Annotated in this window: 56 protein-coding genes and 3 tRNA genes (1 of these 59 running past the window's edge); 21 read left to right on the top strand and 38 right to left on the bottom strand. The window is 37.5% G+C overall.

Going from position 1 to position 57,671, the window contains the following annotated elements; translation table 11 throughout:
* From dnaE to ACWICE_RS16185, 3 genes are all read right to left on the bottom strand, one after another.
* Nucleotides 1-4,207, bottom strand: partial view of a DNA polymerase III subunit alpha gene (dnaE, locus tag ACWICE_RS16195; protein ID WP_454298786.1) — the 5' portion only. 215 nt of this gene lie to the left of the window's left edge; 4,207 of the gene's 4,422 nt are visible here — the first part of the coding sequence; it begins with the start codon at nucleotides 4,205-4,207; its stop codon lies off the left edge, out of view.
* A 267-nt stretch (nucleotides 4,208-4,474) separates the two neighbouring features.
* Complete coding sequence (locus ACWICE_RS16190) at nucleotides 4,475-4,993, bottom strand: OmpA family protein (protein WP_185214370.1); 519 nt, start codon at nucleotides 4,991-4,993, stop codon at nucleotides 4,475-4,477.
* Nucleotides 4,994-5,047: 54 nt separating this feature from the next.
* A complete protein-coding gene (locus ACWICE_RS16185) occupies nucleotides 5,048-7,237 on the bottom strand; it encodes a glucoamylase family protein (RefSeq protein ID WP_313259099.1) in 2,190 nt (729 codons plus the stop codon).
* 170 nt (nucleotides 7,238-7,407) lie between these two features.
* Between ACWICE_RS16185 and ACWICE_RS16180 the strand changes: the two genes are divergently transcribed.
* The 4 genes from ACWICE_RS16180 to ACWICE_RS16165 all read left to right on the top strand — a co-directional run bounded on the left by ACWICE_RS16180 (nucleotide 7,408) and on the right by ACWICE_RS16165 (nucleotide 11,151).
* A tRNA-Gly gene (locus ACWICE_RS16180) sits at nucleotides 7,408-7,480 on the top strand.
* Nucleotides 7,481-7,485: 5 nt separating this feature from the next.
* Nucleotides 7,486-7,570 (top strand) — tRNA-Leu (locus ACWICE_RS16175).
* 1,777 nt (nucleotides 7,571-9,347) lie between these two features.
* Nucleotides 9,348-9,494, top strand: a complete 147-nt coding sequence (locus tag ACWICE_RS16170; protein WP_185216216.1) for a hypothetical protein — start codon at nucleotides 9,348-9,350, stop codon at nucleotides 9,492-9,494.
* A 34-nt stretch (nucleotides 9,495-9,528) separates the two neighbouring features.
* Nucleotides 9,529-11,151, top strand: a complete 1,623-nt coding sequence (locus tag ACWICE_RS16165) for a hypothetical protein (RefSeq protein WP_454298785.1) — start codon at nucleotides 9,529-9,531, stop codon at nucleotides 11,149-11,151.
* An 84-nt stretch (nucleotides 11,152-11,235) separates the two neighbouring features.
* Here the strand turns inward: ACWICE_RS16165 and ACWICE_RS16160 are convergent, their stop codons facing one another.
* A complete protein-coding gene (locus tag ACWICE_RS16160) occupies nucleotides 11,236-12,069 on the bottom strand; it encodes a glycoside hydrolase family 16 protein (RefSeq protein ID WP_454291545.1) in 834 nt (277 codons plus the stop codon).
* 6 nt (nucleotides 12,070-12,075) lie between these two features.
* Nucleotides 12,076-12,789, bottom strand: a complete 714-nt coding sequence (locus tag ACWICE_RS16155) for an SOS response-associated peptidase (protein ID WP_454298784.1) — start codon at nucleotides 12,787-12,789, stop codon at nucleotides 12,076-12,078.
* A gap of 361 nt (nucleotides 12,790-13,150) precedes the next feature.
* Between ACWICE_RS16155 and ACWICE_RS16150 the strand changes: the two genes are divergently transcribed.
* The 3 genes from ACWICE_RS16150 (at nucleotide 13,151) to ACWICE_RS16140 (ending at nucleotide 14,856) form a co-directional block, all read left to right on the top strand.
* Nucleotides 13,151-13,681 (top strand): O-acetyl-ADP-ribose deacetylase, encoded by a 531-nt coding sequence (locus ACWICE_RS16150; RefSeq protein WP_313257910.1) that lies wholly within the window; start codon nucleotides 13,151-13,153, stop codon nucleotides 13,679-13,681.
* Between the two features lie 73 nt (nucleotides 13,682-13,754).
* Nucleotides 13,755-14,270: a GNAT family N-acetyltransferase gene (locus ACWICE_RS16145; RefSeq protein WP_313257913.1), complete on the top strand. Its 516-nt coding sequence runs from the start codon at nucleotides 13,755-13,757 to the stop codon at nucleotides 14,268-14,270.
* 211 nt (nucleotides 14,271-14,481) lie between these two features.
* Complete coding sequence (locus ACWICE_RS16140) at nucleotides 14,482-14,856, top strand: hypothetical protein (RefSeq protein WP_454298783.1); 375 nt, start codon at nucleotides 14,482-14,484, stop codon at nucleotides 14,854-14,856.
* 330 nt (nucleotides 14,857-15,186) lie between these two features.
* Here ACWICE_RS16140 and ACWICE_RS16135 read toward each other — a convergent pair whose 3' ends face one another.
* The 4 genes from ACWICE_RS16135 to ACWICE_RS16120 all read right to left on the bottom strand — a co-directional run bounded on the left by ACWICE_RS16135 (nucleotide 15,187) and on the right by ACWICE_RS16120 (nucleotide 17,957).
* Nucleotides 15,187-15,579, bottom strand: a complete 393-nt coding sequence (locus ACWICE_RS16135) for a barstar family protein (RefSeq protein WP_454298782.1) — start codon at nucleotides 15,577-15,579, stop codon at nucleotides 15,187-15,189.
* 59 nt (nucleotides 15,580-15,638) lie between these two features.
* Nucleotides 15,639-15,974 (bottom strand): hypothetical protein, encoded by a 336-nt coding sequence (locus ACWICE_RS16130; protein WP_254527030.1) that lies wholly within the window; start codon nucleotides 15,972-15,974, stop codon nucleotides 15,639-15,641.
* Nucleotides 15,975-16,127: 153 nt separating this feature from the next.
* Complete coding sequence (locus tag ACWICE_RS16125; protein ID WP_313257921.1) at nucleotides 16,128-17,741, bottom strand: hypothetical protein; 1,614 nt, start codon at nucleotides 17,739-17,741, stop codon at nucleotides 16,128-16,130.
* Nucleotides 17,742-17,795: 54 nt separating this feature from the next.
* Complete coding sequence (locus ACWICE_RS16120; protein WP_185212114.1) at nucleotides 17,796-17,957, bottom strand: hypothetical protein; 162 nt, start codon at nucleotides 17,955-17,957, stop codon at nucleotides 17,796-17,798.
* A 575-nt stretch (nucleotides 17,958-18,532) separates the two neighbouring features.
* Here ACWICE_RS16120 and ACWICE_RS16115 point away from each other — a divergent pair.
* The gene (locus ACWICE_RS16115; RefSeq protein WP_454298781.1) at nucleotides 18,533-19,360 is read left to right on the top strand and encodes a glutaminyl-peptide cyclotransferase; all 828 of its coding nucleotides are present in this window, start codon (nucleotides 18,533-18,535) and stop codon (nucleotides 19,358-19,360) included.
* Here ACWICE_RS16115 and ACWICE_RS16110 read toward each other — a convergent pair.
* From ACWICE_RS16110 to ACWICE_RS16085, 6 genes are all read right to left on the bottom strand, one after another.
* Nucleotides 19,357-19,743, bottom strand: coding sequence for a VOC family protein (locus tag ACWICE_RS16110; protein WP_313257926.1), 387 nt, complete (start codon nucleotides 19,741-19,743; stop codon nucleotides 19,357-19,359). The genes ACWICE_RS16115 and ACWICE_RS16110 overlap by 4 nt on opposite strands.
* A 38-nt stretch (nucleotides 19,744-19,781) precedes the next feature.
* The gene (locus ACWICE_RS16105) at nucleotides 19,782-20,501 is read right to left on the bottom strand and encodes a DUF2071 domain-containing protein (RefSeq protein ID WP_454298780.1); all 720 of its coding nucleotides are present in this window, start codon (nucleotides 20,499-20,501) and stop codon (nucleotides 19,782-19,784) included.
* 56 nt (nucleotides 20,502-20,557) lie between these two features.
* Nucleotides 20,558-21,280 (bottom strand): sugar-binding protein, encoded by a 723-nt coding sequence (locus ACWICE_RS16100; protein ID WP_454298779.1) that lies wholly within the window; start codon nucleotides 21,278-21,280, stop codon nucleotides 20,558-20,560.
* Entirely contained in the window at nucleotides 21,280-21,525 is a 246-nt protein-coding gene (locus ACWICE_RS16095; RefSeq protein ID WP_185212063.1) for a hypothetical protein, read from the bottom strand. The genes ACWICE_RS16100 and ACWICE_RS16095 overlap by 1 nt, the downstream gene beginning before the upstream one ends.
* A 427-nt stretch (nucleotides 21,526-21,952) precedes the next feature.
* Nucleotides 21,953-24,838 (bottom strand): hypothetical protein, encoded by a 2,886-nt coding sequence (locus tag ACWICE_RS16090; protein WP_454298778.1) that lies wholly within the window; start codon nucleotides 24,836-24,838, stop codon nucleotides 21,953-21,955.
* A 703-nt stretch (nucleotides 24,839-25,541) separates the two neighbouring features.
* A tRNA-Ser gene (locus tag ACWICE_RS16085) sits at nucleotides 25,542-25,632 on the bottom strand.
* Nucleotides 25,633-25,738: 106 nt separating this feature from the next.
* Here ACWICE_RS16085 and ACWICE_RS16080 point away from each other — a divergent pair.
* From ACWICE_RS16080 to coaA, 4 genes are all read left to right on the top strand, one after another.
* Nucleotides 25,739-26,803: a patatin-like phospholipase family protein gene (locus ACWICE_RS16080; protein WP_454298777.1), complete on the top strand. Its 1,065-nt coding sequence runs from the start codon at nucleotides 25,739-25,741 to the stop codon at nucleotides 26,801-26,803.
* 135 nt (nucleotides 26,804-26,938) lie between these two features.
* The gene (locus tag ACWICE_RS16075; RefSeq protein ID WP_185212060.1) at nucleotides 26,939-27,331 is read left to right on the top strand and encodes a methylglyoxal synthase; all 393 of its coding nucleotides are present in this window, start codon (nucleotides 26,939-26,941) and stop codon (nucleotides 27,329-27,331) included.
* Entirely contained in the window at nucleotides 27,321-27,749 is a 429-nt protein-coding gene (locus tag ACWICE_RS16070) for an OsmC family protein (RefSeq protein WP_185212059.1), read from the top strand. Before ACWICE_RS16075 ends, ACWICE_RS16070 begins: the two co-directional genes overlap by 11 nt.
* Nucleotides 27,750-27,782: 33 nt before the next feature.
* Nucleotides 27,783-28,727, top strand: coding sequence for a type I pantothenate kinase (coaA, locus tag ACWICE_RS16065; RefSeq protein WP_185212058.1), 945 nt, complete (start codon nucleotides 27,783-27,785; stop codon nucleotides 28,725-28,727).
* Here coaA and ACWICE_RS16060 read toward each other — a convergent pair.
* Nucleotides 28,714-29,595 (bottom strand): mechanosensitive ion channel family protein, encoded by an 882-nt coding sequence (locus tag ACWICE_RS16060; RefSeq protein WP_454298776.1) that lies wholly within the window; start codon nucleotides 29,593-29,595, stop codon nucleotides 28,714-28,716. The genes coaA and ACWICE_RS16060 overlap by 14 nt on opposite strands.
* Before the next feature lie 190 nt (nucleotides 29,596-29,785).
* Here ACWICE_RS16060 and ACWICE_RS16055 point away from each other — a divergent pair, with 190 nt between their 5' ends.
* The gene (locus ACWICE_RS16055; RefSeq protein ID WP_185212056.1) at nucleotides 29,786-30,739 is read left to right on the top strand and encodes an acetyl-CoA carboxylase carboxyltransferase subunit alpha; all 954 of its coding nucleotides are present in this window, start codon (nucleotides 29,786-29,788) and stop codon (nucleotides 30,737-30,739) included.
* 29 nt (nucleotides 30,740-30,768) lie between these two features.
* Here the strand turns inward: ACWICE_RS16055 and ACWICE_RS16050 are convergent, their stop codons facing one another.
* The 8 genes from ACWICE_RS16050 to ACWICE_RS16015 form a co-directional block, all read right to left on the bottom strand.
* A complete protein-coding gene (locus ACWICE_RS16050) occupies nucleotides 30,769-32,115 on the bottom strand; it encodes a PDZ domain-containing protein (RefSeq protein ID WP_313257938.1) in 1,347 nt (448 codons plus the stop codon).
* Between the two features lie 200 nt (nucleotides 32,116-32,315).
* Nucleotides 32,316-33,167 carry a sugar phosphate isomerase/epimerase family protein gene (locus ACWICE_RS16045; protein ID WP_185212054.1) on the bottom strand — a complete coding sequence of 284 codons (852 nt, stop codon included), beginning with the start codon at nucleotides 33,165-33,167 and terminating at the stop codon, nucleotides 32,316-32,318.
* 141 nt (nucleotides 33,168-33,308) lie between these two features.
* Nucleotides 33,309-35,522, bottom strand: a complete 2,214-nt coding sequence (locus tag ACWICE_RS16040) for an NADP-dependent isocitrate dehydrogenase (RefSeq protein ID WP_454298775.1) — start codon at nucleotides 35,520-35,522, stop codon at nucleotides 33,309-33,311.
* Between the two features lie 187 nt (nucleotides 35,523-35,709).
* Nucleotides 35,710-36,366 carry a hypothetical protein gene (locus ACWICE_RS16035; RefSeq protein ID WP_454298774.1) on the bottom strand — a complete coding sequence of 219 codons (657 nt, stop codon included), beginning with the start codon at nucleotides 36,364-36,366 and terminating at the stop codon, nucleotides 35,710-35,712.
* A 26-nt stretch (nucleotides 36,367-36,392) separates the two neighbouring features.
* On the bottom strand, nucleotides 36,393-36,674 hold the full coding sequence (locus ACWICE_RS16030) for a GNAT family N-acetyltransferase (RefSeq protein WP_185212051.1): 282 nt from the start codon (nucleotides 36,672-36,674) through the stop codon (nucleotides 36,393-36,395).
* A gap of 7 nt (nucleotides 36,675-36,681) precedes the next feature.
* Nucleotides 36,682-37,173 (bottom strand): nuclear transport factor 2 family protein, encoded by a 492-nt coding sequence (locus ACWICE_RS16025; protein WP_454298773.1) that lies wholly within the window; start codon nucleotides 37,171-37,173, stop codon nucleotides 36,682-36,684.
* Nucleotides 37,174-37,292: 119 nt separating this feature from the next.
* Nucleotides 37,293-38,273, bottom strand: a complete 981-nt coding sequence (locus ACWICE_RS16020; protein ID WP_313257946.1) for a cation diffusion facilitator family transporter — start codon at nucleotides 38,271-38,273, stop codon at nucleotides 37,293-37,295.
* Between the two features lie 48 nt (nucleotides 38,274-38,321).
* Entirely contained in the window at nucleotides 38,322-39,308 is a 987-nt protein-coding gene (locus ACWICE_RS16015; RefSeq protein ID WP_313257949.1) for a bile acid:sodium symporter family protein, read from the bottom strand.
* A gap of 146 nt (nucleotides 39,309-39,454) precedes the next feature.
* Between ACWICE_RS16015 and ACWICE_RS16010 the strand changes: the two genes are divergently transcribed.
* The 4 genes from ACWICE_RS16010 (at nucleotide 39,455) to rplI (ending at nucleotide 42,320) form a co-directional block, all read left to right on the top strand.
* The gene (locus ACWICE_RS16010; RefSeq protein ID WP_237219459.1) at nucleotides 39,455-40,660 is read left to right on the top strand and encodes a pyridoxal phosphate-dependent aminotransferase; all 1,206 of its coding nucleotides are present in this window, start codon (nucleotides 39,455-39,457) and stop codon (nucleotides 40,658-40,660) included.
* Between the two features lie 571 nt (nucleotides 40,661-41,231).
* Nucleotides 41,232-41,600: a 30S ribosomal protein S6 gene (gene rpsF / locus ACWICE_RS16005; protein ID WP_185212047.1), complete on the top strand. Its 369-nt coding sequence runs from the start codon at nucleotides 41,232-41,234 to the stop codon at nucleotides 41,598-41,600.
* Nucleotides 41,600-41,863, top strand: coding sequence for a 30S ribosomal protein S18 (gene rpsR, locus ACWICE_RS16000; protein ID WP_093096199.1), 264 nt, complete (start codon nucleotides 41,600-41,602; stop codon nucleotides 41,861-41,863). Before rpsF ends, rpsR begins: the two co-directional genes overlap by 1 nt.
* A gap of 13 nt (nucleotides 41,864-41,876) precedes the next feature.
* Nucleotides 41,877-42,320, top strand: coding sequence for a 50S ribosomal protein L9 (rplI, locus tag ACWICE_RS15995; protein ID WP_185212046.1), 444 nt, complete (start codon nucleotides 41,877-41,879; stop codon nucleotides 42,318-42,320).
* Between the two features lie 527 nt (nucleotides 42,321-42,847).
* Here the strand turns inward: rplI and ACWICE_RS15990 are convergent.
* The 7 genes from ACWICE_RS15990 to ACWICE_RS15960 form a co-directional block, all read right to left on the bottom strand.
* Nucleotides 42,848-43,042: a hypothetical protein gene (locus tag ACWICE_RS15990; RefSeq protein WP_237219458.1), complete on the bottom strand. Its 195-nt coding sequence runs from the start codon at nucleotides 43,040-43,042 to the stop codon at nucleotides 42,848-42,850.
* A 141-nt stretch (nucleotides 43,043-43,183) separates the two neighbouring features.
* A complete protein-coding gene (locus ACWICE_RS15985) occupies nucleotides 43,184-44,503 on the bottom strand; it encodes a hypothetical protein (protein WP_454298772.1) in 1,320 nt (439 codons plus the stop codon).
* 3 nt (nucleotides 44,504-44,506) lie between these two features.
* Nucleotides 44,507-46,537, bottom strand: coding sequence for a hypothetical protein (locus ACWICE_RS15980; protein ID WP_454298771.1), 2,031 nt, complete (start codon nucleotides 46,535-46,537; stop codon nucleotides 44,507-44,509).
* Between the two features lie 25 nt (nucleotides 46,538-46,562).
* Entirely contained in the window at nucleotides 46,563-47,237 is a 675-nt protein-coding gene (locus ACWICE_RS15975) for a hypothetical protein (RefSeq protein ID WP_313257956.1), read from the bottom strand.
* Nucleotides 47,238-47,560: 323 nt separating this feature from the next.
* Nucleotides 47,561-47,929: an aspartate 1-decarboxylase gene (gene panD, locus ACWICE_RS15970; protein WP_093096189.1), complete on the bottom strand. Its 369-nt coding sequence runs from the start codon at nucleotides 47,927-47,929 to the stop codon at nucleotides 47,561-47,563.
* Nucleotides 47,930-47,945: 16 nt separating this feature from the next.
* Nucleotides 47,946-48,992, bottom strand: a complete 1,047-nt coding sequence (locus ACWICE_RS15965) for a DUF6695 family protein (RefSeq protein WP_454298770.1) — start codon at nucleotides 48,990-48,992, stop codon at nucleotides 47,946-47,948.
* Nucleotides 48,979-49,965: a PLP-dependent cysteine synthase family protein gene (locus ACWICE_RS15960; RefSeq protein WP_454298769.1), complete on the bottom strand. Its 987-nt coding sequence runs from the start codon at nucleotides 49,963-49,965 to the stop codon at nucleotides 48,979-48,981. The genes ACWICE_RS15965 and ACWICE_RS15960 overlap by 14 nt, the downstream gene beginning before the upstream one ends.
* A 311-nt stretch (nucleotides 49,966-50,276) precedes the next feature.
* Here ACWICE_RS15960 and ACWICE_RS15955 point away from each other — a divergent pair, with 311 nt between their 5' ends.
* Entirely contained in the window at nucleotides 50,277-50,576 is a 300-nt protein-coding gene (locus ACWICE_RS15955) for an LPXTG cell wall anchor domain-containing protein (RefSeq protein ID WP_185212040.1), read from the top strand.
* Nucleotides 50,577-50,592: 16 nt separating this feature from the next.
* Here the strand turns inward: ACWICE_RS15955 and ACWICE_RS15950 are convergent, their stop codons facing one another.
* The 3 genes from ACWICE_RS15950 to ACWICE_RS15940 all read right to left on the bottom strand — a co-directional run bounded on the left by ACWICE_RS15950 (nucleotide 50,593) and on the right by ACWICE_RS15940 (nucleotide 52,374).
* Complete coding sequence (locus tag ACWICE_RS15950) at nucleotides 50,593-50,781, bottom strand: Arc family DNA binding domain-containing protein (RefSeq protein WP_185212039.1); 189 nt, start codon at nucleotides 50,779-50,781, stop codon at nucleotides 50,593-50,595.
* Nucleotides 50,782-50,819: 38 nt separating this feature from the next.
* Nucleotides 50,820-51,689 (bottom strand): SPFH domain-containing protein, encoded by an 870-nt coding sequence (locus ACWICE_RS15945; protein ID WP_185216138.1) that lies wholly within the window; start codon nucleotides 51,687-51,689, stop codon nucleotides 50,820-50,822.
* Nucleotides 51,690-51,867: 178 nt separating this feature from the next.
* A complete protein-coding gene (locus ACWICE_RS15940) occupies nucleotides 51,868-52,374 on the bottom strand; it encodes a hypothetical protein (RefSeq protein WP_454298768.1) in 507 nt (168 codons plus the stop codon).
* A gap of 268 nt (nucleotides 52,375-52,642) precedes the next feature.
* On the opposite strand from ACWICE_RS15940, the gene ACWICE_RS15935 reads away from it, so the two are divergent.
* Nucleotides 52,643-53,779, top strand: coding sequence for a hypothetical protein (locus ACWICE_RS15935; protein ID WP_454298767.1), 1,137 nt, complete (start codon nucleotides 52,643-52,645; stop codon nucleotides 53,777-53,779).
* 42 nt (nucleotides 53,780-53,821) lie between these two features.
* On the opposite strand, the gene ACWICE_RS15930 is transcribed toward ACWICE_RS15935, so the two are convergent.
* The 4 genes from ACWICE_RS15930 to ACWICE_RS15915 form a co-directional block, all read right to left on the bottom strand.
* Complete coding sequence (locus ACWICE_RS15930) at nucleotides 53,822-54,397, bottom strand: cytochrome b/b6 domain-containing protein (protein ID WP_454298766.1); 576 nt, start codon at nucleotides 54,395-54,397, stop codon at nucleotides 53,822-53,824.
* 15 nt (nucleotides 54,398-54,412) lie between these two features.
* Nucleotides 54,413-54,865 (bottom strand): hypothetical protein, encoded by a 453-nt coding sequence (locus ACWICE_RS15925; RefSeq protein ID WP_454298765.1) that lies wholly within the window; start codon nucleotides 54,863-54,865, stop codon nucleotides 54,413-54,415.
* Nucleotides 54,866-54,872: 7 nt separating this feature from the next.
* Nucleotides 54,873-55,469: a TetR/AcrR family transcriptional regulator gene (locus ACWICE_RS15920; protein ID WP_454298764.1), complete on the bottom strand. Its 597-nt coding sequence runs from the start codon at nucleotides 55,467-55,469 to the stop codon at nucleotides 54,873-54,875.
* A 149-nt stretch (nucleotides 55,470-55,618) separates the two neighbouring features.
* Entirely contained in the window at nucleotides 55,619-56,626 is a 1,008-nt protein-coding gene (locus ACWICE_RS15915) for an AraC family transcriptional regulator ligand-binding domain-containing protein (RefSeq protein ID WP_454298763.1), read from the bottom strand.
* Between the two features lie 127 nt (nucleotides 56,627-56,753).
* On the opposite strand from ACWICE_RS15915, the gene ACWICE_RS15910 reads away from it, so the two are divergent.
* The gene (locus ACWICE_RS15910; protein WP_454298762.1) at nucleotides 56,754-57,122 is read left to right on the top strand and encodes a hypothetical protein; all 369 of its coding nucleotides are present in this window, start codon (nucleotides 56,754-56,756) and stop codon (nucleotides 57,120-57,122) included.
* Nucleotides 57,123-57,124: 2 nt separating this feature from the next.
* A complete protein-coding gene (locus ACWICE_RS15905; RefSeq protein ID WP_454298761.1) occupies nucleotides 57,125-57,520 on the top strand; it encodes a nuclear transport factor 2 family protein in 396 nt (131 codons plus the stop codon).
* Nucleotides 57,521-57,671: the final 151 nt, after the last annotated feature.

The following is a 57,671-nucleotide window of genomic DNA, read 5'->3' as shown; positions in this document are numbered from 1 at the left end:
TATGCAATGGAAACTGAATAGTAAAGCTTTTTGCCATCTTTTCGCGTAAATCAGATAGCAATTGGATGCCTTTCAGCTCAAATCCCCAGTTACCAACTTGTTTGAAACGCTCTTGCACCAATCCCCTGATCTGGACAAAATAGCCTTCCTGCAGATAACCTTTAAATTTCACATAATCTTCACCAAAAACCATGATCTCATAGGAGTCTGAATAATCTTCAATAATAAATGAACCAAAAGGTTTGCCCGATTTGGCAACCCTATGGTTTGCCAAGGCCACAATCCCTCCTAAAACAACCTCCTTGTTCTTGATCCGGTTAAATTCAAGTAATAGCTCCTGCTCTACTTCCGCAGCTTTCACCTTATTGATCATCTGTAGGTCTGTCACATTATTTGGACAGAAATGGCGCATTTCGAATTTATAGTTATCCAAAGGGTGACTGGTCAGATAAATTCCGATCACATCTTTTTCATATTTCAACTTCTCGATCAATCCCCATGCTGGACATGGATTCAAGGTCGGTTCAGGCAATTCAACAGCTCCACCCGCTCCAAATAAACTTACCTGCGCGGAGTTCTCATTCTCTTTAAATTTATGAGCAAATTTAATGGCCTTCTCAATCCCCGAACTACTATCGGTGTCCGAGAAAAAGTATTGTGCACGGTGGGTATCCGAAAAGGAATCAAATCCTCCAGCATAAGCCAGACTTTCGAATGCTTTCTTATTGATCATCCGAAGATCAACTCGCTTAGCTAAATCAAATATTGACTTGTACGGACCATCAGTTCTACTATTTACAATCGTTTCTACGGCTCCTGCTCCTACACCTTTCACTGCTCCAATACCAAAACGGATAGCCCCTTCATCATTTACCGTAAATTTATAATGCGACTCATTAACATCTGGACCTAAGACAGTTAAACCCATTCTCCTACACTCTTCCATAAAGAACGTTACTTGTTTGATATCGTTCATGTTATTGGAAAGTACAGCAGCCATATATTCCGCTGGATAATGTGCTTTTAGGTACGCAGTCTGATAGGCGACCCAGGCATAACAGGTGGAGTGGGATTTATTGAAGGCATAGGATGCAAATGCTTCCCAGTCAGTCCAGATCTTTTCCAAAACCTTTGCACTATGTCCATTCGCTTCTGCTTGGGCAACAAATTTAGGCTTCATCTTATCCAAGACCGCTTTTTGTTTCTTACCCATCGCCTTACGGAGAACGTCGGCATCACCTTTTGAGAATCCCGCAAGCTTTTGGGACAGAAGCATTACCTGCTCCTGGTAAACCGTAATACCGTAGGTTTCACTCAGGTATTCCTCACAGGCATCCAAGTCATAGGTGATAGGTTCAATTCCATGCTTACGTTTTACGAAACTAGGAATATATTCCATCGGACCTGGACGATATAATGCATTCATGGCAATTAAATCCGCAAAGACTGTCGGTTTTAATTCCTTCATATATTTCTGCATCCCCGGAGACTCGTATTGGAAGATACCAATGGTCTCACCCCTCTGGAACAGTTCGTAGGTCTTTACATCATCAATAGGGAAATTATCGGGATCCAAATCGATGTCATGGCTCAATTTAACGTTGATTACAGTATCCTTGATTAAGGTTAACGTTTTTAAGCCTAGAAAGTCCATCTTCAAAAGACCCGCACTTTCAACGACCGAGTTGTCGAATTGGGTGACATATAGATCTGAATCCTTCGCTAAAGATACTGGAACGAAATTCGTAATATCATCCGGTGTGATGATTACCCCACAGGCATGTATACCCGTATTACGCATCGATCCTTCCAAGACCCTGGCTTGTTTGATGGTCTCCGCTTCAATACCGGCACCATCAGCCAAAGACTTCAGTTTATTGACGGCTTCCAACTCTTCACTACGCAAAACTTCCTTCAGCACTTTGTCCTCCAGATTGAAGATCTTACTTAGTTTCAAGTTGGGAATCAATTTTGCAATTTCATTGGCATCAGAAAGTGGAAGATCCAAAACCCTGGCAGTATCCTTGATAGAAGATTTCGCTGCCATAGTTCCATAAGTAATGATCTGCGCTACTTGTGATGCTCCATATTTGTCGATTACATATTGCATTACCCGACCACGCCCCTCATCATCGAAGTCGATATCAATATCGGGCATGGAAACACGGTCAGGATTCAAGAAACGCTCAAATAGCAAATCATATAAGATGGGGTCTATATTGGTAATCCCCAAACAATAGGCAACGGCAGAACCTGCTGCTGAACCACGACCCGGACCTACTGATACTCCCATTTCACGGGCGGCAGCAATAAAGTCCTGTACGATCAAGAAATAACCAGGATACCCTGTTTTCTCAATCGTAGCCAATTCAAAATCCAATCGCTCCCGAATGGAATCGGTAATCTCAGGATATCGTTTCTCCGCACCGATATAGGTCAGGTGCCTTAAGAAGGCATTCTCACCACGCTTTCCACCATCAACCAAATCCTCTTCCGATTGGAACTGTTCAGGGATTTCAAATTTTGGAAGTAAGACATCCCTGTTCAAGGAATAAATCTCAATCTTATCCAAAACCTCCTGTATATTGATGATGGCATGTGGTGTATCTTTAAAAACCTGCTTCATTTCATCAGCAGATTTGAAATAGTATTCTTGGTTTGGTAAACCAAATCGGAATCCGCGACCTCTCCCTTTCGGTGTAGAGAGCTTTTCACCATCCTTAACACATAATAGAATATCGTGCGCGTGCGCATCAGCTTTATTGACGTAATATGTATTGTTGGTCCCGATTACCTTCACCTGATGTTTTTCTGCCAGTTGGACCAAGGTATCATTTACCCTGTTTTCGTCCTCCTGACCATGTCGCATCAATTCAATATAGAAATCCTCGCCAAACTGTTCCTTCCACCAGATCAGCGCTTCTTCTGCTTGGGCTTCACCTATATTTAAAACCTTGCTAGGGACCTCACCATTTAGGTTACCTGAAAGAACGATCAAATCTTCTTTATAGCGTTCGACAGTTTCCTTATCGATCCTCGGCACATAATAAAATCCTTCAGTATAAGCTACTGAAGCCATTTTTGCCATGTTGTGATATCCATTTTTGTTCTTGGCCAGAAAGACAATTTGATAACCATTGTCTTTTCTGCTTTTGTCTTTACGGTTCTCACATACAAAGAATTCACAACCCACAATGGGTTTGATGATCCGACCATCATAGGTCTCGCCATTTTCTTCAGCTTCCTTAATTTTTGCTTCTACATCCTTATTGTGACCTAAGGTCTTGCTAACAAAGTGAAAGGCTCCCATCATATTACCATGGTCCGTCATGGCAACTGCCGACATTTTATGCTTGGCTGCTGCTTGGATCAGGCTATCAATGGAAATTGTGGACTGTAAAACTGAAAATTGGGTATGATTATGTAAGTGGGCAAACTCAGCTGCTTCAAATTTAGCTAGAGTTTCAGGATCAATGACAACCTTTTTAACCCCCATGCTTTCCTCTTGACGGATTGCATCAGAGGCCGCCTTCAGGTTTACATGCTTCAGTCCTACGGATTCAACAACGGAAGGATTCTCTTTTCTAAATTCTACAAAATAGCCGGTATCAACCTGTAAATCACTTGGCGTAAATACATCTTTTCTGATCAGCTCAAAAAAGCATCGCGTAGTTGCTTCCACGTCGGCTGTAGCATTGTGCGCCTCAGCAAATGGAACCCCAAACAGATAACTGTGTAATTCTGTTAGGTTAGGCAACTTATATCGGCCACCACGACCACCGGGCAGTTTCAATAGCTCTGCCGTGACTTCCGTACAGGTATCAAGGATGGGCATGGAAGCCATTGGACTATCCACCTGATAACGGTAGAATTCACAGCCCATAATATTGATATCAAAACCAATATTCTGACCTACCACAAATTTCGCCTTTGCTAATGCTTCATTGAATTTAACTAAAACATCAGTCAGGGGTATACCCTCAGATTCTGCCAATTCAGTAGAAATACCATGGATTTTTTCAGAATCATAGGGAATGTTGAAACCATCCGGCTTGATCAAATAATCCTGATGCTCAACCAGCCTTCCCATTTCATCGTGCAATTGCCAAGCAATCTGAATACACCTCGGCCAGTTATCTGTATCCGTAATTGGTGCATCCCAACGCTTTGGCAAACCCGTAGTCTCCGTATCAAAAATTATATACATCTTTCTCTTCTCCCTAAAACTTTGAACTAACAAAAATACTTAATATTATCCTAATAAACTCCCAAATTCTAGGAACTAAAATCTCCAATTCTTTAAGTAAATCTAAACTAGGATTTTAAAGGCAAAGCTCTGTTTTTAAAAAGTCATTTTGCAATTTTAGCTTTCCATATCGATCAATTAATAAATTAGCAACCTATCAAATTCCAGCAAACAAAAAACGCAGCCCATTTACTGCGGACTGCGTTTTTATATATTTTTAGAGGTTCTTTATTTCAAGATCACAACTTCTACTCTTCTGTTCTTTTGTCTTCCTTCTGGAGTTTTGTTGTCAGCAATTGGTTTGGTCTGGCCTAAACCTTTTGTTGAAATTCGAGCGTCAGATATCCCCGCATCTACCAAAAACTTCTCCACAGAAGCTGCACGCTTGTCTGACAGCCAAACATTGTACTCCGGAGTACCTGTAGCATCAGTATGTCCATCAACTCTGATCTTGGAACTGGCGTTGGAAGTCTTCAATACCTTCACCAATTTGCTCAATTCAGTTTTTGCTCCATCTGTTAAATATGAAGAATTCGTCGGGAACAATAAATCGGATGATATGGAAACTAAAATACCTTCATTTGTCTGCTTCGCGTCCTCAAATTCTCTCTTCACATTTTTCAATCCATCATTGGTTCCATCTTGACTGACTACAGCCCCTGGGTTCACAACCAATGCTTGTTGTTTACAAGAAAATAAAGTAAGACCCGCTAAAAAAATTAAAGTTAAATAGTTGATTCGCTTCATGAGTTTTTATAAAGTTATTATTCTGTAAATATAGTGATATTACTATTAAAAATGTCACTTCTTGAAGATTCTTTGTTCCGCAGATCTGATTTCTGGAATTGCCTGATATAAGTTCCAGATCAGCCCTGTTCTGGCGTTCTCCAACAGGATGGCAAGGTTGGATTGGTTGTTGGCAATATACTCATCAGAAACATCATCTGTCCGCAAATCCATCCATGCTCTAAAACCATATTCGGTAAAGAGGTATTCTCCAAATTGATTGTACATGGCATACATGGAACGCTTAGAGCGGCTCTCATCCAAAAACATGGACGAAATCGCTATGGCCGGATTGATCCGGAAAGTACCAATACTATCTCTATATTGATAGAATCCCCAAATATCAGAATTTGAAGTACCTACGCCAATCTCATTATCCCTGCGTTTTGCCACTTGTGTATATTTTTGGAGAACTGATTTCAGGTCATACTCTCCTACCTTACTTAGATTCGGGTTGATCGTATTAAAAGGCCTGTACATATCCAATAGACTCGTGGTATAGTTTCCGAATGGAAGTTTGATACCGTACATCAGGGTATCATGCGCTGAAGCCACTTTAAATATGGAATCCTGCCCAGGAACGGAAATCAATACCTTTTCAGCATCCATCATCAGGTTAACGGAATCCCCTAAATTGGATTCATGATCGGTGCCCATCCGTCGGATCGAATTTCTTCCCCTTGGCTTTTCAAATCTATATTTTAAAGCGTTGGCAAAGGCCTCAGGTGGCAAGCTTGATTTTGTGGAAGCAATGGCTAACATGTAGGCATTTAGGCCTCCATTGATACCAACCAAGGGATCAAAGGTAAAATACTCATCTACCATATCGATTGCTGATCTTAACACCAATGGATCAGAAGGCAAGGTCACTCCTCTCCAATCCAATCTTTCCCACAACTGGGTAATATCCGCGCGTAACTTATTTTCATCTGCTGCATCGGTAGTCAGGTACTGACGGATGACCAATAAGGCTTCCATCAATGAGCTCGTGGCTTGCACGTCATAACGTGGAATATCGTCTAGATATAAAGGCAGTCCTTTTCTACCATCAAAATAAGCAGGAAAGAAGCCCTTATTGTTTTGGGCCTTGCCCAAAAACCCTACAATCCGTTTAACCCGATTTAGGAACAATGCTTTGCTTACAAATCCTTTCTCTACACCCACCAACATGCTCAGCATGGCACCTCCGGTTTCACGAACAGAAACCACTGCCTTATCTTTCATGCGATAAGGCATGTACATTCCTGAATTGATATCGTAATTCTCAACGAAATAATTTACGTTGGCAAGTTGGATCAGATCCAATAACTGATCTTCATTAAGTTGTTTGGGTTCAACTTCTAGCACTTCTGAAAATGGAGATTCACGGTAGTTGTAGTCCACCCAGGCAATCTTATAATAATATTTCTTATCTAAAACAGGCACATAGTCCAAGCTCCTCAGCATATAGGTTGGTCGGATGGCCACTGCTTTAAATTCTTTATTGTCCAAGGAGCGATAGATCTTAACATAGCGGATACTAGGTGTCAGGGGAACCTGCCACTGTAGGTCCACATGCTTCCCATAAGCAGTAGCTTTGGATAATACCGCATTGGATGTCAAGGGAGCCTCTGAATATTTTGTAGGAAGGAATTCTATCTGATCCAGAAATAATTGATTGGTAACCTCACTGGAGTGATGTTGCCTAAGTATAATCCCAGAGATATTATGATCAATATTCAAGCCTGCAAATTCCTTCAATGGAATCTTCACGCTCATCCAACTGCTATGGTTATAATCTTCGATATAATCTCCCAATGGGATAGAAACTGATTGATTCATCCCTTGTTGGATAGAAATTGAAGGTAAGTTTTCAGCTTTTGTACCAGCAGAACCTACAAAGATCTTTAGGCTCAGGATATCATCGAAGGACACCCGATAGTGAAATTTCTGCCTACTATACTTGATCAGCACATCCCAATCTCCCATTTCGGAGGAAATGTATTTTAGGGAAAGCGCATTCCCAGGAGTAAAAAATAAGCTGTCCGAAACCAAAAGGTTTTTTTGGACATTCTCCACCCAACTATCGCCCGAATAATTAACGATACTGCGGGCATAAGTTCCTTTCACCAAACTATTATCAAATACCACCTCAGGATAGGATTCAGCTTTACTGTTCAAGCCCAGAAAGCATAAAAAGAGTATAGTAAAGAGTCGAAGTTGCATAAACAAGAATTAATCTACGAAAATAGATAAAAATCGCGCCAAAAGCTATTATTATGCCCTTTTTCTGGCTTCGTGATAAAATTATTACGCACATTACAAGCACATTGCATTTTTTATCAGGATATTATTTTTCAACTTTGTTAAATCTCTCTATATTTGCAGCACGTCAAGCGAAAGTAGCTCAGTTGGTAGAGCACAACCTTGCCAAGGTTGGGGTCGCGAGTTCGAATCTCGTCTTTCGCTCAGTTGCCTAGGTGGTGGAACTGGTAGACACGCAGGACTTAAAATCCTGTTCCCGTTAAGGGAGTGCGGGTTCGATTCCCGCCCTAGGTACAGAAAAAAGCCGCTTAAAGCGGCTTTTTTAGTATGTAAGTATTTAGTAGTTAGTATTTAGACCTATAGTTTCCTAAAAAGAGAAACCCCCAGAGGGGTGAGATATTTTTATATTTGAGGAAACTTCAAATTCTGAATGATATTTAAGAATCTGTTAGGTTCCACTCTCCACATCCCTGTCATCGTCAATCTTCGATTGACGAACTATACGCCAATATAAACTATCTAAGATTGGCACATTGAACGTCAATTCAAATTGGATAATAGTTTAAGTTTGCATTGTTCCGAGATACTTCGGATGAACCTCAGTATGACTAAAAAAAATAGATTCTTCGCCTTATCCTGAATCCCTCTTTAGCGCATTTTATTCTGAACGATATGTGAAGAATCTGTACGGTTCCACTATACCCCTCCCTGTCATCGTCAATCTTCGATTGACGAACTGTACGCCAATACAAACTATCTAAGATTGACACATTGAACGTCAATCCAAATTGGATAATAGTTTAAGTTTGCATTGTTCCGAGATACTTCGGATGAACCTCAGTATGACTAAAAAAAATAAATTCTTCGCCTTATCCTGAATCCCTCTTTAGCGCATTTTTATTCTGAACGATATGTGAAGAATCTGTACAGTTCCACTATAACCATCCCTGTCATCGTCAATCTTTGATTGACGAACTGTACGCCAATATAAAATTTCATGATTTTAAAATAGTTTATTGTATAGTTCCGAGATCCTTAATGCGTCAGGACGAGAGCGTGCTGGATAACCGAAGGTTAAAAAACCGTACACCAATACAATCTTATTCCTCGGTGTCACCCTGAGGGTCACCCCGAAGGGTCTCGGAACATTACATTCTTCAATTAAAATAGTTTCCTAATCTTACGATTTTGGAATGACTCACTCTTCCTAAAAGAAATCAAAAAATAGATTCTTCGCCTTGCTCTGAATCCCTCTTTAGCGCATTTTTATTCTGAACGATCAGTGAAGAATCTGTACGGTTCCACTATACCCATCCCTGTCATCGTCAATCTTCGATTGACGAACTGTACGCCAATACAAAATTTCATGATTTTAAAAAAGTTTATTGTATTGTACCGAGATCCTTCCTGTGTCAGGACGGCAGCGTGGCGTTAAACAATATATGTTTAGGTTTGTATTGTTCTGAGATTTTCGAAGATTTTTAGAATACGAAAAAAGTCTTCACAATATTTTACCTAAATTCGAAAAGGAACAATTGCAGGTTCTCCTCCCTTCCCTAAAATTTTCAACTAAGAAAATTCTTCTATTTCTAAAAATCTCGATAGACCTTTTGACCTTATTCGAGACACATTCCGAAAATTCGCAATACAACCAAACCATTTCTCGAATATGGCTCGAATGAATCCCGAACAAGACAAGGAAATAAAGTCCAATTCCAGCCATCCATTTCTTCCTAAAAACTGATGGCCCTCTCCTATTTTCCTACGCAATCTCAAGTCTAACCTTATCCATTTCAGTCAATTATTTACAATTATTTAAAAGGTCATTTTCACACTTTAGAGGCCATTACCACATATCAATAGCAAACTGTAGTGATGAAACGACAATTTAAAATTAACTGCTATTACGCATATCTTCTGCAGTAGAGAAAATGAATTTCCTACTTATTTTTACAATGTTTTCAAAGTGAAGACATTAGAATATACCGAAAATCACTAACTATTAACGCGTAATTCTAAAATTTTATAAAGTATCACTAACTAGGTGCAAAGCATTATGGATAAAACTTACATGAGTCCAAAAATCGAGGTCCTCGATATCCATCTTGAAGAAGGTATAGCTTCAGGATCAGCATTTGTCCGCCCTCATAACACTGATAATGAGCTGATGGACCAATGGTACCAAGACGATCAGGAAACAAAAAATATCGATTGGTAATACAAACACACAAAGAATAATAAAAACCTACAAAATGGAATTTACACTACTGAACAAGATGGCTAGATTAAAAAGTATGTTCTTTATAGCGATTCTGCTACTTAGCTTTCAATCTTGTAAAAAATCAGGCTCTGATCCAGTTTCTGGAGAACTGACGACCGTAAAAGTAAAATTATCGGTTGGCTCACCTGAAGAAGAAAGAATAGCATACGGAAGCAATAAATCAACTAAGAGAGCGCCAGAATCCAATGTACAATTATCGAACGTACAGATCAGCGATAATATGAACATGGAAGTGATGGTAATCCGCGATGTTGAACCTTCTACGATTAGAAGGACTTCTTCTGCAGACAATGCAGCCAAAGCAGCAACACAAACCGTGAACTCAACTTTGACTCCTGGCGTGAAATACCGCATTATGGTTTATAATAATGCAGGTGCCCATCAAGGGAATTTCGACTATATCTATGGTAGCGAACCTACAACTGGTGGCATTCAATTAAATGCTGGTGAAACCTACACTTTTGTAGTTTATTCAGTGAATAGCTCGACAGATTTACCAAATGTGAGCAACCAAGGAAGCTTAAGTACAGCTAGTCTGAATAATATCTCCAGTGATCTTATGTTCTTTAAAAAGTCAGTGAAATTGACTCACGGAGATAATAACCTGAACGCCGTATTGGTACATCAATTTAGCCAGATTACGACGACCATTGAAATGGACGATAGTATGACTGGATCTATTGAAGCAATTTCAAATGCCCGTTTCTCTCCAACAAAAGCTAGTGGTTCATTGAAATTCAGTGATGAAAGTCTAAGTTTCCCTAATCAAAATGGGCAAACTAATGTGACATTTCCAACTATTACATCTGGTATGAGAAGCATCAGTAGTAATCCAACATTTTTGATCAGCAAGAGTGTTACGGATGCCATCTTTACTTTTGGATCAATCACTTTAGATGCGGAGACCCAAACTGGAATTCAAGTTAAGGATGTTAAGATTACTCCGGGACATAAATACAATTTAGTATTACGATTCAGAGCATGTACCCAAAACGTGACCTCAGATGCCATGAACTGGAGATACAAGGAAGAAACTTGGAGAGAAGGAAATTGGTTTACAGGCTATACAACTTATATTGGCATCATAAAAGACGGCAAAAAAATTAAAAACAATGAGATAATAACAAATGATTTTAGTGCACCACGAGCTGATTATGGTTTCCAATTTGATATTACCGAATTAGACAATGCATTGAATATGCGCGTAAATGGTAAATATATTTTTGGAAACAGTTACGCAGACCAGATCCAATTCCAGACTAACAATAACTTAGGTACTGTACGTAATATTGAATTTGAAGACGGCACAGAATACGCTAAAAATGGTATTGATGAGGCTTACAACCTAAAAGGTACTTTGGCAAAACCATTGATCCGTATCATGATCAGTCGTACTGGAGAAGTGACCATGTTAGGAAGCAAAACCAACGAAGGACCATTGATTCCATTGCGCTTGAAAGGTGGCAAGCAATTCAATAATGTTACCTGGAGTTCTACAGGTTCAAATACCGTAGTAGTAAGCCAGAAAGTGGACGGTAGGACGATTGTTGTTGGTAGAGGTTATGGAAGAAAAAGAACCGACTGTCCTAAATAGCATAAGCCCCATTTAATAACAAGGATATAATTTTTAAGATAACGGCCAAATGTAATATTTGGCCGTTTTTATTTTGCCAAGATTTTATTGATACACACGCACCCAATCTATTTCCATGGCTACAGGTAATTGTGATTGATCCACCTTACCTACCCAATTTCCACCTAATTGTTGATCGATCAAGATAAAAAAAGGTTGATCATATGGCCATTGTGTAGGGTCAACCCCTTCTACTCTTGGATAGGTAAAAGTATCCTTTCCATTCAATTGAAAAACAATTCTGTCAGGGTACCATGAGATTCCAAAGACATTGAATTCATCAGGTTCTATGGCCGTTGTGCCAGAATGTGGCGGATTGTCTTGATGACCAAGATTTAGGGTATAATGGGAATGGGTTGTCTGATAGATTATTTTATCAAAGTTAAGGTGTTCCATGATATCGATCTCTCCATTCATGGGGTATTTGCCGTATTTATCCAATTCAGCTAACATCCACATGGCCGGCCATGCACCCTGTGCACTTCCCAATTTAGCCCGAATCTCAATCCGGCCATATTGAAAGGCAAATTTGTTCTTGCTCCAGATCCCTCCTGTGATAAAGGGCCTAGGGTCTGAGGATAGGTCTGGATTATTGATACCTAGTAAAAACAAACTCCCATTTTCCATTCGGAAAACGGCATCTGAAGTACTCATATGTCTGTTCCAATCAGATTCTCCTTTGGGTATCCGGGACCATTTTGTTGAATCTATCCCTGTCCCGTTAAAATTATCCTCCCAGATCAATTTCCACTTTCTATCTGCCCTATTTTCTTTTTGGATATGGATATATGGTTTGTCCGCCATCTTTTGCGTGACTGAACAGGACCCCAATAAAGTAATGAAAGTGAGTCCAAGGAGATATAGGTTTTTAGTTTTCATAGCAGATTAAAATAGAGAAGTTTGTCCAGACCAAAGTTTTTGGATATCGGGACGATTGGTATTTCCGCTGCGATCAGCTGTAACCCGATGCACTTGGTGGGCATTTAATTCCTTTGGGTATGGAATCATCAATTGTTTGATTTCCTCTTTTCCTTCTGCAAATAACCAAGCATCTCTTGACTCCTCGGGAATTACCAATGGCATCCTTTTCTTTTCATTATGGACCTCCTCAAGCAGTTCATTTGCAGCTGTTGTGATCACGGAAAAAGTAGGATAAGTTTCACCAGTTTCCTGATCCGTGAAATTGGAATATACAATCCCCAAACTGATGATTTCATGCTTAGGAGCATAAATGAAGTAATTCTCAGTATCTTTTTTTCCGGCGACCTTATGGGGTTCATAAAACCCGGTTACATACAATAATCCTCGATTATTGTGGATGTAGTTTTTATAGCTAGCTTTTTCGAAAATACTTTCAGCTTCGGCATTGAGGGTGTTTGCATATTTACCGGCATCTGTTTCCGTCTTCACCCAGCTGGGAATCAGCTTCCACCTCGCCTCGATCACAGCATCCGAATCTTGGTTTAATGTCACTGGAAGATAGGGCCTAGTGAATCCTGAAATATGGAATATTTCATTTTCATTCGGATAGTATACCTTCTTTTTGGGAAGTTTATTTTTTAATTCTGATTTACTTGGAGAACCAACATGATAACACATAACTGTAAGGTAGATTTCATTTGAAAATAATAATTATTATACAATAAAACGCATATTTTAATTGCAGGAACACAAATGGAGATAAATCAACATTTATTATTTCCAATAAACAATTATACCCCAATAGCTTGGGGTATAATCTTATGCAAATTGACAATAAATTGTAAACTAATTTCTGAAAAGAGTCAATCTGCAATTTTATGGTTGTATTGCGATGTGCGTTATAACAGTTTTAATGTTCTAGATAATTTTCAAACAATTTAAATGTAAATTGGTTTTTGAACATTTGATTTTTTATAAATAATAAAAATATTAAACTTTTTTCACCGGAATTGATTCATTCATAAAGGTATCTGAAAATATGGGGGATAAAATAAAACTGGAATTGGGTGATATTACCAAATGTCATGTGGATGCTATTGTAAATGCAGCAAATACTTCATTATTGGGCGGAGGAGGTGTTGATGGTGCAATCCATCGGGCTGCTGGACCTTCACTATTAGAAGAATGCCAACAGATCCGCAACCGGCAAGGAGGTTGCAAAACAGGCCAGGCTGTCATAACCCATGCAGGTAATCTTCCCTGTAAATTTGTAATTCATGCCGTTGGTCCGGTTTGGAAGGATGGGAACCATAATGAAGATGAGCTTTTATATAATGCCTACTTCAATAGTTTAGTTTTGGCTAGTAAAAATAATGTAAGCAAAATTGCATTCCCTAATATCAGTACCGGAATTTATGGTTTTCCAAAAGAAAGGGCTGCAAAAATTGCGATTCAGGCGGTAAAAAATTATTTAACTGAAAATGAATCAATTGGAGAAGTAATTTTTGTCTGTTTTGATGAGGAAAACCTTAAGATTTACCAGAAATCGTTGGATATAACTATAATATAAACGTCATAACTTGGATTTCAACCATCCAAATTGCATATAATTCGATACATTTAGGCTCCCAGGACTTAATATTATGATTGAAATCAAAGTAGCATCTATTGATGACTTGCTCATTATTCAAAAAATTGGTCGAGAAACATTCCTTGAAACCTTTGAATCCAGAAATTCCGAATCGGATATGTCTGCATATATTAATGATCGTTTTTCCGAAATCCAGGTTCAGCATGAATTGAAAAACCTGGAGTCTATATTTTATATAGCTTGGGACCAGGAAGACCCTATCGGCTATCTGAAATTAAATATTGGTCAGGCCCAGACCGAGTATAAGCTGGAAGACCATATCGAAATAGAACGAATTTATGTCTATGCAAGCCATCATGGCAAACAAGTTGGTCAGCTTTTATTTTTTAAGGCCCTTGAAACCGCAAAAAGTTTAAGGGTACCGACGATTTGGTTGGGAGTCTGGGAAGAAAATGCCCGTGCCATCAGTTTCTATAAGAAAAATGGATTTGAAGAATTTGACAAACATATTTTCAGGTTAGGTAGTGATGAACAGACGGATATTTTAATGCGAAGGGAAGTTGGGTAATACCCTAAGGGGGTGAAATACTTTTCTTTACCCTTTTGTGTCACCCTGAAGGCTCCGCCGAAGGGTCTCGGAACTATTCAATCTTCTTGTGAAATAATTTTCAATAATGATTTCCAAAGCTTGAAAATAAAATAATTCTCTTCTTTACTTTTGAAGCGCAAATTAACCAAACTGACGAAGGACCTCAGGGATACCAATCCTATTGTTACTTTTGAAGCGCAAATTAACCAAACCGACGAAGGAACTCAGGGATACCAATCCTATTGTTACTTTTGAAGAGCAAATTAACCAAACCGACGAAGGAACTCAGGGATACCAATTCTCTTCGTTACTTTTGAAGCCCAAAAGTAACCAAACCGACGAAGGAGCTCACGGATACCAAAAACAACTCGAATCCGTAAAGGCTTCGGCTCATTTAAGATGGCTTTTCGCACAATCCAACACACATGAAAAGAATGCCTTGATGTCGGGAATATCTTCCTTCAAAATTCTCCTTTTAGATGGAGAATTTTTTGAAAGCATTCCAAGGCCAATCCCATCGCGCAGGGCAACGGCATTCTTTCCATTTTTCCGCCATTGGAAATGAGCCGGGAGCTAAAGGACTTCCTTTGGAAGGATGATGTTTGTTTTGAGTAACCCCTAGCGGGGGTGGAATCTTTGTAGAACCTGGATATTACGAATGGCGAACCCACAGCGTGGGTGGAATATTTTTCTATACCCGTTCTGTGTCACCCTGAGGGCACCCCGAAGGGTCTCGGAACTATCCATACTACATTTGAAATGGTTTCCTCATCTTACGATAGCGGAATGACAAACACTTCAAAAAAAAATCAAAAAATAGATTCTTCGCTTCACTCTGAATCTCTCCTTAGCGCATTTTGATTCTGAACGATTAGAAACTTTTGGACGTTGCGCCTTATTTTTTGATCAGTTCGATATTGGAATGTTCAGCGATAATTTCTTGGAGGATTTCGAAATAGGTCTGCCCCTTCCCTTCCCTTAATGCATCCAATCGATTTTGGATAACGGAAGAATCGAAATCATCGGGATGCTCTAACTTTTCCTGATAATAACTAATGGTGAATTCAGTTCCTAAAGCTTCTCGATTGGCTTCAAAGTTTTCCCAGATCAATGTTATTTCTTCCTTTTCACGGATAGCTCCAAAACCACCGTACAATAGGTCATCGAATGCATCCAAACTTTCCGCTAATTGCCAGCTTTCATTTTGCATAAACTTACGGTTTATTTCTTCGTAAAAACTGGATTTATCGTGGATTTGGCTACCGTCAATTATGATTTCTTTTTTCATGCGTACACAAAAATAGAAATTTTAAGGAATCTGGCTAAATAGGAAGTAACAGTAAAAAGCTATTCCGTGTAATCCTTAGTACAGCTGTTATAAACCATAGTTTTATTGGCAACTTCATTAAAGTTTTCAAAATCTACCTTTTCTAGGTCACAAGTATAGCCATATTCTGGAGAAGCAGTAAGGCAAGAAATACACACGACATCTACATAATATACCGTTTTGCCTTTATAGATTCCTTTATAGAGATTGGTTTCATACGCACCTTTCTCGGTACATCGTATTTCTTTCTTGAAATGGCTTCTTAATTTTTTGGAGCAAGGTGAAGCATCTTGACCTTCTTTTTCACAAGCCGTAAACAGTACTATGGCTAGAGCTAAAAACATAATTCTTTTCATAATTGACAATGGTTTAATATTAATAGAAATGCTGTGTATTAACTAAACGATTAAATTTATCAAGATGCTACAAAGTTGAATACATAAAAAAAGCCTGATTTCTCAGGCTTTTTCCTACAAATTATGTTTATAAAAAAATTAATCTTTTACTTTTTATTTACAAGCAATTTTAGCTTGACCGTAACCTCTACCTACAACAAAAGTTGTATTGGATACTTTTTGAGTAACCTTTACGCTATTCGTTCCAGAAGTTTTCCAAGGCACGTTGTTGAATTTCAAAGAACCTTTTAAAACCATTTGAACTAATGGTCCATTGTTTGTTTTGCTACCTAACATGGTCACTTCACCTGTTTTACTGATAATGATTCTAATCATTGGAGTAGCATCAGTTCCTCTAAGGTTCCAAATATCCGGAATGCCACCTTTACCATGTTCCGTTCCATCAGCAAATTGAATGTTACGAGTAATGATTCCTTCACCATTTGCTGTGTTATCGTAAGTTTGGAATTGAATCTGGCCTTCTTTAGGATCAGTTAAGATCTGAACTCCATTAACTTCCATATTTACGGCATTGTCCAATTGGAAGATGTCAAATGTAAAGCCGTAATTTGAAGCAGGAGCAGAGAATTCTCTCGTCAATAATTCTCCATTTTTCCAAACTTTACCTGAATTTGGATCATAACAACCCTTACGGTCACCAGTTTCAGGAAATTTCCAGTTTAAAGCATCATTCGCCAATTTCACTTCCTGGGTACAGGTTCTGAAGTTCAGATTCAGGTTATACTTACATCCAGGATTTACCTTAATATTAGCGATCGAAAAGTTTGTCTTGGTTTCATCATCAATTTTAATAATGCCAAAATTCAATGTTTTGTTGGTAGATGCAGGGTTGATAATCAAAGTAGGAAAACTAGTAACGTCCCTTAATCCGGTTCCCAAAACAGGGAAATTGATTGCTGCAAATGTGTTTTGGTCATTTTTGTAAGCGATTGTTTCGCCATTGAAATTAAAGGTAGCACTAGCATCCACTTTTCCGATGGTTGTGTTGGTCAAGGTCTTGATAGAGCCTGTCATTTTTGAATCCATCGTTAATCGGGTGGTAATCATGCTGAATCTATGTTTTAGGATTACCCCTAATTTATTGTCACCATAGGTCAGTTGTTTATCTTTAACAATAAAGACCATTAAATCTTTAGATACATCAACCAATTTTGCATTTGCAAATGTATTAACACCATTGGTGTAGATTAATGTAGGTAAAGGATCATTAGCGCTGTTGATGGAATAAGCTACAAAAGTATATTTTTTACCAGCATCTAAGCTCATCGCACCTGCAGAAGCTTCACTACCATAGGTATAATCCTTCGCTTGATTAAAAGTTCCATCTGCATTGAAGGCTACCAATCTATACTTGGTACCTTTGGTCAATGGAGTAGTTTTCGTTACTGCTGCTGCCATATTAGCATCAGAACCACGGTAAGTAGTTTGGTTACTCACTGTTCTATTTGATCTATCATTGTCTTGGGACATTTTCACGTCCACTACAAAATCATCATAAACCAATGAGGTATCTTTTACGAGCCCAGATGCAACAGAGCCTTTTGTGCTGCTTTTCTTATCGAAGTCAATATTGTCCTCTTCAAAAGAAATCCCATCAATCTGAACATTAAGTTTTGCTTCTCCATTGCCCCCAACTGGATCATCAGACCTCTTACAAGATCCAAAACTAAGCATGAGGACTGCCAAGAATCCAATACTAAATTTCATACTGATTTTATTTTTGATATTATTCATGTTCTATTTCTTAATCAATTTTTATTATTACCAATCGATATTTCTATTATCATCATCCTCTTCAGTCCATTGGTCTTGGACCACATTGTTACCATTTTGAGGATATACTTTTGCAGACCCCAATGCGATGTCCACTTCCATCTGTACTTTAACTAAATGAACATGGGGAGTTTTGTAGTGCTTTTTCATTTCTTTAACCTCCATTACGGTCTAGACTCAAAACCAAAAAGAAAAAATAATTTTTCCTATCAGTTAAGATTTAGCCGCAATTTTGTATGCCTTTTTATTAATTTTTTAATAGTTGTGTGCCATAAAATTATGGTCTACAAAAATAAACAGGATTTCGATTACCTGAAATCAATAGTATCTATTTAGTGCTGTTAATTATTTTTTGTAGCCCATGGCCTACACGAAATTAGCGTGTAAAAAAAGTAGCTAATATGATTTAGTTAGCAATCAGCTTAGTGTTGACTTCAATTTATTAAATTTTTTATATATCGAAAATCGATAAAAAACAGAAAAATATCTTCGTTTAACGGCTTTAAACTGTGTTTTAAAAAACAGGATTTTCAAATGTTTTAAGCAAGATTTTAAGCAGATGAGCGCATAATTAGCTAATCATGAAAAAAAGGATTTTTGGACTTATTGGATACTAATATTAACGTCTGGTTTTATTTTATTGAAAAGGAGTAAAATACATGTTTGAACATGTATAATTTCAGCCGCTTTAACTATATTAGTAACTAAGAATGCAATTAATTACGATGAATAAGAATATTATTTTTCTGTCTATTATAAGTTTGTCCCTACTCTATTCTTGTCAACAGGGAACTAAAACAGAACCTATTCAAGCTAGTCCAAATTCCACGCAAAACCCTATTCCGGTAGCTATACCTCTCACCTATCAGATAATTGGAACACTAGACCACGATACTTCAGCTTTTACCCAAGGCTTTGTTTTAGACCAAGGAAGTCTAATTGAAGGGACAGGTCTTGAAAGGCATACCCGAATCAACAAAATTGATACTTCAACGGCAAAAGTTGAAGTACTCAAGGCAAACTATGAGAATGAAGTGTTCGGTGAAGGAATAACCATACTGAACAATAAGCTTTATCAATTGACCTACATGAACAATAAAATCTATCAATTTGATCTGGACAATTTAAAGCAGCCCAGCGGTACACATAGCTGGCAGAAAGAAGGCTGGGGATTGACACATGATTCTACCTCCTTGATATTAAGTGATGGTTCCTCCACGTTGTACTACCTTAATCCGGAAAACATGGCAATCATCAAAGAATTAAAGGTCATAGATAATATGGGGTCAGTCGATAGCCTGAATGAATTGGAATATGTGGAAGGTTATATTTTCGCTAACCAATGGGGCTCTGATTACATTTATAAAATAGACCCGGAAACAGGCTATGTGGTAGGAAAAATAAGTTTTGAAGGGATCTTACAACTTTACGACAAGAGTTTTCAACCTGACCCTGAAAAGGTGTTGAATGGGATTGCCTGGGATCCTATGAATAAATTTATGTTTGTTACTGGAAAAAACTGGCCTTTGATATTTAAGATAAGGATCAATTAACCTTCATAATTATGGTCTTCAGTGATACTAATGTAATACCCATCGAGATCATAAAATGAAAATTCCATTTTTTGGGAATTCATATTTCTATGAAGATCTTCAATCATCTCAATCTGCATTTCTTTTGCTGTATCGTAAATCCCTTGGTAATCCTTGGTCTTAAAATATAAGATTAAGCCATTTCCATGTGCAAGGTCTGGGTTTTCCATGCTAGGATGATGATGTTCAGCCCATTGATGTAGGCATATAATGGTTTCACCCGAAGAATCTTGCAATACAGCGAAATTCTCGCCTCCATGACTGTTATGGAGGTTTAATAACCTTTCATACCAAACGGCACTCTTCTGTACATCTTGCACAGCGACAATAGGATCTAGTTTCATATTTATCTGCATTACCATACGCTATATAGCAAGAACAATTAAAGACAGGAAATTGATTTCATAGATTGCCAATCATGTTCGATATTTAACATTATTACGGCATGGTCAAATTGGATAGAGCCTTCAGGAAAGCGGTTTTTATCATCAAAATAAGTCGATTTTATGTTTTGTACTTCTAATGGACTTATCTCCCAATTATAGGTGTTTAATTTTAGTCCATCGAATGATTTTCCATTTGGTGAATAACCAATGGATCCTTTTTCAAAGAACTGGGATACCTCTTCAATGTTGTCGAATATTGAACCTAATGGAAACTCTGAGGTTCTCCTGGCGTCGATTTGGATATGATTCTGATCGGAACTGAGCGCATCTAGGTGATAATTAGCATTAGATTCTCGAATATTGAAGTTGGCAAAGTTATGTTTTCCAGGAAAAAACCTACCTCCTACTAAAGTGTTCAAATAGAGACTGGTATCTCTTCTGGGAATATAGACCCCTTCACAAATTTGGCCGGATTCATCTGTCCATTCTACAGCAAAACGATGGGCTGCATTTTCAGAACTAACTCCAAATAATTTAGGAAAACCTTTCGGCTTGATAGATTTGAGCCGGATCAAGCAGATGCCTACAATTGCTTTTCCTTTATATAATTTTGGCGTAAATGGAGCTGGCAAGATTCCGCTAACGACTGTAGGATCTGCAGTATAATTGACTAATATCCTTCTTTCTATAAACCCATGGATCTTTGGTATATTCATCGGGAAATGCTAGAGTCTTTATTGTTAAAATTTTTATGAGTAATTTACAAATTTCATTACTTTCCAAATTGTACCTTTTTGAATGCTGATGGAATATGGAAATCTGGCTTTATACTAGTGGGTTTAATCCAAGATATCCAATTGATTGATTTCTCATTCCACTCCAGACTATCAAATTCGCCTCTGAATAAGCCTAAATATACTGATTGCCCGGAATTTGAATCCATTATACTTTTAATAAAATCCATAGGAATCTTACCTTCCAAAATGTAGCCATCAGGTTTTATTTTTGACTTTACTTCTAAACTTTCTAAATCCCATCCATAGTCAAACTTTCTATAATGGCTTGCCCTATAGTCTAAAACCTTGGCACTTGGGGATATTTCAAAACAGTAATATTCTTTTAAACCAAGATCTACTGATAAGAATATCTCTCCTCTGTCGCCTCTACCTACATCTTCTTCTTTCTCAAATTTCTTTTCTACGATATTATTATCCTTGATATCAAAATAGAAATAGAAATAGGCCCCATCATGAAATGCCTTAAAGATCGTCTTCCCAAAGTTTTGATTTCCCCAAGGAGATATAAATTGATCTACGGTGAATAGATTTCTTTGATTATTCCAGTCGGTTAGATTCCCATCTATAGAGATGGAATGGCTTTTTTTGAATGGAATTAATGGGATTTCAGAAGATTGCGCTATAGTAGCTTTGGGAAGGCTAAACAATCCGGTCAGAAGGATGAAAGGAAATAGAAAAGATATTGGTCTTTTAGGCATTATAGATTTCTTGATTTGATCTCGTCCTCTAATTCCTTTGTGCTATTTTTGGATTTCACAAACCAATAGACAAATAATAATGGGAATAACGTAAAAAAGCTGAATCCTTTATTATAGAAGCTGTAGGCTGCTACACCTACCGCCGCCCCGATCAAAAGTGCATTGATCAGATTGGTTGACTTTAATTTCTTTTGCTCTTGTAGGAGCTGTTCGTCCGTCAATTGGGAATATTTATTTTGGTTCATAGATTTGGGAAATTGATTTTTATTTTAACGAATATAGAAAAATTGGAGGGAAAGAATGTTAATCTTATGATCAGTCTATAAAAAAACAGCCCTCTTTTTTAGAGGGCTGTTCATTCATTTTTAATTTTCCGGTTCCTTTTCGGCTTCATCAGGATCAACCACAAATCCTATGAAATAGGTTATTACATTTAAACCTAACATGACATACATGGACCATCCAGACTGATGCGTTAACACATAATAAGAATATCCTAGTATGAACAGAACAAAAAGTATGTTGAGAAAGTAGGCTTGATTGACATTCTTTAAACTTGTTAATCCGAACTCGTTTTTGACAGCTAAGGCATTTTGCCTTTTACTGAATAAAAAGAAAAAGATGATATATGCTAAAATGCCTACACAAATATTAATAAACATGACAAAAATACTAAATGGTTAAACTTTGCTTGATTTGATTAATTAACTGATCCCTTTCGTTGAGATCGGACGTAATTGCTTCGTTAGTATGCTGCATTAAATCCTGATTGAGTTTTTCTAAAATTTCATCATTGCTTTTATTTAGAGCTTTCAGGGCTTTAATTTCATCTAAATACTTTAATCGACGAACCATACTTTTTGCTTGCTCCGCGATTATTCCGACCATTTTACCTGATAAATCAGCAAGGTATGGTTTGTCCGGAAAGTTTTCAATCATCAATTTCTCTAAATAACCGCTCATCCTTTCTTGAATGGAATCCTCATCACGCAATTGCAGAAAATTCGTTTTGGTAATAAAAGAATCCATTTGATCCGAAATCAATTTAGTTTCATTCACATCAAAAGAACCTTTTTCCATTCCTGTTGAAACTCCATCTATGAATTTCTTACGTACGTTGTCTAATAAGGCAACCGTATCAAGTACTTTATTGGCTGCATTCGAAATTTTCCTAGACACTAATTTGCTCTCATCATAGCTTTCAGCCCCTTTAACTGCCTTAACAAAGGTCAGGTTACTTAGGTATTCTGATGGGTTCAATAAATTGTCCCGAAGTCCTTTTTCTAAAATATCCTTCGAAATCTTTAAAACAGTATTGATATTCGCTGGATTTATATCTGTTAATACAGCGTCCATATTGTTTTCTTTAAAATACTCTTTAACTTCCTCTGAAAAACCCTCAATTGACTTTGCTATGTTGACATTTTCTTTTTCTAAATCAACGATACGACCCTTATAATATGAAATGTCCTTTTTTAATTTTTCAATTTCATTTGTACTTGAATTAAATTCAGCCTCGTATGGTTCGAAAAAAGTAGACCATTTAGCAAATACATGATCATATACTGCCGTATTTAAACCCAAAGACAAGATCTTTGAAATCATTCCTGGTTTGGTTGGCTGAATATTCAACAACATTTCATATAACGGCTTAACCTCATTTTCAAGATATGCCCTTTCGTCATCTAAAAGCTTTTCTAGATTTCCAATGCTTTTATAATGTTCTAAGACATCCAACTCATTCGCACGCCTTGATAAAACAAGTCTTTCTCTTTCCTTAAAAACCGGAGACTGCTTAAATTCGCCATATTTGTTCAGTAGGCTCTTTAATTCACCTCCTAAAATATTGTTGAAATAGCTTCCATAACACTCTGCCAAAGGAATAAATACCTCGCGAATATTGGTGTAAACCTCAAATAACCTCCCCAAATCAACCAGGATCTTTTGATAATCTGGAGCAAAGGAAAGTTTCATAAACTCAATATCCTTCTTAATTTCCAAACATTTCTCCTTAGATAGGGCCCTTGTATTTGAAAAGTTTTCTAATACTTTCATCGCAACTTTGCCAACCTCCTTTCCAATATGCTTTTGCTTTAGCTTGGAATAGACCATCTTATCAACAACATTTGAAAGTGATGAATCTAATTGGTCTTTTACCTTTTGTAGATTTTTATCTGCCTGATCTAAAAACGCATCGTATTTACCTTGAATCTTTTCAAATTGCGTATCCAAATCGTTAAACATGTTCTCTACATCCAACCATTCAATTTGATTGAAATTGAATAATTGTGGGTATGAATCATAGATTTTCTCGCCATACACATCTTTTAGGACGCAAATTAAATCTTCCCTGTCAAAGCTTAACTGAATTCTTAATTGAGAATATTCATTGATGGATTGTAAAATCGAAAATTTAGCAAAATGGTATTCTTCCAGAATATTGGTATAGATTGAATATACTTCTGTAGCCCTTTGCGTAAATTTCTTCACGTTACTCGCGCCAGTGATGGAGAACCAAGATTCTTTAGGTAATTCTATTTTCTCAAAATTATTTTTGAAAATGTCTAACGTTTCTCTTATCTCGTCTTCAAATGATAGGTTTATCATTTCACCTAATACCTTAAGGCTTTCTGCAGAATTTTTTACCGTATCAAAAGTCAAGCTCTGTTCTGCTACAATCAGACTGCCATCTTGGCTTAATGGCTTAGAGATGAAATTATTAACGAAATATTTATCCGCATTCTTCTTTTTGTAGATACTTAATGTTTTATAATAAGACTGATATGCCTGCATAAAACTCGAATCTTCATATAAACGCTTTTGAAGAAGATTGGAACTATTTAGGTATTCAACAATATCAGATCGAGTATACTGGGTCTGATTAATTTCACATTCACTGAGTAATTTATCCATTACTTCGGAAAAAGAATTATCAACCAAACCGTTATCGTTATTTAATACCTTCAGCATCTTCGAAACATAGCCATCATGCCTAAACCAGTTGTGTGCCCAGTTAGGGACCATAAAAATATATCCACTTGGGTCTTCATGAGGTGCACAATCAAGCTGATTGCCAATCGCTAGTGAAGCTTCTCTTACCGTCATGCCGCATACATGGGCTACTTCCTGCCTGAGCAAGTCATAAGTTACTTCACGGATCATAGCCGCAGTAACACTCCTATCCGCTAAGGCTTTGGCTGTATTTTCATTGGAAGCAAGTATTTCGCGTAATTGCGCTTCATCTGGAGTTCTGACCACAGGAGAAATCCGTAATCCCCAAAAACAGTACTCTCCATCAATTTTGAACATTTCAAAGGGAGTGTTTGTATTTCGAGCATTACACTTTTGGGCTAACTCGGCCAATTTATGATTGCTGATATTCTCTAACAATTCGTTAATGATGGGCTGATGTCTCAATTGACCATAGGTATAACCTTCCCTATTTATTCCACCTGAGCCATTAGGAACGTCATTATCATCTACCTCACAGATTTCAACCGTGCGGATGTTAATTAGATCTGGATAGTCAGCATAGAGATTTTTAAATTTCTGTTTCATTTCAGTTAATAATAATAGATTGGTTGCATGGCAAAAGCCATGTATTTGTTCAGATTCACTTTTTTGGAACTATTTCACAAATGTAATTTCGCAGACTGCCAAATTTTGTCAGTCTAAGGGTAATGATTAATAATAAGTCGGTCTGTTGATTCAAAATTAATTGATAAACAGTAAAAGATTTTACGGGAAACCTTATTGAGAGCTGAAAAATTATTTGTTAATGGGTAAGGTGGTTGGAGATTTTAAGGGAAAAAGAGAAGGATTCTTTAGGTTAATGGGATTGCGGTAGGATCTCGTAGTTCAAAGGGACACTGTCTGGATTCTTTAGCTCAAAGGATCCCGTAGCTCATAGGGATTGGTTCAGCCCCACTGGGCCCGCACGCAAACCCTGAACCTTCCCTTTGGGGGGAGGCTTCACAGAAACAAAGGGCCTCGCTCCGCGGGCCTTTTGTTGTTTCAGGACTGCCTTTGCTCAAACAAGTTTGGCAAGGAACTCAATCAGGAACCCGTAGCTCATAGGGATTGGTTCAGCCCCACTTGGCCCGCACGCAAACCCTGAACCTTCCCTTGGAGGGAGGCTTCACAGAAACAAAGGGCCTCGCTACGCGGGCCTTTTGTTGTTTCAGGACTGCCTTTGCTCAAACAAGTTTGGCAAGGCTGTCCTGAAACAACAAAACCCAACTAACGTTGGGCTTTGTTTCTTTGGCGGAGAGAGAGGGATTCGAACCCTCGATACAGTCATCCCGTATACAGACTTTCCAGGTCTGCTCATTCGACCACTCTGACACCTCTCCTGATTGTGGGTGCAAATATATTACTTTTCATGAGCTTTAAGGCATTTTTCTTGAAAAATATTTATCCTTTCTGATTTCCTTTCCCTAACTTAGGTCAAACTCTAAAATGAAAAGGATTTTATCTATCGATGGTGGTGGAATCCGAGGAATTATTCCCGGAATGATGCTGGTATCCCTCGAACAAAAATTGAAGAAAGCTTCAGGCAACCCAAATGCCCACCTGTCAGAATATTTTGATTTCTTTGCCGGAACAAGCACCGGTGGTATTCTGATCAGTATATTACTTTGTCCAGACCGTCAAAATCCAACGAAACGTAGGTTCTCCGCAAAAGATGCGCTTGATATTTACCTGAAACATGGCAACGAAATATTTACCACAAGTAGTTGGCGGCGATTCTTGAATCAATTCGGTTTATTGACAGAACTCTATGATGAGAAAGTCTTAGAACGGGTCTTGGAAAGCTATTTCGGTGATCAAAAACTTTGTGAACTGATCAAACCCTGTATTATTACTGCCTACAATATTGAACTCCGTAAAAACCACCTCTTCAGGCAACAGAAAGCGATTTCTCATGGTGAGTCCCGCGATTTCTATCTTAAGGATGTTTGTCGAGCAACATCCGCCGCCCCTACCTATTTCTCTGTAGCCGAAATATATTCATTGGCTGGAACACGGTATCCATTGGTTGATGGCGGGGTGTTTGCCCATAATCCTGCAATTTCTGCATTATTGGAAGTACTCAAGACTTACAAAACTTTCAAAATCGATGATGTACATATCCTCTCCTTAGGAACGGGTATTGCAAAAAATGCCTATAAATACGAGGATTTCAAAAAACAGAAAGCGATTTCCATTGGACCTGCCTTAGTCGATATTATGACCAGCAGCTCTTCAGAAAGCAATGATTATTTCCTCCACCAATTGTTTCGTTCGGTACAGCATTCTTCCAATTACATAAGAATCGAACCCTCCAACCTATCCTCCATTGAACCAGCTCTGGATGCTGCCTCAGCAGGGAATATCCAGAAAATTGTCTCCTTAGCTGATAAATTGATCAGTGACAACGAAAATATGCTTGATGCCTATGTGTTAGACCTCATAGCAGAAAAGGAAAAAAATGGAGAAAAGAAACACAACTCGGTATGGCAGTTTTTGCGTGATAAATTATGATTTCCTTAATCGAAAGTCATAATTCCCACTAATTCTTATAAAATTGATATTTTAATAGCCTTAAAATAACCTTGTAAAAATATTTTTGTTATATTATCGAAGCGGTTAAAAACAGAACGCAAACATATCATTCAAATGGCAAAAACAATAGCTTTAATTGCACATGATGGTAAGAAAGCCGAAATGGTGGCTTTTGTTAAAGATCATCAAGAAGGATTATCCAAAGCCCACCTCGTGGCAACAGGAACTACAGGTTCATACATCCAACAAACAGGTTTAGAAGTAGAATTAAAACTATCCGGTCCAAAAGGCGGAGATGCACAAATAGCAGCTATGGCAGCTGAAGGAAAGATACAAGGTATTATATTTTTCAGGGATCCACTTGGAAAACATCCGCACGAGCCGGATATCCAAATGCTGATGCGTATTTGTGACCTCTGGAATGTACCATTGGCAACCAACCCAGCAACCGGATCATTGATTATTAAAGGATTATTAGAAGAAGATACAGAGATTTATGGCAAATGAAGTTTTAGTGAGTATTGGGGAAACTAGTTATACAACAACTATTTCCTATGAGGATTTAAATATTTTAGCAGATGAGCCCATCGAAGTCGGAGGGCAAAACAAAGGGTTGGCACCAACCCAACTATTGCTTTCATCCGTGGGTGCATGCAAGGCCATTACCATGCGGATGTATGCAAACCGCAAGGAATGGAAAGTAGATAAAATTGACATCAAGGTTTCCAGTGAAGTTCAACGGAGTGAACAACAACAAACAACCTATATCAAGTGCAATATCTTTATTGAGGGCGATCTGGATGAAGAACAGAAGAAAAGATTATATGCCATAGGTGAGAAATGTCCGGTTCACAAGATGTTGATGAACCCTATAGTGATAGAAAGTAATCTAATTGATACAATCCAAGAAAAAAACATTTCTTGATTGTATATTTGCGACTTGAAAAAATAAATTGCTATGCCCTTAATCAGCGAACATACTTTTACAAGTCCGTTCCAAAACTTTACTCGCGAACAATGGAAAAGGTTGAACGGCCAGTTGAGCCACTCCATTCAAGAGAAAGATTTAGATCAATTGCATGCCCTTAATGAGCCATTGACAATGGATGAAATTGAGGATATCTATATCCCTTTGGCTCATTTATTGGAAGTACACATCCATAACTTTCAGGAACTGCATTCAAAAAGCAATGTTTTTTTCAAGAGGAACCATCAAAAACTACCTTTTATAATTGGTATAGCGGGTTCTGTGGCGGTAGGTAAAAGCACCACAGCTAGGGTACTGACCAAAGTCCTATCGCTTTTACCCAATAAACCAAAAGTGGAATTGGTCACTACGGATGGGTTCCTTTATCCCAACAAGGAGCTGATCAAACGTAATATCCTGAACAGGAAGGGTTTTCCTGAAAGCTATGATACCAAGAAACTCCTACAGTTTCTTGCAGACATAAAATCCGGCAAATCGCAGGTCACCGTGCCATTATACTCGCACTTGGAATATGATGTTCTAAACAATGAAAAACTGGTGATTTCACAACCGGATGTATTGATCGTTGAAGGTATCAATGTATTACAGGTCAATTCAAGAAAGAACGGCGTCTTCGTTTCTGACTTCTTTGATTATTCCATCTATGTGGATGCGGATGAGAAAAATATCGTAAAATGGTATATCGACCGTTTTGAATCCCTAAGAGCAACTGCTTTCCAAAATACGGCTTCATATTTCCATAAGTATGCAAACCTGACTGAAGAGGAAAGTTTTGATATGGCCAATACCATTTGGAACGAGATCAACAAGCCTAACCTACATGAAAATATCCTTCCAACCCGATATAGAGCTGATCTAATCTTAAAGAAAGGTTCTGAACACTTTATTAAGCGCGTGAAGGTTAGGAAGATTTAAGGATATTTCTTTCGAACTTGATTATCTCCTTCAAGATCTCATTCTCGATATTTCTATGCATTCTATTGCTGTTTGTTACAGCGTAAAGGTCCAGTTTATAACGAACGAAGTCCTTACCTAATTCTAAAACTTTTACCTGAAATTCATCTTCCTTGATTTCCAGATTTGGATGGGTAGTCAGGCTTAGCCTTAAATGCTCCTCTAATTCCTCAATATGTAAGGATACTTCCAGAGGAAGTTCGAATTTAACGGTAAAAAGACTGGATTGATGTGCAGACAGATTCATGAAAGTTGCCGTAAATACCATGTTGTTCGGCACCATAACAATATCGTCCTCTTCATCCTGTAATACCAGATTGGCAAAGGTAATGTCAATAATCCTCCCCTTATGCTCTCCCACCTTGATTCTATCTCCAACGGATAACTGCTCAGAGAACATAACGATTAATCCGGATATCATATTGGTAATATAATCCTTAAAGATAACCGCAATGGCCATGGCTACGATGGTAATGCTGGTAATAAAGTCTTTGGGATTAATTCCAAATGCAGTCATGATTGCTATCACAAAAAATACCGTATTCAATACTGCTGTAAGCCTATTGATACCGAGCACAAAGTTACCACGTTCTCTTTTTTGAGAATCCCGTGCATTGTAGAGCATGATCACCAGAAAGCGGAACATGGAAAGGACAATACTTGGGATCAAGAAAGAATACAGACCTCTTAGGAATTGGGCCAATAGTTTCCTTTTCTCGATATCGTATTCAAAATTGATGTGTAAAGCAATAATGATGATGACGAGAATGACCTTCCATATAAATACCCAAGGAATTTTTGGTTTGTTTTCTGTGGCAGCTGCATTCATGGTCTTGAAGATATTATTTTTTTATATAGTACACAAAACAAGTACGAACAACAATTTGTTATATGGCTTATTATCAATCACTAAATAGTTTTAGGTGTTGTTTATCTTTCCTTAATGATTAAATAACATTTTATAATTCTTAAAAAACAAGTAACTTAGCTACCGCTTTAATGACACCAAACAGGTAATTATGGAAACAACATTTGATTTTGAAAAGCCGATTGCTGATCTACAAACGCAAATCGAAAAGGTTAAACAAGTAGAAGAAAAAACCAAAGTCGATATGGGCGCAACAGTTCGCGAATTGGAAGAAAAACTCGAGCAAACAAAAGTTGAGGTGTATAGCAATATGACTGGCTGGCAGAAAGTTCAGATGTCCAGACATCCTGATAGACCACAAACATTCGATTATATTGACTTGATCTGTGATGACTTTATTGAGTTGCACGGAGATAGGAACGTACGTGATGATAAAGCTATTGTTGGCGGTTTTGCTACCATTGGCGGTCAATCAGTAATGGTTATCGGTCACCAAAAAGGAAAGAATACCAAGGAGCGTCAGTTCCGTAATTTCGGAATGGCTAACCCTGAAGGATATAGAAAAGCTCTGCGTTTGATGAAGATGGCAGAGAAATTCAACAAACCTGTAGTCACATTAATCGATACGATGGGGGCTTATCCTGGATTAGAGGCTGAAGAGCGTGGACAAGGTGAAGCAATTGCAAGAAACCTACTTGAAATGTCCGTTCTTAAAGTGCCTATCATCTGTATCGTAATTGGCGAAGGTGCTTCTGGTGGAGCTTTAGGTATTGGAATTGGAGATAAGGTATACATGTTGCAAAATACATGGTATTCTGTAATCTCTCCAGAGTCTTGTTCTTCCATCCTATGGAGAAGCTGGGACCAGAAAGAAAGAGCAGCAGAGGCCTTAAAATTAACCGCAGAAGACATGCTTGGTAATGGATTGATCGATGGCATCATTGAAGAGCCTATCGGTGGTGCACACCAAGACCCTGAAGCGACTGCTTTGAACGTAAAGAATAAAATCCTTTCAGACCTAGCCGTTCTAGGCGCTAAGGATAGCGATACACTGGTTGCTGAACGAATCGACAAATTCAGCAAAATGGGAGTTGTAAACGAATAAAGAAAAAGCCTTGAGTGATCAAGGCTTTTTTATTGCAGTTTCTTCTGGAAAGGGATAGGATCCTCTAAAATAAATTGAGCCTTCACTTCTTCAGTTCCCCGCAAGAGAACCAATCGGATCTCCTCTCCTTCCTTATGCATTAATTTTCCAATTATCTGCTTCAATTTCATACTTTGGGCACTGCTGCCATTGACTTTGAGCAATTCATCATCCACTTTCACACCTGCCAAATCCGCAGGTGAGCCTTCTCTGACACTTGCTATTTTGTAGATAGGTCGTAAAATAAATTCGTATTTAAATTCTTCATAATTATAAACATTGATACCAGAGTTCGGATTTTCTGAATCTCTTTTTCCAATGTTCGTAGTCAGCCTTCTCTTTGTCCATTCCAGTCCGTCATGCTTGATCTCCATCCCAGACATATTTATTTCGAATTTCTTTCCGAAATTCCGGTTCTTTTTTAGATAGATCTCGTTCTTGGGATAATTAAACAACACCTGAAAATGTTGCAATACCTGATTGCCAATCGACCCAACACGGTTCACAGCAAGTTTCGCCGCATGCACGGCATTGGAATCCGGATAAGATACAATTGGTTCCTTGATGTAAAAGCCCGACCAATCAAAACCTTCTATCCTATTGCGTCGACCAAAGATCAAACCATTGAAACCTCGACCAATAAAATCATAAATACTTGGTTCGCGAACCACAAAAGAATCCAACAAAAATGGAAAAACCAACATACCATCAGAATTGCCCATGTCCACAAGCATCTTCGCATCTTTAACCTTTTGTGTCCCTAAATCAACATCGATATGTACATAAGGTCTGCTCCTCTCCAATTGAATGGGCAGCTTGGTAAATTTACGGGTCAACTTTTCAGGGTAATCATAAGCATCATAAATACTAATCCTTTTCTTCAGATAATCTACTTTTATTAAGTAATCTTCAAAGAAGTGGCTTCCCAAGATCCCATTGACTGGGACACCGATATGGCTAGACAGATCTAGATCTTCACCATCAACAACATATATATTATGCAGACTGTCGATCAAGGTATTACCGACCAATAACTCATTTCCAATTGCCATAATTCCTTCCACCCCATCTTCTATCCCTATGCCCGAAAACTTAACCTTAGAAACATTCTCCAGAGGAACCGAATCTTGGGGAGTGGCAAAAAGGATTGTTTCTTTGACCCCAGTATCCAATAAAAATGCCAGTTCAACCCCATTTAGCTTGACAGGGATAATGACCAGGTTTCCACTGAGATCAAATTTGAAAGAATTCTTTTTGGGGTGAATCAACGAAAAATTTCTTTGCGCATAACTATGCAAGAACATCAAGTTCAGCAATAATAGAATTATGATTTTCATACACAAAGGTTTATATATGCTAATTTACCTATTTTTTAGATTCAAATAACTTAACATACGCTTAATATTAAACATTTGATAAATTATTAAGTTTCAATAATTCCTATTAAAAAACTGTACAGAATGCATCTCGATCGTTATAAAAACAAAAAGGAATAATCAAATTGATTATTCCTTTTTAAATGATCTTGTATTTTATATTAGACTGCGCTGAGCACACCTCTAAAGTAACCTACCGACTCTGCAATTCCAGCCAACGGGTCTTTCATGTCCTTTTCAAATTCAATACTGCAGCAACCACTGTACTTGTTTTTCAACAAGGCTTTTACAAAGGCAGGGATATTGATCACTCCACGTCCTAGTTCACATGTCGAGCCCTTTGCATCAGCTGCTGTCACATTCTTCAGGTGGATATCAAATATCCGATCCTTGTATTTTACATAATCTTTGATGGCATCTTGTCCATCTCTGGTATCATGCCCCATATCAAAACACATCCCTAGATTTTTATCCAAATCTTTGATATGGTTCCAGATAACCGTAGCGTTCGGATAGATCTTATCTTCCGGGCCATGGTTATGGATTCCAAACTTGATATTATTTTCTTTGGCTTTCTTGGCCACATACGGAAGATCTTTGATTTCTGGAATACCGATCATCAAATTCACACCTACCCGCTTGCAATAATCAAATGCTTTGTCAATCTCAGCTTCGGTCTTCATATAGATTGGGCCGACAGCATAACCGGTCACATTTGATTCAGCCAATTTCTTGTGAAACGCAGCAATCTGCTCTGCGGTACTATTCAGGGGCAAATGAAAATCTTTGATGCAAAGATACCTTACATCCATCCTTTTCATCATCGCCAGGGACTGTTCCAAATTAAAATTCACAAAGCTATAGCCTGCTATTCCTAATTTCAGACTATTTTGGTCTGCCAAACCTGAATCTTTAGTTTCAGCCTGGCTAGTTAACCAACTTGGACTTGTCAATACCGCTGCAGCTCCCAATGCACTGCGTTGCAAAAAATTTCTTCTACTGTTATTGCTCATGGATATAGGTTTATGTTGTTTTTCTATTAAAAATAATGATTAATATGCAGAATGGCAATATCAAGCGATGGAATCCAACAGCTTTAATACAAAAAAGCCCTTGTCTTTAAAGACAAGGGCTTTTGTAAATATTTAGAAATTCTACAAAGAACTTAGTGCAGAATTCAATGTTTCAGAAGGACGCATTGCTTTTGAAGCCAATTCATCATTTGGATAATAATATCCACCGATTTCTTGAGCTTTTCCTTGCGCTGCGATCAATTCCTCATTGATCTTAGCCTCTTGTTCCGTTAGAGCCTTAGCTAAACCAGCGAATTTAGATGCCAATTCAGCATCTTTGGTTTGCTTAGCCAAAGCTTCTGCCCAGTAAGTAGCTAAATAGAAGTGAGAACCACGGTTATCGATTTGTCCAACTTTACGAGCTGGAGACTTATCATTTGCCAAGAATTTCGCATTTGCCTCATCAAGAGCATCTGCCAATACTTGAGCTTTCTCATTATTCTGAGTTTGTGCTAAATGTTCTAATGAAGCTTGTAATGCCAAGAATTCACCCAATGAATCCCAACGTAAATAACCCTCTTCCAAGAATTGTTCAACGTGTTTAGGAGCAGAACCACCGGCGCCAGTTTCAAATAGACCACCACCATTCATTAATGGAACGATTGATAGCATTTTAGCTGAAGTACCAAGTTCTAGGATTGGGAATAAGTCAGTAAGGTAGTCACGTAATACGTTTCCAGTTACCGAAATAGTATCCTCGCCTTTACGGATTCTCTCAATGGAGAATTTAGTAGCTTCAATTGGAGATAAAATACGGATATCTAATCCTTTAGTATCGTGATCAGCCAAGTAAGTTTTTACTTTCTTGATGATTTCTCTATCGTGAGCACGGTTTTCATCCAACCAGAATACTGCTGGCGTATCAGATAGACGAGCGCGATTTACCGCTAATTTAACCCAATCTTGGATTGGAGCGTCTTTAGTCTGACACATACGGAAGATATCACCTTCTTCAACCTGTTGTTCCATCAATGTCTTGCCATTGTTGTCTACAACTTTGATCACCCCATTTGAAGGAGCTTGGAAAGTTTTATCATGAGAACCATATTCTTCAGCCTTTTGAGCCATAAGACCAACGTTAGGAACTGAACCCATAGTTTTAGGGTCGTAAGCACCATTTACTTTACAGTCTTCAATAACGGCTTCATAAATTCCTGCATAAGATCTATCAGGAATGATCGCTAAAGTATCGCGTTCTGCACCTTCTTTATCCCACATCTTTCCACCTATACGGATCATTGCTGGCATTGAAGCATCAACGATCACATCAGAAGGAACATGTAGGTTAGTAATTCCTTTATCCGAATTAACCATCGCTAGGTCTGGTCCATTCGCTATTGCAGCATCGATTGCAGCTTTTACCTCAGCTTCTTGAGGGGTACCAGCAATTTTAGCATACACTTCGCCTAAACCATTGTTCTTATTGATGCCTAATTCTTTAAAAAGAGAACCGTATTTTTCAAAAACATCTTTAAAGTAAACTTCAACGATAGCACCAAAGATAATAGGGTCAGAAACCTTCATCATGGTCGCTTTTAAGTGAGCTGACAATAAAACTCCAGCTTCCTTAGCTTCTTGTATCGCTTGAGCAACAAATTCTTTCAATTTAGCAACATGCATAACTGAAGAATCAATTACTTCGCCCGCTTTCAATTTAGCAAGGCCTTTTAATTCTTTAGCATCACCATTAGCAGCAACAAATTCTATTTTAAATTGACTGTCAACATCCAATGTCAATGATTGCTCAGAGCTGTAGAAATCGCCATCTTGCATAGAAGTTACCTTCGTTTTGCTATCAGAAGCCCAAGCACCCATTCTGTGCGGGTTAGCTTTAGCATAGTTCTTAACAGCTTTAGGCGCACGACGGTCAGAGTTTCCTTCACGTAAAACAGGGTTTACTGCAGAACCTAAAACTTTAGCGTAAGCAGCTTTGATCTTCTCTTCTTCCTCGTTTGCTGGTGCATCTGGATAATTTGGAATCTTATATCCAGCTTTTTGCAATTCAGCAATCGCTGCTTTTAACTGAGGAATAGAAGCAGAAATATTAGGAAGTTTAATGATGTTTGCATCAGGAGTAGTAGCCAATTGTCCTAACTCTGCCAAGGCATCTGTAGTTTTTTGGTCTTCCGATAAATATTCGTTTAAATTAGCTAGGATACGTCCTGCCAATGAAATATCTCTTAATTCGACTTCAATATCAGCAGTTTTTGCGAATGCTTGAACGATAGGTAGAAATGAATACGTTGCCAATAAAGGCGCTTCATCTGTTTTTGTGTAAATGATCTTAGATGACATAATTTTCTATTGAAATGATATTATTTTGCAATTATTAGTGAAATTCAAAGAGTTGATAAGCCTCTTTTTTAAAATTCGCCTAAAGATAATAAAATGAATTTTAAATAGCCATAAAAGCCAAAATAATGATGGATTCTGAAAAATCTTTGTCTTGAATCAATAGAATGAAAGGGAATTCAAGAATGATTTAAGCTTTTTCACCTAATTCATCCCATATCTCTTTAGGATTATAGATATCGATAAGACCATCCTTATCCTCAAAGGCAGCATCCATTATGGCCCTAGCCAGAATCATCGTACTGATTGGTTTATATAGCTTAAACAAACCCAACTTATTCAAGAACTTAAGGGTGCTGACCGCATACTGCTCTCCCTTTCTTTTGCTATTAGGACGATCTATAGGACCAGGTCTGACGATGATCAATTTGGGGAAGTTCAAGGCCTTGATCCCCTCTTCCAACAATCCTTTCATTTTGGTATAAAAGAACCTGGAATTCTTATTTGCCTGGGCTGAGGAAAGTAGCACAAAGGTATGGAACCTATTGAGCTTGCACAAGGCAGCAAACTTCAACTGGTAATCATAATCCACCACCCATTGTCCCTCTTTACTGCCGGCATCCTTTAATGTGGTGCCCATGGTAGAGAAAGCAACATCACCAATGATAAAGTGACTGAAATCCTCTAAACGATCAAAATCAACAATTACTTCATGTAATTTAGGATCAGGTGTAAAAAAAGGCCTTCTTACCAATACATTAACCGAATCCACTTTTGGATTTGCCAACAATTGCAGGACCAATTCCCTACCTGTCGCGCCTGTAGCGCCTATGACAACTGCTTTCATAATTGTTGATTTTGAGTTTTTAACTATTAAAACAGGACATCACGGATATTTACATCACGATCAAACTGCGCCTTTGCAAAAGGGCATAAAGGCATGATTTTCAATTTGCTATCCCGTGCATGCTCAACGGCCTTGTTCAATAAAACAGAACCAATCCCTTTTCCTTTTTCTTCTGGATCTACCTCGGTATGGTCGATAATGATCTTACCGGGTCCAGCTTTGGAATAGGTCATTTCACCTATTGTTTTACCATCTTCAATGGCTAAAAATGATCCCTTATTTCCATTTTCTTCGTGTTTCACTAACATATTATCTTTATTTAAGTTTTAATTCTTCAATAATTTCATCCTCTATATCGGCTTTCATTTTGACCACTTCATCAGCCAAATCATTTGGCACAGTCATCGACAGCACATACTGTTTGATCAACCATTTCCCATCTTTGAGTACCAAAACGCCCGAACCTCTACAGATCTTCATTTGTGTATTTAACAATTCATCTATCCATGCGGTTTTACCATCTTCCGAAAATTCTATATTTCTTTCCAGACTGCTGAAGTTCCAAGCCTTACCCTTATCGAAGTGTGGCTTGGCATAATCCATGAATTCCTGCTTGTCCCAACGTTCTGTAGCATCCGTACCGATAAAGATGGAATTAGCATCCATTAGGTCAAAATACTCCTTAAAATCAGCCTTTCCAGCAGCGGCATGCCACTTATCTAAGACTTTCGCTACATCATCTTGTGATTGTGCAAGGGAAACCTGAATAAACATCAAGAATACTGCTACTAAACTGTAGATTTTCATATAAATTGGTTTTTAATAAAGATACCTTTTTGAAAGCTAAGACACAAGACCAGTCAGAAAGACCATTTTAGCCTGACAATAGATCGAAGGAAATTTATGGATTTGATCGAGAAATAAACTTAGGCTTTCCTGAAGTGCTTCATATTTTTGGTGACATTTACAATGTTCCAATCAATATGCTTGGAGTAAGGCTCAGAGCGGATAGGGCAATTTTCCACTGTGCAATAATGGCAACATTCTGGCATGCATGGGTCAGCATGTATAAAGAATTCCGTCTTGGAGGCCAGATTATCGTTCAATAGCGAATCAAAATCGGAGATACTGTCATGGACCTGGTTAAGGTCATAATAGTTAGGTAAAGTTAAATGACAGTCTATGTGCAGTTCCTGTCCATATCGTTGTATGCGGAGATTGTGGACATCTATCCATTCTGATTTCCTGTTCTTGTTCAGGATTGCGACAACTTCCTCCACTACTTCTGCATCCGATTCATCCATTAGACCAGAAATCGACTTTCTCAAAAGTTTATAGCCATTATATAAAATGAAGGTACCGAGGACAAAAGAAAGGGCTAGATCAATCCAGGCCAAGCCGGTAAGTTTCATTAATAGGAGTCCTGCAATCAAGCCTATTGAACTGTATGCATCCACCTGTAAATGCTTTCCATCAGCTTCAATGGTCAATGAACGTAGAGCTTTCCCCCTTTTCATCAGATAGAATCCAACCCCATAGTTGATCAGGGAAGTCGCTAATATCAAGTACATACCCTCTTCTACATTACTTACAGGTTGAGGTGAGAAAACGGCATAGATGGATTTAATGAGGATAATGCTACCAGCGATGAATATCATTCCCCCTTCAACAAACACAGAGAAGAATTCTACTTTTCCGTGCCCGTAGGGATGGTTTTCGTCTTTAGGTTGGGCAGCAAGGTAAATACTGTAATAGGCAAAGCCAGAAGCGACAATATTGACAATACTTTCAGCGGCATCAGAAAAAATGGCGTTAGACTCGGTGATAAAATAGGCCACAAACTTGATAAGCATCAATACGATACCGGTAACCAAGGATAACAAAACCAATCTCATCTGCCTATTCATAACACTAAATTTGAACCGCAAAAATAATTAATTAAGAAACAATAAATGTTACTTTTTTGTTAATATACCCTCATCTTTCTGATTTCCCAAGCGTTGCGCTATAATGGTCACTACAAAAATCTGAAAGGCATGATAAATCATCAATGGTAATATGTACAGCCCTAATTTAGGGTTATTGGCAAACAAAAATTTTGAGAACACACTACCATGTGTAAGCGATTTCTTTGATCCACAGAACAATGCAGAAATCCTATCCTCCCGATTGAACTTCAGCACATAACGTACGAACAATAAAATAATAAGATAAACCGTAAAGAACAGGGCAATAACAGCGACAAATAAACTAGCTAAATAACCTGTACCTATGGTATTGAAAATATCATTCATAAAAGATTCCGAAAAACTGCTATAAACGATCAGCAGAACGACTCCTTTATCAAAATTGGATAAAGCTTTCCCATACTTATGGGCCCATTTCCCCCAATATGGTTGTATTAGTAAGCCCAGTATTACAGGAAGTAGAACTTCAAATAAAAGACCTATATATAATTCCCCGAAGACATTGACTTCACCAACTTCCAAAAAGAAGTGCATCAGTAATGGAGTAATGGCAACACCGATCAACCCAGAAATGGAAGCATTAAATATGGCAGCAGGAACATTTCCTTTTGCAATGGAAACCATCACTACCGAAGAGGTTACGGTAGAAGGTAATGCGGCCAAGAAATAAAAGGATAGCCAAAATTGCTCCTGTGTTTCAGTATGCACCAATGGGCGGAACAACAATACAAGCAACGGGAAAAGACCAAAGGTAAAGAGCTGAACAGACAAATGAAGTTTCCAATTCTTCATTCCGTCCTTGATTTCATTGAAACTCAGTTTCAACCCATAAAAGAAGAATACCAACGCGACACCAACACTGATCAAAGCATTTAAAAACTTGCCGTCTAAATAACCTGCAACATCGGGATAAATGTAGGCAAGGAATATCATGAAAATCAAGGCTATAATAAACCCATCAAATTTTAACTTCATCTAAAACCCAAATTTTGCATACAAAGCTATAATTAATTTCATAAACACCTATTCCAATCCATCTATTTAGAAAGTATCATTTTTATAGAGATTTTGTTACATTTTTCTCATCGATAATAAATTGTATATAATATATTTGCAATATCATGAGTACAACATCCATATTATCCGATAGAATAAACAATCTATCCGAGTCAGCAACATTAAAGATGACCAAATTGGGCCGTGAACTGGCGGCTAAGGGCATTAATGTAATTAGTTTGAGTGTAGGTGAACCTGATTTCAATACGCCTGAGCATGTAAAAGATGCTGCCAAGAAGGCATTGGATGAAAACTGGACCCGTTACTCCCCTGTTTCTGGTTATCCTGAACTTCGCCAAGCGATCGTAAATAAATTAAAAAATGAAAACGGTTTAGATTATGACATATCTAATATCGTGGTTTCCACAGGTGCCAAGCAATCCCTTTCCAATGTATTGCTAACCCTTGTAAATCCTGGTGAAGAAGTGATCATCCCTACCCCATATTGGGTTTCCTATTCGGAAATGGTGGTATTGGCCGAAGGAAAATCAGTTTACATTGATACGACGATCGAATCCGATTTCAAGATCACTCCAGAACAATTAGAAGCTGCGATTACTCCAAAATCAAAAGTCTTCATGTTCTCCTCGCCTTGTAACCCTACAGGTTCCGTATATTCAAAAGCTGAATTGGAGGCCTTGGTAAAGGTATTTGAAAAACATCCACAGATCTATATCATCTCTGATGAGATCTATGAGCATATCAATTTCGTAGACAAGCACGAGTCTATCGCACAATTCCCTTCCATTAAGGACCGTGTAATCATTATCAATGGTTTTTCAAAAGCATTTGCAATGACGGGATGGCGCCTTGGTTACATCGCAGCGAACAAAGAAATCGCTGCTGCAAACGAAAAAATGCAAGGACAAACGACTTCAGGTACATGTTCTATCTCTCAACGTGCTGGTATTGCTGCATATGAGCAAGGATTGGAAAGTGTCCTGGAAATGAAAGAAGCATTTGCGCGTCGTCGTCAATTGGTATATGACCTTTTGAATGATATCCCAGGTGTGAAAACAAACTTACCAGATGGAGCATTCTATTTCTTCCCAGAGATCAGCTCTTTCTTTGGTAAAAAGGATCCTGAAGGAAATGTAATCAATAACTCAGCAGACCTTGCTTTATACTTATTGAACTACGGTCATGTTGCTACTGTTGGTGGAGACTCTTTCGGTAACAACAATTATATCCGCCTTTCCTATGCTGCTTCTGACGAAAACTTAAAAGAAGCCCTTCGCAGAATCAAAGAAGCATTGGCGAATTTAAAATAGTATTGAGATATGAGATTTGAGATTTGAGATATTAACCGGAAAACTAAGTCCGCATTAAATCTCAAATCTCTATATCCATTTCCCGTTTTTTATCTCAATACTCATATCTCTATTCCCATATCTTTTTCCCATTTGATATCTCCATACTCAAATCTATTTCTCGGTTAATATCTCAATACTCATATCTATTCATTATCTCAATACTCATATCTACCCTCCCATTAACCCCAAATAGATCAATTCAAACATCACAAATCCGATTAGCAATCCCACAGTCACCGCGACTAAAATCCTGGCCCAAAAGGGCAGCCTGATAATATAATCCAAATTAATTCTTTAATAGTTTGTGCAGGCGCAAAGATGAAAATATTCCATAAAGATGATTCGGGATTGGGCAAGAATTTAGAGTTATCTGTAAGCATCTGACTACAATGGTTTGGAAGGGATTGATTACCAAATATCCACACAAAAAATAATTCAGCATTTTTTTAATAATCAATTGATTTTTCTATCTTTGCACTTCCGTTAACATAACTACGGATAGAAATTAATAAACATAATTATTTACAAAATGCAACAGTACGAATCTGTAATCATTCTTACCCCGTTGCTTTCAGAAGATGCTGCGAAAGAAGCAATCGCAAAATTCAAAGACATCTTGACAGAAGGCGGAGCCGAAATTATCGCTGAAGATAATTGGGGTTTGAGAAAATTAGCGTATCCGATCCAGAAAAAAACAACTGGATTCTATCACTTAACTGAATTCAAGGCTCCAGGTGAATTAATCAAAAAATTAGAGGTTGAATACAAACGTGATGAGCGTGTGATGCGTTTCTTAACAATCTCTCTAGATAAGCACGCAGTGGCTTACAACGAGAAAAAACGTAGCGGTGCATTCAACAAAAAGGCAGAAACTAAAACTGAGGAGGTAGCAAACTAATGGCAAACGAAAACATCCAATACGTGACTGCTCCTAAAGTAGAGGACAACCGTAAAAAATACTGTCGCTTCAAAAAGAACGGTATTAAATACATCGACTACAAAGACGCTAACTTCCTTTTGAAGTTCGTAAATGATCAAGGTAAAATCTTACCTCGTCGATTAACTGGAACATCACTGAAATTTCAACGTAAAGTTGCTCAAGCCGTTAAACGTGCGCGTATTATCGGACTTATGCCTTACGTAACTGATTCATTAAAATAAGGAGGATACGATAATGGAAGTTATATTAAAACAAGATGTTAAACACCTTGGAGAGAAAGACGATATCGTAGTAGTAAAACCAGGTTTCGGCCGTAACTACTTAATTCCTCAAGGATTTGCAGTAATGGCGACGCCTTCTGCAAAGAAAGTGTTAGCTGAGAATATCAAACAAGCTCAGTTCAAACAAGAGAAAATCAAAAAAGATGCTACTGAATTAGCTGGTAAATTAGAATCAGTAAAATTAACTATTGGTGCTAAAGCTGGTGAGTCTGGCAAGATCTTCGGAAAAGTTAACAGTATTCAAATCGCTGACGCTCTTAAAGCGCAAGGTTATGAAGTTGACCGCCGTCGTATCACTTTCGAAACTGAACCTAAGCAATTAGGTGAGTACATCGCTAACTTGAACTTACACAAGGAAGTAAAAGTACAAATCCCTTTCGAAGTTATCGCTGAGTAAGCATTTAACAATAAAAAAATCCCCGTTATCAAATGATAACGGGGATTTTTTTATTGTCAGTATTTAGTAGCAAGTATTTAGTATTTAGACCGCATGGCTTTCAATTAACCGGAGCCACCTGATCAATTACCTAATCTAACCTAATTATTAAAGGGACATTTGCTATTGAGAATCTTTCATCATATTTTTTTTGAAAGAGCAGTCTAAATGGATTTAATATTGACCTCATTCGAGACACATTCCGAATTTTCGCAATACAAGCAAATCTGTTCTCGAATATGCCTCGAATAAGTCTCGAATGAAACCCATATTTTAATCCATTGATTTCCTATTCAAAAGTACCTTTTTAGCGGAATATATCGTTGGAACGGGATGAAAGAACAGTTTGAATTCCCAATAATCGGATAGAATATTCACCAATGCAATTAATTCAATGGCAAAGAAAAAGCCCCTCATATATTTAAGAAGGGCTTGTAGAATCCTATTGTTAACGGAAATGCTAAATTTCCGATACTAATTCCTATTGGTTAATATTGCCACAATACATCTACCCTATGTCCAGGATGATTATGTCTGCCTTTATTACCTTTGTATTTTTTCTTTTGTTGACCAGGTGCATAACGTTTTGCGGATTTACCACCGTATTTCTTCTTAGCCTGTCCTGGAGGCATTCCATGCGGATGATGATGGTGTGTATAACATGCTGATACACTAAATGCCATAAATGCTACTAATAATAATCCCAAAAATCTTTTCATACTATATTCATGTTGTTCGCTATATATGACCAAAATCTAAGCCAAAAGTTTAAATTTTTAATAAAGCATTAATAATTAAATGTTTGAACATTGAGTATCAGCACTTTACTTAGACCCAATAATTTGATAAAAAGAATTAATCGCAGAGTTTTCTAAGGCAAATCCACCCTTTAAACGTAGGCTATTTGATCCCTCAGCGATACCGTTCAGTTCCCCTTTTAAGATTTTATCATAATTCGGTAACCAGCCTAAGTATTTCGCCGAAACAGGTTTTTTCTGGTAGCTCAATACAAATACATTAGGTGATGGCTGCAGATCAATATTTTGGCCAAATGCTGCAGGATCTGTACTCAATCTTATCAAACCATTATGAAAGTCCTTGCCAAACTTATAGAACATCTTTTCTGGAAGATATCCTAATAAATGTGGGGAGGCCATAACTTGAAAGGTTAATGAAGGAACTTCAACCTGATTGATTTCCTTTTTCTCGGTCATCTCAAAATTATCATCATAATCATAGGTAATGATGGTATCAGACTCCAGCACTTCTTTATCCTTCAATTCAATAGTTGCAAAATTCCCAACATACTTATAGATACTATCGACCGGTAGTTTTAATTTTTCCAGTTCGGCTTCTTTATCCTTCAAAATAAGGGAAAGATCAGAGTTTAAGGCCATATAAAGCACGTTGTCTTCAGGTATTACGGCTTGGACAGGCTTTGATGGAAAACCCAATAAAGAGGATTTTACAAAGGCATAAATATCAAATCTTCCATTTTGAAAATTAACAGTAGCCCAATTGTCTTTCTTGTCCACAAAGCTCATATCAGTATCTTGGATCTCCTTCAGCGTTTTGCCAAACTCATTGGCATAAACCCACTCCCCTTGGTCGGATTTCAACAACGTTAACATGGTTTCAGCTTGCTGGTCCTTTCCTAATGATAATATCAATCTTTGATCATCAAAGAGAGCCTTTACATGCTTTTTGGCATATAGCTCCTGCCCTTTTTCCAAACCTTGGAAAACAGAATCTTGGCTTAATCCTAATTGACCTTTTAGGAAATTTTGGATATCTGCCCTATCCGTTACTTCTAAAACTGCATAGTAATGATGTGAAGTATCACTTAAACTAAACATATATAATTTTGCAGGTATGTGTACTCCTATATTCCACAACTTGGCTTTACCCCCTATTGTACTGGTATCCTGTTTGGAGCCGTAATATTCCGAATAATTGGAAAGGGAATTCTTGAGCATCTTCAAGAGAAGACCATCCACATCCAATCGAATTACTGAAACTGAATTTTCAGGGATTTTAATGTTTTCTGCTTTTGAAGATCTATAATACTTAAAAACAAAAAAACTTATAGCCAATACGGCTATAAGTCCTAATATAAATACTATTGTTTTTTTTATCCAACCCATAGGTTAATCATTTAACGATTTACTGACACGGTCCATAGAATTGAGCAAGAAATCTAAAGCATTTTTTCCGGTCTTAGGAAAATCCACACCGGCTTCCCATGTAAAATTCTTGCCTTTCAATCCATTGCTGATCATATAGATATCACCGTATTCGGACAGACCTTTCAATTCACTCTCCATCGAACGATGTACCGGAAGATCTAGATCATCGACCATACTTGGAACCTTTTTAGTGTTGAACAACATGGAGAATTTATTTTTCTTGGCGATTGCAGCAAATCTTCCTGGGTTTCCTTTAAAGGTTTTATCCTTGACCTGTTTCATCTGCTCTAAATCATTGCCCAAGAAAACAATCCCTTGCTGGATCAGGATGTATGGAGCAAATTCATCAACCTTTCCGCCAACAATCTCATAGATTCCATCATGGTTTACCATATTGTTCTCAATCTCTAAAATAGCAAAGATTTTTTCAAATATGCGAGTATCATCGGAAGAGAACATCCACAGGTAGTTCGGGATTTTCTCCATTTTGGTTTTTTCTATTTCTTGATAATTGTAATCATCATCATATTCATAGTCAATATATTTCACTTCTTTTTGGGTAATTCCATTCAAGATGAACAGGTTATCTCCTTTAAATACTTTGGCAACTGCTTTTTCATCTACAATAATCTCCATACTTGTGGTAAACAGATCAATGATCTTCTCAACTTTACCATCCATACCACCATAAACGCGCTGTACAATCCTAGGCATGTGCTTCAAGTAAGCTTCGGTATTAAGGTTGATCGAAAGGAATCCTAAAGCATCGTCATTTAAGTAGTTTACAAACTTAGGATTGATTTTTTTATTGTACATTTCCTTATAGTACCTTGTCATCTCCTTATCAAAGCTGACATCACCAAGGATCTTCATCCTATTTCCGTCAACAACAACAGTACTGTTGATGCTTTCGTATCCATAGTCAAAAGCTGGCTGTCCGCTCATATAACCATAAAGAAGGTTTCTAGGATAATAAAAATGCATTAAGCTGTCTAATGAACCTATTTCAATTCTAAGCAGTTCATTATCTTTCATAGAAGTCATCTTTTTCGATTTATAGCTTTTAATATTTCCGGCAATAATTCGATCCATTAGGTTATTGACTTCTTGGTTGGCAAAAATATTCTTAATGGAGTCATTATGATTCGATGTCTCGCTGTATTTTAGATAATAATCGTCTTGATATTCATCCTTTTCTAAAACGGAATCCACGTAAGTAAACTCATCCGGTACCATCGGTGGAGCGATATAACCTTCTTCCCCAGGTTGAGCCACTTTTTCGGGAGGCAATGGCAAACTATACAGATCTGATGTATCTCTTTCTACTGGAGCTTCTTCCTCAATTTGATACACAGTGTCCGCAGCTTCTGCCCAAGCTTCCCAATCCAAGGTGCTATCAGCTGCCACTGCTACTGAATCCACTCCATCATAATCATAGTCATAGTCTTCCGCCGCGTAATCATACTCGGGCAATTCCAAAAGGCCAAATTTCTGTTTGATGTCCTCACGGCTGAAATAGTTGTCCATGGGCACACCAGCTAAAAGAAAAATGGTATTTTGATTCCAACTGATACGGAGTGTCCTATCTTCACTATAGATGGTATTTAGGTCACCTTGTACATCGATAGTATACTCTTCAGGAAAGATCGATTCAAATTGAGCCTTATTTTTTAATGGCATCATAGCTCCGAAGAACTGCATGCTATCATTGACATTGGTATACAAATAAGATTTTGCATTGATATCGATTCCTAACTCTTCGATATTTTCAGATTGAAATTTACTGTTGTCTTCTGCAATTTTTTTAAACAGACCAGCTCTTTTCAAGATTTCGTTCAATTGTTGGGCACTCGCATGTTTGAAAAATCCTTTTCCATTCAATGCGACCACCACTTTAGATTCAGCAGGAACCTTTGACAAGAGATCTTGCGAATATACATTCCCTCCCAGACTTACTGCCAATAAGGCGATGGCAAGTTTCAAGTTATTCATATATGTTTTATTAGATATTCTTAAATTATTTAAGGACAATATTGTTAGATAGATTGACTTTACCATTAATTAAGCTAGGAACGGAAACCTTGACCATCACAGCTTGCTTGTTGCCTGAAACCTTACCGCTCGTATTGTCCTGTTTGATGACAGGATTTTGAAAACGATAGATACTGGTGTAAAATGCCTGATCGAATGATTTTTGATTTTCAGGCTTTAGTTTGTCAAACTCTTTTTTTGCCTCGGTACTATACTTATAGTTACGCACAAAGGTTTTGTTACTTGGATTAAAACTATAGCTCGAGTAAGTGTTTAATTTGGTCTTGAAATGTTTAGAGAGTGTTTCTGTATAGGAATTTAAGGCCTGCACATTTTGGAAATCACAGGACACACTCGCTATATAATTATTAAAATCAAGCTTATAATCTACGTTACTGATCCCTTTGGTATTCTTTAATAACTGAACGATGGTAGCCACTTCTTTTCTGATCTCAGCCTGATTTGGGATCTTGAACCCATCTATCTTATCCAACTTCATTAGGGATGATACCTTTGTACGGCTCTTGCTCATGTTCAGTGTCCCTACGATAGATCCACTGCCATTACTTTTCATGTTGATCTCTTCCACAACATCAAAACAAGAACTCAGCAATAAACAAAAAATAGAACTAATAACAAGTAACCCGATTTTCCTGATCATTTTCAACATATTAATAGTATTAGCAATCCAAATTTTAAGTTTTCGAAATTATCAACTTAAAAACACTTATCCTTCACTGATTTCAGTGATTTTTTAAACTTAATGCTTAAAGTTTCATCCTGCAAGCATCAGGATGCAATAATTATATAAAAAAACAATATTTAAGGCGAGCATTATATTAGCTAAATCATAGAATGACAAAAATTGACAATGTATGAAAAGCGCCAGCCTCTCGCCATACAAATATCACGAATATCAGCAATAACCAATAAAAAAGGCCATCTACAAAATGTAGACAGCCTAATAAATTGTATGGTTAAATCTTAGTAGTTATATTTCTCTACAGATTTAATTTCATTGTTACCTTCCGTAAAGACCAAAGTCGGTTGATAGGTTTCTGCCTCTTCAGGACTTAAGTTCACAAAAGAAAGAATGTGTACAGTGTCGCCTACTTTAGCATGTAATGCTGCACCACCATTCATACATACTTCGCCACTTCCTCTCTTGCCAGGAAGGACATAAGTCATGATACGACTACCATTTACAGCATTATTGATATATACCTGCTCATATTTTACAATACCAGCAGCATCCAATAAATCTGCATCAATGGTGATAGAACCATTATAGCTCACATTTGCCTCTGTTACTTTTACGGTATGAATTTTTGCTTTTAAAATTTTTAATTCCATTTCTTATTATACTTTTTTAGATAGATTGTTTTAAATTTAAATTATTAATATCTAGTGTCTTAAACACCATTTCCTTATCATTCTGTTTAACGAGATGCTTTTTATGGTGAACATGATAGCTAAACTTAAAATCATGTAAATCACTGTATGCAGCATCTGTAGTTCCGATTACGGAGTATTCAACCTCTCCTTTATGGTTGAACTTACTTATTTCAGCTTCATCTAGATTTGCTGAAATGGAATACCAACAACCTTCACCCAATCCACCAAGCCACTCTGCCTTGTTCGGAAGGTCCTTTGGCCTTTTAGGTTCTTCTATAAAACCCAATAAAAGATCATCAGGAACTTCATGCGACCTTGATTTCAAGAAATTAGGTTTCAAGAGATCGACCTGGAATTTTAATGACTCCCAACGTCCCATCCTTTTCTTCTCCAAAACGCCATTGTGGAAACAATAGATCTCATTATCATCAACAGCATTGACAACATTGCTGGTAGGACTTGCCTTCAGGCATTCCGGAAAAAAGATTTTATTACAGCGCGGATCATTCTTTTCCATCGCATTGACCAAGATCTGGGCTACATACCGTGAACAACTGTTATTATTCGGAGCGATGGCTCCGTACAAAATAGGTCCCTTATCTACCAGGGATTCGGCATATTCAACTCCTTTCTGAAAGGAAACATTTTCGGCGATCGAACATAACAACCGGCCTGCCCCATGGGTAGCAGATTCTTTTTTGGACAATTCGATGAGGATCTCTTCAAAATTCATCAATTGATTGTCTTCCGAAAAGGTAGCTTTACTGTGCAACTCCAACCTTGGATCAAACTCACTGGATCGCGCTCTTCCAAATCCTCGAGGAACGATATAACGTCCAAAGTCAAAATACCTGAGATCTCCAGACTTTCTTTCAATTAAAACTATTGCTGCATGCCCTACCTTGAAATTAAGGTTCTTTACTATCCCTAATTTCTTTAATATGGCCATCCATAACTCATCACCCCTCGCCGTTTGGTCGGGCCAAGCTATTGGAATTGCGATATCATTATATTGATGCATTATAGTTTTCCTTTACCTTAGGTTGAGGATAAAAATCCTGATATAACTTGTTAATATAGCGAGTACCATGGTCTGGAAAAAACAAGACCACTTGATCCGTTTCTTTTAAATTCATTCTTTCAATGTTCTCATCCAAAGTGGCCAAGACCGCTGCACTTGAAAACCCCAATAAATCACCACATTCCTCCAAATATTGATGGGCGATGACTTCTGATTTATCTTTTCCGATTTGAAAGATATGATCGACTACTTGTTTGTCAAATGCTCCTGGAATAAATGTCCGGCCAATACCTTCTATGGCATCAAAACGGACTTCTTCCTCAGGGATTGGTTTATTGTCCATATACAGATGATAGACGGAATTCTTTGGTTCAACCCCCCAGATCTTGATCGCGGGATTACGCTCCTTTAAATACCTTCCAATTCCTGAAATGGAACCACCTGTACCAACACCTACCAAAACATGGGTGACTGCAGTATTTGTCTGCAGCCAAATCTCCGGTCCTGTTGTAATATAATGTGCTTTGATGTTATTTGAGTTATAGTATTGGTTCGTAAAATAGGTATTGGGATTGTTGGAACAAAAAGCCTGTGCAAGATATTGAGTGGAATTGAAAACATGCAAACCATTGGAATTATCGCATCGTTCAATTTCTGCACCATAGCTCTCCAATAATTTAATCTTTTCATCAGAACAACTGGCAGAAACAAATATCTTCGACCTATAGCCAAGCTCTTTTGCGATCAGAGCGATGCTAATACCGGTATTACCACTACTTGCTTCGACAAAAGTGCCTCCCTCAACAATTTTATTGCGCTTAATGGCATCTTCAACCATAAACCATGCGGCCCTATCTTTAGATGATTTTCCAGGATTATAGAACTCCTCCTTGATTAAGATGTTTGTTCCATATTTCTTGGATAAAAAATCCTCCCTTCTTAACGGTGTATTCCCAATAAAATCCTTTATCAATATTCCCTTTGTTTAGTATTTAGTTTATAATAATTTAACGTCAATATACTCAAGATTATTCTACTGTATTAACCTAAAACGTGCCAAAAAGTTCATTAACAGAATTTATAAAAACCAAAATGGCTAAAAAATTGCAGCTTAGAACCTAACTGCCAGTAAAAACTATCTCAAACTTTTAATATTAGGAAACTAAATAAAATTACGATAAATTTTAATAAAGTCTATCACTTGAAGATTTAGAGCAAGCATATTGTTACTAAAAATTGAAATCCTAGCTTATTTTTATAGTTTTGTCCTTTAAGATTATCGATATGAAACCAAAGACCATTGTAATCGCCGTATTATTGGCCTTATTAGCCATTGTCCTTTTCAACAATAAAGAGGAAGCTTCATTTTGGCTATTTGGGGACATCCGCACTTCGAAATTGATTATTCTAGGGATATTTTTTCTTCTAGGGGTCATTGTCGGTGCTATTCTATTTAGAAGAAAGAACAAGCACCCAAAGGAATATGGGATTACCAATACGGTAAATCCTACCGAAGATCAATTGTTTTTAGGGAATGATGATGAAATGTCGGATGATGACAGAGAATATATCCGGAGGGACTAAAAATATGTGAAATGGATCAGTTGCTTTCATCAACTGATCCATTTGTGTTTTTTGCTTTTGTTTTTTTCATTCGGCCAGATTTCTGCAAACCTTGATGAATCAGAAATTCTATCTGTCCATTAACGCTCCTAAATTCATCCTGAGCCCAGGCTTCCAATAGCTTAAAGGTTTCTTCATCTACCCTGATCACAAAACTCTTTTTCATAAATCTTTCTTAACTATCCGGAATTACTCCTTCTTAAATTAATTATAAAGGGTTCCTGCATTTACAATAGGTTGTGCGGCCTTCTCTCCACAGAGAACCACCATCAAATTACTGACCATCGCAGCTTTTCGCTCATCGTCCAATTCCACAATATTCTTGTCCGATAGCTTTTGGAGTGCCATTTCAACCATACCGACAGCACCTTCAACGATTTTTGCTCTGGCAGCTACAATTGCTGAAGCCTGTTGACGCTGCAACATTGCCCCTGCAATTTCTGGTGCATAGGCCAGATGCGTAATCCTAGCCTCTTCTACCACTACCCCAGCTTTGGATAGACGTGCTGACAGCTCGGATTCCAAGATTTTATTGACATCTTCACCCCCATCTCTCAAGGTTAGGTCAGCATTCTCATCCTCAAAACTATCATAGGCAAAACTTACGGCAAGATGTCGTACAGCAGCTTCGCTCTGTACCCTCACGTAGTCCATATAGCTCTGTACCTCATAAGCCGCCTTGTAGGTATCACCAATTTTCCAAACGATTACTGCCGCAATCTCAATTGGATTCCCCAATTTATCGTTCACCTTCAAGGTCTGGCCCTGTAAGTTTTCTGATCTAAGGCTAATTTTCTGCGCAGTATAGAATGGATTGATAAAAAACAGACCATTTGCCTTGATGGTGCCAACATATTTACCAAATAGATTCAAAACACGGGAATGGTTTGGATTGACAATGATCAACCCTTTCACGATTACTATAAAAACAATGAACAGGATCACCAAGACTGGTACATATCCAATCTGCCCATGTGAGCCTATCTGAATAAACGAGAAAATAATTCCTAGAAGGCTTAAAAACAATATCCCTAATGCTAAATAGCCTGATGTTGGTTTAATGATCTTTTCCATAATTATGATTTATTATGATATTATTTTGATATCATAAATATAGAGAATATTCTTTTCATATTTCCAAGAAAATATCAAAAAAAAGAGGCTCCTTGAAAAGTATTTTCAAAGGAGCCTCTTTTTTATTTATAGAAAGCTTTTAGATAGGTATTCAGCTATGGTTGAATATGTTTAGGTCTTATAACGTACTCATTACCTCAGGCTTCAATACGCCATCAAATTTCTTGTCAACGATTAATATGGCCATAGGACGCATGGTAAAACTCTGTTTTTCGCCGAAAGACTCTTTATATTTAAGCAATAACTCTGCTCCTTCTTTATTCAGAGAAATGGAATCAATGCTAGGTTTTAAATCCGAGCTCGCTGAAATGATCGCAATAACAAACTGCTTATCAAAATCGATATTACTGGGCATTCCAGAATCGCCCATGGTTGCTGCTGGCGAAAAGAATTCATCAAAAGCTTCTTGAGTTTCAATTTTGTGGGCTCCATTTTTATCCTCTGAGACGGTGTTTTTTACAAAATAATTTTCGCCTAATACAAATGGAACAAGTTCCCTGTTTGCTTCAGACTTTTCGATTATGCTGTCATTGATAGCATTCCCATCTTGCTTCGAACCGGCATTATTGCTGCATGAAGTAAGTAGCAGCGCATTCAAGAAGATTGGTATAATTAGTTTTTTCATTGTGTCATGTATATTTTATATCCATTAAATGATTGGAAAGCAAATTTGTTTGAAAAATATAGCAGTTCAAGAATTCATCTAGGCTTTGAATGGGGAGAATTTATCTAAAATTAACACACAATTATCTCAAAGGCTTGATATCCAAGTATTTTTAATAATAAGAGAATTTTTAATATAATTTTAAATACCGAGAAAAATTTAACAATATTGTAAAGTGTAAGGTTTGAGGCGACAATTATTAAAATTCATTTTATTGATAGATTGACATATGAATTTCCACATTATCAATGATTTATATTATAAAGATTTTCATGCTGGTTTTAAAGCAAGATATGATGTTTTTGAAACCATCAAGTCAGACCTATCTGATTCCAATACCTATGAATTTTATAAGATCACGTTAAAAGATTCCAAATACAGGTTGAAAAGGATAATTTCTAGACGATATGCAAATTATGCCAATTACCTTGCCTTCAAAAAATATATAGGAGAATTGGACTCTAATGATGTGATCATGGTCCTGATTCCCTTCGAAAGCTTGTTTGAAGTGGCTAAAGCCGTCTATTCTAGCCTTTACAAGGCAAAACTTAATAAAGGTTTGAGGATCATCATGATGATAATCGATTTAGATTCCATCAGGCGAATTGGGCAAATCGACCCAGAGCTAGAGATTAAATATTTAGATTTTGCAGATGTATTGATTTCGCAGAATGCGGAAATGTCCAAATGGCTAATAAGCAATCATATCGCAGCTGATAAGGTCGTAGATTTAGAATTATTTGATTTCAGGCTCGATCCAAACCATCAACCTTCAGGTATTGGAACAGCGATATTGGAGAAGAATATTGTTTTCGGGGGGAACTTAACCCCAGAAAAAGCAGCCTTCATCTATAAATGGAAGCCTAAGTTCAAAACGAAGCTGTATGGCATACATTTAGAACCAGTGGAATTGCATAAGAATATGGAATATTTAGGTGTATTCGATCCTGGTGATCCAACCATGGACGTCAGTGGCATTTCATTTGGATTGGTTTGGGAAGGAGACAGTACAAAAACCTGTACCGGTCTGGCTGGTCAATATTTAAAATATTCCACCCCCCATAAGATATCGTTATACTTATCTCAAGGTCTGCCAGTCATCGTCTGGGAAGAATCGGCCATGGCAAAATTTGTTCAAGAGCATAATCTTGGCCGTACGATAAAAAGCTTAAAGGACATTGAGCAAATTTTAGACGATATTACGCTCACAGAATATGAAGAAATCAGAACAAATGTTTTGAAAATCAAGGAGAAGGTAATTCGTGGTGAGTTTTTAAAAAATGCACTAAATCAATGCTTCATTAAACTGGACAGTCCTGACCTACAGAGTAAAATAAGGTTTAGTCAAAAAAAAGAGCTTCAATAGTTTTTTAAACCACAAAAGCTCTCATTTTCTGAATCATTTATATTAAGACTTCTCCTCTTTATCCCCTCCTATCATTTTAGAGGTAATCCCTTTTTTGTCTGTAGTTTCGGCGATAAAAACTCCCAGCAAGTGGAGTACCACAAATATAGGAAACCAGTAAAGTCCCCATTTATGGACACTTTCTATACTTTCTTTCCATTGACTAAAAAAGCCTTTTTCTATACAGATTCCAGTTGCTGCTGAGATCATTACAAAAAGATAGAAATAGACATAGGTAAATCCTTGTAAGCGCTCCTTTAAGGACTGAACCTTCAGGAATGGATTGGGAAACCTGATCCCCTTAACGAGCATATAGATAATCCTAGCTAGAAAAGAAAAAATCATAATATGTGCAAAAAGCTCGTGCCATTCCCACATAGGTTCACGGATACCCTTCACAACCTCAGAAACCTGCTCTTTTGAAATGCCTGAAACCTGCTTTTCTAAAACAGGAATAATGTTATCCTTGCCCATCCAGTACATCCTAAGAAAACCTGTTATGAAAAGAACGGGCATTGCAAAAGCCATAACCCAATGTAACAGGCGATGGAAAACGGTAAATTTTCGTTGCATTCTCATGATAATAGGATTGGCCTAGTTAAAAAATTTACTGAATTCCATATAGGAGTCATGAAGCTTGGCAATGATGACATTCACCTTTTCAGGATTTTTCTCGGCTTCTAACTCCTTGACCAATTCCATATGAGGATGTAACCATTTATGCAATTCATCGTGTCCTTTCCCATCCATGGTACAGCTTTTTATGAGCTGATCATTCTGTTCTTTTAATTCTTTAGCAAGTCGCAGATTATCGGTTTGTTTTTCCTGTACATAAATCTGAATCAAGTCCACCCCCTTCAAAACAAAAGGTTTCATTTCTTCATTCATCGTCCATTTCTTTCCATTGTTCAATTCCAAAGCACCATCAGCATGATTGTGCTGATGGTCTGCATGGTTTTCTGCGTCGTGATTGTGTGAATGTTCTGAATTTTGATGGCAGCTCCATAATAAGATGCTGCTAATCCCCAATAGCATTAATTTTTTCATATTCTGTTTATTTTGTTTTAATCATTTTCAGTACTCCATTGACCACAGCCCTACCATCCTTGATTAGATCTGTCTTATTACCAGACAGCTTCCATTTAAGGACTGTTAGTCGAATACCACCCAATAATATAGTCGCTAAGGTTGATGAATGTATCTCCGCATTGAAATCACCGTTGGATTGACCATTCAGGATATTCTGTTCTACGTAGCCCTGCATCAAGTCCAAAATTTGAGCAACCTTTATACTTAGGCCTTCATCAAAATGAAAGATATTCTCAGCAAATATCACACTCACAACTGCCGGTCTTTCAGTAAAAGTCTTGAACTGGAAATTGAACAGGTCAATTAAATTCTCAGTAGGACTCTTCTGACTATTGACAGAGAGGCTTGAGATCCTTTTTTCCATTCTGGCAATGAAATAATTAAGCAGGCTCATGAGAATATCATTCTTACTCTTAAAATGCCTATACAAGGCAGGTTCAGTTACTTTGATATCTGCTGCTAGATTCTTAATGGTCAAATTCTGTATGCCATACCGGTCAATTCTCCTAGTAGCAGCTTCAATGATTTCAATTTGTCTATCCGTATATCCTTCAATCTTCATATCTACAAACCTTATGTTAGTTAGTATTCACTAACAAAGTTAAGTATTGTTTAACAGATTAATACAGAAAAAGATATCGATTTTAAGGAATGTTATTCTGAGGAGTTTTCAGGATGCTTTAGTATGCATCCCGAAGCGGTATTACATGGTCAATAATTGCTTTTCCTGAAAGTTGTTGGGGTTTTTCCTGTCCATTTTTTAAATGCTCTGACAAAACCACTCGGTTCTGCATATCCTAAAACCGCTGAGATTTCCTTGACAGAAGACGTACTATTGCACATATAATGAATGGCCAAAGATTTTCTTACCTCTTCGACAATTTGAATATAAGAGACCCCTTCTTGTTTGAGTTGCCTTTGAAGTGTCCTTACACTTACATTGAAATTACCTGAAACAGACTCAATGGATAAAGAAAACAGGTAGGAATTTGCGATCAAGAAATTAAATATCCTTTTTGAAAGGTTTCCTTTTAAGGCAGGAGAATTTTGCAATAAGCTGATTTTTTCAATCAATAGGCTCTGAATTTCATAATTTGCCGTTATGATTTTAGTGTGAAGGTAATCCTTCTTGAATTCCAAGATATAGTTTTCACTCTTTTTTACAGGACAACCTAATATAGCTTCATATTCTTTCCCATGCTGTTTTTTATATGTTGGAAAACTCGCAGAGATTGGGATAGGATTTTCTAAGACCAACCCTTTTAACTCATATAGTACAAATGACAACAGAAAGTCCCCCATCTGATCCTGAGCGGTTGGTGTATCTGAATAAGCTCCTGTTTTTTCGAAGCTAATATTAAAGGTATTTTCCTTTTCTATTACATTTAGAGAATAAAAGTCAGTCAATAAATGAACCATGGAACATGCATGTTTTAATGCATCTTTAACATTACTGCTCATCTGTATGACCTGTCCGACTATACCCAATGCTGCAATTTGCATAGAAGTCCCAAAATGGAAACCAGAAAGTTCATTTTTTGAGAGATGGACTATGTTTTTCCAAATGACTTCCATCTGCTGGTTTGAAATGCTAAGCGATGACTTTGTGTGAAGGTCTTGAAGTTTTAACCCAGCAAATGATGCCAGTTTCTCAATATCTAAGCCTCTCTCTTTACAAAATACCAGCAATGCCTGCAAAAATATCTCTCTGTAATTCATAGTGTAAAAGTATAAATATACCAATCATATGACCAAAAACTGGCATGAGATGACAAGCCATTGTCGCCAAATGGTAATTAGCAACTAACAGCTGTCAGATAACTTTGTAGAAACAAATTCAAAGATTATGGTACTTAAAAATGTTTTACTGATAAATGCTATCAGTTCAGGATTGACAGGATTATTGATTGCTCTTAATTCAAAAGTAGTAGCAGGAATTTTTAAGGTGAATAACACTACCCCAATTATTGGAACCGGTGTTTTTCTGGTTGTGTTTTCCCTCTTTGTCCTCCTGACTGCCTTTAAACACCTTCAAGACAAGTCATGGACTAAATTTATTATCGGAATCGATGTAACTTGGGTCGCTGTTAGTATAGTAGTTACAGCCTTATTGTTTTCTACTATTAGTATGATCGGATCTATAATAATTTTAGCAGTTGCTGCCTGGGTGGGATTGATGGCATACCTACAAATGAAGACCTTAAATAAAATGTAACGATGAATAAAATAGGAGAATTTATTACGGATTTCCTCAGGTATATGCAGGAAAGAGATTTGAATAATCTAGTTAATCTATTTGCTGAAGAAGTGAAATGGGAAGTTCCAGGGGATACAGACAGACTGAAATGGCTAGGTGTAAGAAAAAATAAAGCTGAGATTGAAAGCTTTTTCCAGCTCCTTTGGGCAGAGACAGAACCCTTAACAGCTGAAATACAAAAGATTTTAGCTGATAAAGATGAAGCTATGATAAAAGGTGAATTCACTAGCAAAATGTTGAGAACAAACAAGGATGTAACCTCTATATTTTTCATTCATTTTAAACTTCAAAACATGAAAATAGTAGAATACACCTTATTAGAAGATAGTTTTGCAGTATCAGAGGCTGTAAATTGAGAAGAAAGTTCTTTGTGATGCCCACAGCTCTTCCCAGAACATGCAATTATTTGAATCCAAGCGGGCACAATGCCTTGGGGATTCTTTTGAACTGATCCCGCTAGGGTTGGTTCAGCGCCACAATCCCCAGACACTTGCCCTGAACCTTCTC

This window comes from Sphingobacterium sp. NPDC055346 (genome assembly GCF_053645235.1).
This window is presented reverse-complemented; position numbering and strand designations above follow the sequence as displayed.

Bases quoted from the DNA above. Each gene is read 5' to 3' on its own strand.
- ACWICE_RS16190 (WP_185214370.1), bottom strand. From the start codon at position 4,993: ATGAAGCGAATCAACTATTTAACTTTAATTTTTTTAGCGGGTCTTACT.
- ACWICE_RS16185 (WP_313259099.1), bottom strand. From the start codon at position 7,237: ATGCAACTTCGACTCTTTACTATACTCTTTTTATGCTTTCTGGGCTTG.
- ACWICE_RS16170 (WP_185216216.1), top strand. From the start codon at position 9,348: ATGAGTCCAAAAATCGAGGTCCTCGATATCCATCTTGAAGAAGGTATA.
- ACWICE_RS16165 (WP_454298785.1), top strand. From the start codon at position 9,529: ATGGAATTTACACTACTGAACAAGATGGCTAGATTAAAAAGTATGTTC.
- ACWICE_RS16160 (WP_454291545.1), bottom strand. From the start codon at position 12,069: ATGAAAACTAAAAACCTATATCTCCTTGGACTCACTTTCATTACTTTA.
- ACWICE_RS16155 (WP_454298784.1), bottom strand. From the start codon at position 12,789: ATGTGTTATCATGTTGGTTCTCCAAGTAAATCAGAATTAAAAAATAAA.
- ACWICE_RS16150 (WP_313257910.1), top strand. From the start codon at position 13,151: ATGGGGGATAAAATAAAACTGGAATTGGGTGATATTACCAAATGTCAT.
- ACWICE_RS16145 (WP_313257913.1), top strand. From the start codon at position 13,755: ATGATTGAAATCAAAGTAGCATCTATTGATGACTTGCTCATTATTCAA.
- ACWICE_RS16135 (WP_454298782.1), bottom strand. From the start codon at position 15,579: ATGAAAAAAGAAATCATAATTGACGGTAGCCAAATCCACGATAAATCC.
- ACWICE_RS16130 (WP_254527030.1), bottom strand. From the start codon at position 15,974: ATGAAAAGAATTATGTTTTTAGCTCTAGCCATAGTACTGTTTACGGCT.
- ACWICE_RS16125 (WP_313257921.1), bottom strand. From the start codon at position 17,741: ATGAAATTTAGTATTGGATTCTTGGCAGTCCTCATGCTTAGTTTTGGA.
- ACWICE_RS16120 (WP_185212114.1), bottom strand. From the start codon at position 17,957: ATGAAAAAGCACTACAAAACTCCCCATGTTCATTTAGTTAAAGTACAG.
- ACWICE_RS16115 (WP_454298781.1), top strand. From the start codon at position 18,533: ATGAATAAGAATATTATTTTTCTGTCTATTATAAGTTTGTCCCTACTC.
- ACWICE_RS16110 (WP_313257926.1), bottom strand. From the start codon at position 19,743: ATGAAACTAGATCCTATTGTCGCTGTGCAAGATGTACAGAAGAGTGCC.
- ACWICE_RS16105 (WP_454298780.1), bottom strand. From the start codon at position 20,501: ATGAATATACCAAAGATCCATGGGTTTATAGAAAGAAGGATATTAGTC.
- ACWICE_RS16100 (WP_454298779.1), bottom strand. From the start codon at position 21,280: ATGCCTAAAAGACCAATATCTTTTCTATTTCCTTTCATCCTTCTGACC.
- ACWICE_RS16095 (WP_185212063.1), bottom strand. From the start codon at position 21,525: ATGAACCAAAATAAATATTCCCAATTGACGGACGAACAGCTCCTACAA.
- ACWICE_RS16090 (WP_454298778.1), bottom strand. From the start codon at position 24,838: ATGAAACAGAAATTTAAAAATCTCTATGCTGACTATCCAGATCTAATT.
- ACWICE_RS16080 (WP_454298777.1), top strand. From the start codon at position 25,739: ATGAAAAGGATTTTATCTATCGATGGTGGTGGAATCCGAGGAATTATT.
- ACWICE_RS16075 (WP_185212060.1), top strand. From the start codon at position 26,939: ATGGCAAAAACAATAGCTTTAATTGCACATGATGGTAAGAAAGCCGAA.
- ACWICE_RS16070 (WP_185212059.1), top strand. From the start codon at position 27,321: ATGGCAAATGAAGTTTTAGTGAGTATTGGGGAAACTAGTTATACAACA.
- coaA (WP_185212058.1), top strand. From the start codon at position 27,783: ATGCCCTTAATCAGCGAACATACTTTTACAAGTCCGTTCCAAAACTTT.
- ACWICE_RS16060 (WP_454298776.1), bottom strand. From the start codon at position 29,595: ATGAATGCAGCTGCCACAGAAAACAAACCAAAAATTCCTTGGGTATTT.
- ACWICE_RS16055 (WP_185212056.1), top strand. From the start codon at position 29,786: ATGGAAACAACATTTGATTTTGAAAAGCCGATTGCTGATCTACAAACG.
- ACWICE_RS16050 (WP_313257938.1), bottom strand. From the start codon at position 32,115: ATGAAAATCATAATTCTATTATTGCTGAACTTGATGTTCTTGCATAGT.
- ACWICE_RS16045 (WP_185212054.1), bottom strand. From the start codon at position 33,167: ATGAGCAATAACAGTAGAAGAAATTTTTTGCAACGCAGTGCATTGGGA.
- ACWICE_RS16040 (WP_454298775.1), bottom strand. From the start codon at position 35,522: ATGTCATCTAAGATCATTTACACAAAAACAGATGAAGCGCCTTTATTG.
- ACWICE_RS16035 (WP_454298774.1), bottom strand. From the start codon at position 36,366: ATGAAAGCAGTTGTCATAGGCGCTACAGGCGCGACAGGTAGGGAATTG.
- ACWICE_RS16030 (WP_185212051.1), bottom strand. From the start codon at position 36,674: ATGTTAGTGAAACACGAAGAAAATGGAAATAAGGGATCATTTTTAGCC.
- ACWICE_RS16025 (WP_454298773.1), bottom strand. From the start codon at position 37,173: ATGAAAATCTACAGTTTAGTAGCAGTATTCTTGATGTTTATTCAGGTT.
- ACWICE_RS16020 (WP_313257946.1), bottom strand. From the start codon at position 38,273: ATGAATAGGCAGATGAGATTGGTTTTGTTATCCTTGGTTACCGGTATC.
- ACWICE_RS16015 (WP_313257949.1), bottom strand. From the start codon at position 39,308: ATGAAGTTAAAATTTGATGGGTTTATTATAGCCTTGATTTTCATGATA.
- ACWICE_RS16010 (WP_237219459.1), top strand. From the start codon at position 39,455: ATGAGTACAACATCCATATTATCCGATAGAATAAACAATCTATCCGAG.
- rpsF (WP_185212047.1), top strand. From the start codon at position 41,232: ATGCAACAGTACGAATCTGTAATCATTCTTACCCCGTTGCTTTCAGAA.
- rpsR (WP_093096199.1), top strand. From the start codon at position 41,600: ATGGCAAACGAAAACATCCAATACGTGACTGCTCCTAAAGTAGAGGAC.
- rplI (WP_185212046.1), top strand. From the start codon at position 41,877: ATGGAAGTTATATTAAAACAAGATGTTAAACACCTTGGAGAGAAAGAC.
- ACWICE_RS15990 (WP_237219458.1), bottom strand. From the start codon at position 43,042: ATGGCATTTAGTGTATCAGCATGTTATACACACCATCATCATCCGCAT.
- ACWICE_RS15985 (WP_454298772.1), bottom strand. From the start codon at position 44,503: ATGGGTTGGATAAAAAAAACAATAGTATTTATATTAGGACTTATAGCC.
- ACWICE_RS15980 (WP_454298771.1), bottom strand. From the start codon at position 46,537: ATGAATAACTTGAAACTTGCCATCGCCTTATTGGCAGTAAGTCTGGGA.
- ACWICE_RS15975 (WP_313257956.1), bottom strand. From the start codon at position 47,237: ATGATCAGGAAAATCGGGTTACTTGTTATTAGTTCTATTTTTTGTTTA.
- panD (WP_093096189.1), bottom strand. From the start codon at position 47,929: ATGGAATTAAAAATTTTAAAAGCAAAAATTCATACCGTAAAAGTAACA.
- ACWICE_RS15965 (WP_454298770.1), bottom strand. From the start codon at position 48,992: ATGCATCAATATAATGATATCGCAATTCCAATAGCTTGGCCCGACCAA.
- ACWICE_RS15955 (WP_185212040.1), top strand. From the start codon at position 50,277: ATGAAACCAAAGACCATTGTAATCGCCGTATTATTGGCCTTATTAGCC.
- ACWICE_RS15950 (WP_185212039.1), bottom strand. From the start codon at position 50,781: ATGAAAAAGAGTTTTGTGATCAGGGTAGATGAAGAAACCTTTAAGCTA.
- ACWICE_RS15945 (WP_185216138.1), bottom strand. From the start codon at position 51,689: ATGGAAAAGATCATTAAACCAACATCAGGCTATTTAGCATTAGGGATA.
- ACWICE_RS15940 (WP_454298768.1), bottom strand. From the start codon at position 52,374: ATGAAAAAACTAATTATACCAATCTTCTTGAATGCGCTGCTACTTACT.
- ACWICE_RS15935 (WP_454298767.1), top strand. From the start codon at position 52,643: ATGAATTTCCACATTATCAATGATTTATATTATAAAGATTTTCATGCT.
- ACWICE_RS15930 (WP_454298766.1), bottom strand. From the start codon at position 54,397: ATGAGAATGCAACGAAAATTTACCGTTTTCCATCGCCTGTTACATTGG.
- ACWICE_RS15925 (WP_454298765.1), bottom strand. From the start codon at position 54,865: ATGAAAAAATTAATGCTATTGGGGATTAGCAGCATCTTATTATGGAGC.
- ACWICE_RS15920 (WP_454298764.1), bottom strand. From the start codon at position 55,469: ATGAAGATTGAAGGATATACGGATAGACAAATTGAAATCATTGAAGCT.
- ACWICE_RS15915 (WP_454298763.1), bottom strand. From the start codon at position 56,626: ATGAATTACAGAGAGATATTTTTGCAGGCATTGCTGGTATTTTGTAAA.
- ACWICE_RS15910 (WP_454298762.1), top strand. From the start codon at position 56,754: ATGGTACTTAAAAATGTTTTACTGATAAATGCTATCAGTTCAGGATTG.
- ACWICE_RS15905 (WP_454298761.1), top strand. From the start codon at position 57,125: ATGAATAAAATAGGAGAATTTATTACGGATTTCCTCAGGTATATGCAG.